Annotated in this window: 47 protein-coding genes; 25 read left to right on the top strand and 22 right to left on the bottom strand. The window is 67.4% G+C overall.

The features are described from left to right. The 9 genes from BM013_RS41240 to gstA form a co-directional block, all read right to left on the bottom strand. Nucleotides 1-897 (bottom strand): pentapeptide repeat-containing protein (locus BM013_RS41240; protein ID WP_177225490.1); only part of this gene is annotated, 897 nt, incomplete at its 3' end. 204 nt (nt 898-1101) lie between these two features. Then, on the bottom strand, nt 1102-2307 hold the full coding sequence (locus BM013_RS40515; RefSeq protein ID WP_218153661.1) for a hypothetical protein: 1206 nt from the start codon (nt 2305-2307) through the stop codon (nt 1102-1104). A gap of 87 nt (nt 2308-2394) precedes the next feature. Further along, nucleotides 2395-5538, bottom strand: a complete 3144-nt coding sequence (locus tag BM013_RS16835; protein ID WP_177225489.1) for a metallophosphoesterase — start codon at nt 5536-5538, stop codon at nt 2395-2397. Nucleotides 5539-5540: 2 nt separating this feature from the next. Continuing rightward, nucleotides 5541-6683 (bottom strand): DUF4123 domain-containing protein, encoded by a 1143-nt coding sequence (locus BM013_RS16830; RefSeq protein ID WP_093128782.1) that lies wholly within the window; start codon nt 6681-6683, stop codon nt 5541-5543. Nucleotide 6684: 1 nt separating this feature from the next. Then, nucleotides 6685-9189: a type VI secretion system Vgr family protein gene (locus BM013_RS16825; RefSeq protein WP_093128781.1), complete on the bottom strand. Its 2505-nt coding sequence runs from the start codon at nt 9187-9189 to the stop codon at nt 6685-6687. A 161-nt stretch (nt 9190-9350) separates the two neighbouring features. Continuing rightward, nucleotides 9351-10454 carry an alkene reductase gene (locus BM013_RS16820; RefSeq protein ID WP_093128780.1) on the bottom strand — a complete coding sequence of 368 codons (1104 nt, stop codon included), beginning with the start codon at nt 10452-10454 and terminating at the stop codon, nt 9351-9353. An 84-nt stretch (nt 10455-10538) separates the two neighbouring features. Beyond that, the gene (locus BM013_RS16815; protein ID WP_093128779.1) at nt 10539-12404 is read right to left on the bottom strand and encodes an acyclic terpene utilization AtuA family protein; all 1866 of its coding nucleotides are present in this window, start codon (nt 12402-12404) and stop codon (nt 10539-10541) included. Beyond that, a complete protein-coding gene (locus BM013_RS16810) occupies nt 12401-13198 on the bottom strand; it encodes an enoyl-CoA hydratase/isomerase family protein (protein WP_093128778.1) in 798 nt (265 codons plus the stop codon). Before BM013_RS16810 ends, BM013_RS16815 begins: the two co-directional genes overlap by 4 nt. A gap of 105 nt (nt 13199-13303) precedes the next feature. Further along, nucleotides 13304-13912 carry a glutathione transferase GstA gene (gene gstA, locus BM013_RS16805; RefSeq protein ID WP_093128777.1) on the bottom strand — a complete coding sequence of 203 codons (609 nt, stop codon included), beginning with the start codon at nt 13910-13912 and terminating at the stop codon, nt 13304-13306. A 190-nt stretch (nt 13913-14102) separates the two neighbouring features. On the opposite strand from gstA, the gene BM013_RS16800 reads away from it, so the two are divergent. The 9 genes from BM013_RS16800 (at nt 14103) to BM013_RS16760 (ending at nt 22330) form a co-directional block, all read left to right on the top strand. Continuing rightward, a complete protein-coding gene (locus tag BM013_RS16800; protein ID WP_013538518.1) occupies nt 14103-14288 on the top strand; it encodes a DUF1328 family protein in 186 nt (61 codons plus the stop codon). Between the two features lie 16 nt (nt 14289-14304). Beyond that, nucleotides 14305-15192 (top strand): transglutaminase-like domain-containing protein, encoded by an 888-nt coding sequence (locus BM013_RS16795; RefSeq protein WP_093128776.1) that lies wholly within the window; start codon nt 14305-14307, stop codon nt 15190-15192. A 176-nt stretch (nt 15193-15368) separates the two neighbouring features. After that, nucleotides 15369-17342, top strand: coding sequence for a tRNA uridine-5-carboxymethylaminomethyl(34) synthesis enzyme MnmG (gene mnmG, locus BM013_RS16790; protein ID WP_093128775.1), 1974 nt, complete (start codon nt 15369-15371; stop codon nt 17340-17342). Continuing rightward, nucleotides 17339-17980 carry a 16S rRNA (guanine(527)-N(7))-methyltransferase RsmG gene (rsmG, locus tag BM013_RS16785; RefSeq protein WP_093128774.1) on the top strand — a complete coding sequence of 214 codons (642 nt, stop codon included), beginning with the start codon at nt 17339-17341 and terminating at the stop codon, nt 17978-17980. Before mnmG ends, rsmG begins: the two co-directional genes overlap by 4 nt. Before the next feature lie 190 nt (nt 17981-18170). Beyond that, complete coding sequence (locus tag BM013_RS16780) at nt 18171-18785, top strand: LysE family transporter (RefSeq protein ID WP_093128773.1); 615 nt, start codon at nt 18171-18173, stop codon at nt 18783-18785. An 18-nt stretch (nt 18786-18803) separates the two neighbouring features. Then, on the top strand, nt 18804-19721 hold the full coding sequence (locus BM013_RS16775; protein WP_093128772.1) for a ParA family protein: 918 nt from the start codon (nt 18804-18806) through the stop codon (nt 19719-19721). A gap of 66 nt (nt 19722-19787) precedes the next feature. Further along, the gene (locus BM013_RS16770) at nt 19788-20339 is read left to right on the top strand and encodes an RBBP9/YdeN family alpha/beta hydrolase (RefSeq protein WP_093128771.1); all 552 of its coding nucleotides are present in this window, start codon (nt 19788-19790) and stop codon (nt 20337-20339) included. Further along, on the top strand, nt 20339-21301 hold the full coding sequence (locus tag BM013_RS16765) for a ParB/RepB/Spo0J family partition protein (RefSeq protein WP_093128770.1): 963 nt from the start codon (nt 20339-20341) through the stop codon (nt 21299-21301). Before BM013_RS16770 ends, BM013_RS16765 begins: the two co-directional genes overlap by 1 nt. A 123-nt stretch (nt 21302-21424) precedes the next feature. Then, a complete protein-coding gene (locus BM013_RS16760; protein ID WP_093128769.1) occupies nt 21425-22330 on the top strand; it encodes a CsgG/HfaB family protein in 906 nt (301 codons plus the stop codon). A 266-nt stretch (nt 22331-22596) separates the two neighbouring features. On the opposite strand, the gene BM013_RS16755 is transcribed toward BM013_RS16760, so the two are convergent. Continuing rightward, complete coding sequence (locus BM013_RS16755; protein ID WP_093128768.1) at nt 22597-23418, bottom strand: SDR family NAD(P)-dependent oxidoreductase; 822 nt, start codon at nt 23416-23418, stop codon at nt 22597-22599. Between the two features lie 105 nt (nt 23419-23523). Between BM013_RS16755 and BM013_RS16750 the strand changes: the two genes are divergently transcribed. After that, the gene (locus BM013_RS16750; protein ID WP_218153660.1) at nt 23524-24150 is read left to right on the top strand and encodes a TetR family transcriptional regulator; all 627 of its coding nucleotides are present in this window, start codon (nt 23524-23526) and stop codon (nt 24148-24150) included. A gap of 114 nt (nt 24151-24264) precedes the next feature. Here the strand turns inward: BM013_RS16750 and BM013_RS16745 are convergent, their stop codons facing one another. Together BM013_RS16745 and BM013_RS16740 are read right to left on the bottom strand one after the other, a co-directional pair. Then, nucleotides 24265-25233, bottom strand: a complete 969-nt coding sequence (locus BM013_RS16745; RefSeq protein WP_093129137.1) for an oxidoreductase — start codon at nt 25231-25233, stop codon at nt 24265-24267. A gap of 371 nt (nt 25234-25604) precedes the next feature. Beyond that, on the bottom strand, nt 25605-27029 hold the full coding sequence (locus tag BM013_RS16740; protein WP_093128766.1) for an FAD-binding oxidoreductase: 1425 nt from the start codon (nt 27027-27029) through the stop codon (nt 25605-25607). Between the two features lie 83 nt (nt 27030-27112). Here BM013_RS16740 and BM013_RS16735 point away from each other — a divergent pair, with 83 nt between their 5' ends. From BM013_RS16735 to BM013_RS16720, 4 genes are read left to right on the top strand one after another with little or no spacing between them, the layout of a single operon-like run. Next, on the top strand, nt 27113-27613 hold the full coding sequence (locus BM013_RS16735) for a DinB family protein (RefSeq protein ID WP_093128765.1): 501 nt from the start codon (nt 27113-27115) through the stop codon (nt 27611-27613). A gap of 16 nt (nt 27614-27629) precedes the next feature. After that, complete coding sequence (locus BM013_RS16730) at nt 27630-28235, top strand: cob(I)yrinic acid a,c-diamide adenosyltransferase (RefSeq protein ID WP_093128764.1); 606 nt, start codon at nt 27630-27632, stop codon at nt 28233-28235. Beyond that, nucleotides 28232-28603, top strand: a complete 372-nt coding sequence (locus BM013_RS16725) for a hypothetical protein (RefSeq protein WP_093128763.1) — start codon at nt 28232-28234, stop codon at nt 28601-28603. The genes BM013_RS16730 and BM013_RS16725 overlap by 4 nt, the downstream gene beginning before the upstream one ends. A gap of 52 nt (nt 28604-28655) precedes the next feature. Then, on the top strand, nt 28656-29171 hold the full coding sequence (locus BM013_RS16720; RefSeq protein ID WP_093128762.1) for a class IV adenylate cyclase: 516 nt from the start codon (nt 28656-28658) through the stop codon (nt 29169-29171). Between the two features lie 22 nt (nt 29172-29193). Here BM013_RS16720 and BM013_RS16715 read toward each other — a convergent pair whose 3' ends face one another. Beyond that, nucleotides 29194-29832, bottom strand: a complete 639-nt coding sequence (locus tag BM013_RS16715) for a GDSL-type esterase/lipase family protein (RefSeq protein ID WP_093128761.1) — start codon at nt 29830-29832, stop codon at nt 29194-29196. Between the two features lie 183 nt (nt 29833-30015). Here BM013_RS16715 and BM013_RS16710 point away from each other — a divergent pair, with 183 nt between their 5' ends. The 6 genes from BM013_RS16710 (at nt 30016) to BM013_RS16685 (ending at nt 36409) form a co-directional block, all read left to right on the top strand. Further along, on the top strand, nt 30016-31197 hold the full coding sequence (locus tag BM013_RS16710; RefSeq protein ID WP_093128760.1) for an ABC transporter substrate-binding protein: 1182 nt from the start codon (nt 30016-30018) through the stop codon (nt 31195-31197). Nucleotides 31198-31351: 154 nt separating this feature from the next. Further along, on the top strand, nt 31352-33181 hold the full coding sequence (locus BM013_RS16705; RefSeq protein WP_093128759.1) for an ABC transporter permease: 1830 nt from the start codon (nt 31352-31354) through the stop codon (nt 33179-33181). 12 nt (nt 33182-33193) lie between these two features. After that, nucleotides 33194-33781, top strand: coding sequence for an OsmC family protein (locus BM013_RS16700; RefSeq protein WP_093128758.1), 588 nt, complete (start codon nt 33194-33196; stop codon nt 33779-33781). Continuing rightward, nucleotides 33765-34622 (top strand): ABC transporter ATP-binding protein, encoded by an 858-nt coding sequence (locus BM013_RS16695; RefSeq protein ID WP_093128757.1) that lies wholly within the window; start codon nt 33765-33767, stop codon nt 34620-34622. The genes BM013_RS16700 and BM013_RS16695 overlap by 17 nt, the downstream gene beginning before the upstream one ends. Further along, the gene (locus tag BM013_RS16690) at nt 34619-35464 is read left to right on the top strand and encodes an ABC transporter ATP-binding protein (RefSeq protein WP_256221534.1); all 846 of its coding nucleotides are present in this window, start codon (nt 34619-34621) and stop codon (nt 35462-35464) included. The genes BM013_RS16695 and BM013_RS16690 overlap by 4 nt, the downstream gene beginning before the upstream one ends. 51 nt (nt 35465-35515) lie before the next feature. Then, nucleotides 35516-36409, top strand: coding sequence for a VOC family protein (locus BM013_RS16685; protein WP_093128756.1), 894 nt, complete (start codon nt 35516-35518; stop codon nt 36407-36409). Nucleotides 36410-36562: 153 nt separating this feature from the next. Here the strand turns inward: BM013_RS16685 and BM013_RS16680 are convergent, their stop codons facing one another. After that, nucleotides 36563-36976 (bottom strand): VOC family protein, encoded by a 414-nt coding sequence (locus tag BM013_RS16680; RefSeq protein ID WP_177225488.1) that lies wholly within the window; start codon nt 36974-36976, stop codon nt 36563-36565. A 13-nt stretch (nt 36977-36989) separates the two neighbouring features. On the opposite strand from BM013_RS16680, the gene BM013_RS16675 reads away from it, so the two are divergent. Next, complete coding sequence (locus tag BM013_RS16675) at nt 36990-37727, top strand: CPBP family intramembrane glutamic endopeptidase (protein ID WP_177225487.1); 738 nt, start codon at nt 36990-36992, stop codon at nt 37725-37727. Between the two features lie 158 nt (nt 37728-37885). Continuing rightward, nucleotides 37886-38314 carry an RcnB family protein gene (locus BM013_RS16670; protein WP_093129135.1) on the top strand — a complete coding sequence of 143 codons (429 nt, stop codon included), beginning with the start codon at nt 37886-37888 and terminating at the stop codon, nt 38312-38314. A 75-nt stretch (nt 38315-38389) separates the two neighbouring features. Here the strand turns inward: BM013_RS16670 and BM013_RS16665 are convergent, their stop codons facing one another. Then, the gene (locus BM013_RS16665) at nt 38390-38653 is read right to left on the bottom strand and encodes a hypothetical protein (RefSeq protein WP_093128753.1); all 264 of its coding nucleotides are present in this window, start codon (nt 38651-38653) and stop codon (nt 38390-38392) included. Between the two features lie 126 nt (nt 38654-38779). Then, nucleotides 38780-39724 (bottom strand): CysB family HTH-type transcriptional regulator, encoded by a 945-nt coding sequence (locus BM013_RS16660; protein ID WP_093128752.1) that lies wholly within the window; start codon nt 39722-39724, stop codon nt 38780-38782. Nucleotides 39725-39911: 187 nt separating this feature from the next. On the opposite strand from BM013_RS16660, the gene BM013_RS16655 reads away from it, so the two are divergent. Both BM013_RS16655 and BM013_RS16650 read left to right on the top strand, forming a co-directional pair. Next, nucleotides 39912-40514: a TetR/AcrR family transcriptional regulator gene (locus BM013_RS16655; RefSeq protein ID WP_093128751.1), complete on the top strand. Its 603-nt coding sequence runs from the start codon at nt 39912-39914 to the stop codon at nt 40512-40514. A 199-nt stretch (nt 40515-40713) separates the two neighbouring features. Then, nucleotides 40714-41637 (top strand): alpha/beta fold hydrolase, encoded by a 924-nt coding sequence (locus tag BM013_RS16650; RefSeq protein WP_093128750.1) that lies wholly within the window; start codon nt 40714-40716, stop codon nt 41635-41637. A gap of 33 nt (nt 41638-41670) precedes the next feature. Here the strand turns inward: BM013_RS16650 and minE are convergent, their stop codons facing one another. The 5 genes from minE to BM013_RS16625 all read right to left on the bottom strand — a co-directional run bounded on the left by minE (nt 41671) and on the right by BM013_RS16625 (nt 45656). Continuing rightward, nucleotides 41671-41955, bottom strand: coding sequence for a cell division topological specificity factor MinE (gene minE / locus BM013_RS16645; protein WP_093128749.1), 285 nt, complete (start codon nt 41953-41955; stop codon nt 41671-41673). Nucleotides 41956-41958: 3 nt separating this feature from the next. Continuing rightward, entirely contained in the window at nt 41959-42774 is an 816-nt protein-coding gene (gene minD, locus BM013_RS16640) for a septum site-determining protein MinD (protein ID WP_093129134.1), read from the bottom strand. A gap of 63 nt (nt 42775-42837) precedes the next feature. Continuing rightward, a complete protein-coding gene (gene minC / locus BM013_RS16635; protein ID WP_093128748.1) occupies nt 42838-43620 on the bottom strand; it encodes a septum site-determining protein MinC in 783 nt (260 codons plus the stop codon). Between the two features lie 149 nt (nt 43621-43769). Beyond that, complete coding sequence (locus BM013_RS16630; RefSeq protein WP_093128747.1) at nt 43770-45053, bottom strand: solute carrier family 23 protein; 1284 nt, start codon at nt 45051-45053, stop codon at nt 43770-43772. 180 nt (nt 45054-45233) lie between these two features. After that, complete coding sequence (locus BM013_RS16625; RefSeq protein ID WP_093128746.1) at nt 45234-45656, bottom strand: hotdog fold thioesterase; 423 nt, start codon at nt 45654-45656, stop codon at nt 45234-45236. A 122-nt stretch (nt 45657-45778) separates the two neighbouring features. Here BM013_RS16625 and BM013_RS16620 point away from each other — a divergent pair, with 122 nt between their 5' ends. Continuing rightward, a complete protein-coding gene (locus BM013_RS16620; RefSeq protein ID WP_093128745.1) occupies nt 45779-47143 on the top strand; it encodes an AsmA family protein in 1365 nt (454 codons plus the stop codon). Here BM013_RS16620 and BM013_RS16615 read toward each other — a convergent pair. Beyond that, nucleotides 47144-47849, bottom strand: a 706-nt coding sequence (locus tag BM013_RS16615) for a tripartite tricarboxylate transporter substrate-binding protein (protein WP_143098282.1), incomplete at its 5' end; no start/stop codon positions are given.

Raw genomic sequence — 47849 nt, 5'->3', positions numbered from 1 at the left:
GAAGACGACGGTGTCGATCTCTATCGACTGGATGCCGCCGGCATAGGCCTCGAAGATCTTCCTGCCGTTGCCCAGGATCTGGCTGTTGCGAATGCGCAGGCCGCTGGCCTGCTTGACGTAGGCGTTGATGTAGCCACCCTTGATTCTTTCCATGGTCACGTCGCCTTTGACGGTGGCGTCGCGCAGGTCGAGATACTCCAGCACCGTGTCGCGAACCGTGAGCGACACAAGCGTGGCCGGCCTCATGTCGAACTTTCCGAAAAGCTTCGATCGTTCGATCAGCACCTCGGAGCCACCTCCGTCCTTGCTGACGCTGCAATCGACATCGATGAATTCGCAGTCGACGATGGTGTGCCTGGTCTCGCTCACTACATTCGTCCATTTCATCTTGCAGCGCGTGAACTCGGTTTCTCCGTACGACCCCATGCCGCCCCAACGGTTCGGATCGGTTTCCGTACCGATGAAGATGCAATCGGAAAACCTGACACCGTTGCTACCAGTACCTCCGACCACGACGGTGTTCGCCTTGGCCAGGCAACGCTGGAAGTCGACGTTTGTCAGTTTTCCGAAGTTGAATATCCCGGCGAATCGGCAACCTTCAAACGCAACGGATTCCATGTCGGCCTTGATCTCGTAGGCACCGACGAAATCGCAGTCGATGAACTTGAGGTTGCGCCACAGGAGGCCGTCGAAAACAGTGCCGCTCAACACCACGCCGCGAATCTCGAGTGGCGCGTCGCCGGCCTCCCTGGTGCGCAGTTCAGGGTCTTGGAGGTAGTCGAACTTCTTTCCCAGCGTGCGTACGTTGTTCTTGACCATGGCGAATCCGGTGGTGAATGCAGCGCTTGCTGCGAGAGAGATGGAGGCACGCAGAACCGAGCGCCGTTGCATGTACATGCTGTTCTCTATGTTGTCTTCGGCTTCTTGCCGGTAATGGCTTCCAGTGCAGAGACGTAGCCGCTGTTCTCGCAGTACGTTGCCAGAAACTTCCAGTCGGGAACCTCCCCTCGTTCTTGCCGCCTTCGAACGGCGTGCCTGTCTGCGAAGTGAACATCAGGGGTAAGCGCGGACTGCTCCTGAGGTAATCCGGTCCGGCGCACTTCAGCGCGTGGAGCGCGGCTGCAGCCGGATGTTCGAACCGTCCATCTGGTCGACGCGCCCGAAGGTGCTGCCGACGCTCAGGTCCACTTTCTGCTGCGTGGCCTGCGTACCGTGGAAGTCCAGCTTGCCGGTGATGCGGGTGCCGGAAATTTCGAGATCGGCAACGCGGCTGTTGGACATGTTGGCACGCATGATCTGGTTGTCCTTCAGCACGAGGCGCTGCGTGTGGAGATAGCTCGCGTCAAGTGTCGGGATGGTCGAGTTCCGGATGTCGATCGACTGGCTGATGTTCGAGATCCGGTCGGCGCTCTTGAGCGAGAAGCCGCCCGCGATGGTCACGGGTTCGGAAGAGAGGTCGCCGCCGAAGACGACGGTGTCGATCTCTATCGACTGGATGCCGCCGGCATAGGCCTCGAAGATCTTCCTGCCGTTGCCCAGGATCTGGCTGTTGCGAATGCTCAGGCCGCCGGCCTGCTTGACGTAGGCGTTGATGTAGCCGCCCTTGATTCTTTCCATGACCACGTTGCCTTTGACGGTGGCGTCGCGCAGGTCGAGATTTTCCAGGATGGTGTCGTGGAGAGTGAGCGACTGCAGATCACTGGCAACCATGCCGAAACTGCCGCGCAGCTTGGAATGCTTGATGACCACGACCGCCGATTCATGGCTCATGCCGCTGTTCGCGGCGCTGTCGGTCCAGATACCCACGTCTTGCGTTTCGCATCTGTCCATCACGATCTGCTTGTAGCCGGCAAGGTCGAACCACTTTGCCTTGCAGTCGACAAAAGTGGCATCGCCTCTGCTGCCGATACCACCCCAGTTGTTCGGATTCGGATCTGTACCGACAAACACACAGGTCTCGAAGCGGATGTCGGAACTCCCACTGAAGTCGATCACGTTGCTTTGCCCACCGGCTTGACAGCGCACAAAGCGAATCGACGTCGCAATGCCCCAGTTGATGATTCCTGCGAATCGACAGTTCTCGAAGATGCAATTCCGTAGCTCACTGAGCTTGATTTCGTAGCCGCCCACGAAGTTGCAGTTCACGAATTTGATGTTGTGCCACGCGACGTCGTGAAAGTTCGCGCCACTGACTTCTGCGCCATCGACCAGCAGTTGCGAGTTTCCCGTTTCATTTTGTCGAAGTGCTGGATCGCGCAGGTAGTCATAGGTCTTCCCAAACGACCGGATGTTTTTCTTGTCGACCATGGAATATCCAAAAAGAAGAGGTGAGAACGATGCCAATGCAGCTGCAGCAGATAGAAGAGAGCGGCGGTTCATTGCGTTTCCCCTGATTCACTTTTCGCCGTCTGGATTGATGGCCTCCTTGGACTGCACATACCCCTTGCCCTTGTAGTTTTCCGCCAGAAACTTCCAGTCGGGAACCTCCCCTCGTTCTTCCGCCGGCCTGCGAAAGAACCACTTCGAAGTCCCCGTCGCACGGTAGTCCATGCCCCCGCCCTTGAGCACCGTACCGAACACGCCGATCTCCAGCGGAAACATCCACGGGTCCGTGCAATCCATGTCCTTGCTCCAGTCGTCCTTGCCGACCTGGGGCTGCTTGAGCAGCACTTCGCAGAATGCCTGCACGGTGACTGCGCCGTCGCCCAGGGCCCGTGTCAGCACGGCATGGTCCTCGGGCTTGAACGTGACGGAAGGGGCCTTGGGGTCTGCATCGAAGGCGGTCGTCAGCACATGCCATTGCTTCACGACGCGTTTCTCCTCGTCCATGCCGCCTTCGAACACCCAGAACCTGACGCCTGCGATGCATGACAGCCTGGCCACGGTCGTGCTCAGCGCCAGCGGCACCGTCCATCCAGCCTGTATGAGTTGCGTCGGCGTGAAAGCCAGGGGCGTCTCGATGCCCTTGTCCGGGTGCCGGCTCATCACGGCCATGTAGTCCAGCGCCACCGCAAGGCGGGGCTTCTCGTTGAGCGGCGCACCGGCGCTTCGGCGCGAGCGCTGTGTCGTGACCTGGGTGATGGCGCCGGTCGCCGGGTCCAGCAGCGTGCCCGAGGGTGGGCGCAAGGTCCAGCCGTCGAGTTCGTTGTCGAGGTTCTGCTTGCCGACCGGTCCGCCGCTGCTGCTGACGATGAAGCGCGTGCGCTGGCGTGCCGGGGCTTTCACGGTCTCGCTGCGGATGCCGGGGTCCACGGCATTCGTGACCTGGATCATGCGGGCGCCGCTGGAGGGTTGGCACCACGCGACGCTGTAGACGCCGCTGCGATGGCTGTGGCCGCTGAAGTGCCAGTCCACCGCGGTCTCGGGCGTTGCGCTGCCGGCATTGCCACCCTCGACATTCACGAAGCGCTCGAAATAGGCGTCCTGGTTGATCTCGCAGGTGCCGGTGTTGACCTGGTTGAAACCGGGCTGCCCGCGAAGGGGCGCGCCCAGGGGACTGCTCGAAGGAACGAAGCGCGCTTGCGCGGACGCCGTGGAGTAGGGCAGCGGTTCGTCGTAGTTGATGATGGTGAAGTGCGTCGCCACCGTGAGGCTGGCGCCCGGGCTCGCACGCTTGTGGTTCTGGGCCTGGCCCAGCAACTGCAGCTGCCTGGTGCTGAAGGACTGGGTCGCGCGCGGCAGGATGCCGGTGCCTTGCCGGTCGGTCGTGGTGACAGCCACGCCGCTCACCGTGAGGTTCTTGAAGTTCTCGCCTTGCCCCCAGCCCAGCGCCGCGATCACCTGCATCGCGGGACCGGGCCGGTCGGGCTCGACGCCCAGCGCGATCAGCACGTCCTCCAGCGGCGTGAACAGGGTGTGGAACCAGTCGTAGTTCTCGGTCCGGTAGTTGTTGCCGGTCAGCGCTTGCGCATAGGTGGGGCCGTACGCCAGCGTGGCCTCGTAGATGCTCATGTTGTGGTCGGCCGAGATGCCTTCGTTGGCCTTGTTGTTGTGCCACTGGCTGGCGCTGTCGAAGTTCTTGTACGTCTGCGCCAGGTCCTCGATATGCAGGTTCTTGTTGCTGTTGACCACGCGGCGTCCGATCTCGGCCATGGGGCCGATCCGGCTGGACGGGTGCGGGCCGCCGCGCGTGCGGACGGTGGCGGTGGGGCGGAAGGCGCGTTCCCTGCCCCAGCCATCGGGGTCCAGCGTGTCGGTGGTGTCCTCGAGCACGCCCATGGCGGCGCCCCAGTCGTTGATGCGCGGGCTGATGCCGTAGGGCACCGCGTAGGCTTCGTGGTTGCCGCTGGTCATGAAGACAGGCAGCTTGAGCTCGTTGTAGGCGTAGCGCACCAGGCTGAAGGCCAGCATGTCGTCCTGCCCGCGCGGATACAGCCCCGGCGTGTTGAAGTGGTTCAACACGTTGAACTTCTTCCATTGCTCGCCGATGCCGTCGCCGACGAGCCGGGGGTCGATGTTGCGGTTGAAGTCGATCAGGTCGCCGGTGAAGAGCAGCGCGGTGTCGGGCTTCCTGCCGGCACCGATCTTGTCGAAGAGCGCCTTGAGCGCATTGAAGCTGTTGCACACGCGCGCGCCGACCGCGGGCCCTTCGAAGCTGCCGCTGTCCTCGATGACGCGCGCGGGCGACTTGGCCAGCGCGTTGTGCCGCACGTTGATGTGCACGTCGCTCAGGTGCGCGAGCTTCAGCGGCGCGTTGCCGGACAGCCGGATGACCGGGTGCCACGCCGCCAGGCGCTGCGAGGCATCGAGGGCCAGCGTGCGGGCCTTCTGCGCCGTCTGCGCCACGTCGTATTCCACCAGGCTGGTTTCCTTGCCCCGGGGCGCGCTGCCGGTGTTCGCGGGCTGGTGCCGGTGGCGCGGGTCGTCGACCTGGGCTGCAAGGAAGGACTCGACCAGCAGGTCCTGCGAATGCACCGTGCCGGCCGCGCACAGCGTGGGCAGGTTCTGCTTTTGCTGCGGCGTGGGTTCGACCATCCAGGCGAAGCTCCTGAAGCTGTCGGTCGCGGGCTGCACGGCGAGCTTGTCGATGTCGAGTTCGACCTCGTAGACGTGGCCGCCCGTGAAGCCCGAGGCGGTGTATGCGCCGACGGCCTGCGGGCTGAGCGTGGCGAAGACCTCGCCCTTCTGGTTGTAGATGAGCGCACCGGCTTCGAACCTGGCGACCCGCCAGACCTTGATGGCGCTGCGGGCCTTGGCGCAGTCCGCGCCGTCGCCGGTCAGCGCGCCCACGCGGATGTCGGTCTCGGGCTTGGTGCCGGTCATGCCGACCAGGCGCAGGTGGCGCGCCACGGTGGCCGCGGCGGTCTGCTCTTCGTCGCCGTCCATCGAGACGAGCTCGGCGCGCTTGTCCTGCGTGAACCGCCGGCCGCGGCTGTTGGCCACGCCGAGCGCCGACGTGGCGATGAAGAGGCTGCACCTCTTCTGGCCGGAGGCGATCAGCAGCGGCGTGCCGAGGCTGGGGTAGAGGATCACGGCCACTTGCTGCGCGGGGTCGCTGCAGTCGCACACCGATGCGCCGTTGCTGGGTTCGTTGGCCATGGTCAGCAGGCGCCGGGGCCGGCGCCGGGCAGGGACGCCGCGGCCGACGAGCTGATGGCGGCGAGAAGGACGCTGGACTGCGCGTCGTAGAGCCGGGCCAGCATGGCGTCGCGGTCCTGTGTCCACTCTTGCTGCACGGGCAGGGGCACGCGTGCCAGGACCTCGCGCAGATCGAGAGGGGCGGGCGCTCCCGACAGCGTGTCCAGAAAGCCGGGATGGGCGTGGAAGCGGGCGTGCGTGAGCAACGCCTGGCGGCAGGCCTGTGCCTTGTTGTGCCAGCCCGTGAGCCCCGCGCGATGGGCGAATGCCAACGCGGCCTGCGCGATCTGCCTGCGAAGCGATGGATGCATCTGTGCGAGGCGGTTCGCTGCGTTCGGGTTCGAGGTTTCCAGCTCTTCGGCGAGCAGGGCGACGACGAGATTCGCTTCGCCGGCCTTGTCCATGGCCTGGACCCATTCGGCGGGGAGTTCGAGCGCGGCGTTCGAAGGGGCTGAAGGGGGCGAAGGGGGCGGAGGGGCCGGAGGGGCGATGTCGGCTGGTGCGGCGCCCTTGACGTACCGAAGCCGCGCGTCGCCGTCCCAGCCGGCCCACCACGCGAGCGGCTGGGTGAATTGCCGCTGCGCGGCGGCTGGCCAGTGCGCGAGCATGTCGAAGCCGATGCGCGGATCGAAGTAGCGCAACAGCACGGGCGATCCGTCGGGCAAGGTGCCGGACAGGAAGCCGCGCAGGTGTTCGCAGAGCTTGGGCAGGCGCAGCGGGCTGCCCAGCAGGGTCACCGCCTGGGCCGCGGCCTGGTGCGCGAGCGAGCGGCGCAGCGACGCGGAAGGGGCCGTTGGCATCTCGATGAGCCATGGCCCGATGTCGGCCATCTCGGCTTCGGGCGTCTGCATGAACAGGCGCTCGGCGACGAGCTCGTGCATCGCGACCATGTGGCTGACGGCACCTTCCTCGCATTGCCCCGCACTGACCAGCGCATAGTGGCGCATGGGCATGGGCAGGGCTTGCGCCGGTCTCGTCGTTCGTTCGGCACAGAGCAGCCGGTCGATCTGCGCCAGCATGGACCGAAGCAGCACGGCTTGGAACCTGGCGCTTGCGATGTCCACGATGCCGGGGGATGACAGCGCGTTGCTGTTGTTGTTCGTCATGTCACTCCCGCGGCGCGGCGGCCGTTGCGCGGCGCATCGCACGCTTCATGCACTCCCGGCACACCTTCTGCGCGGAGGGCCCGGGTCGGCTGTCGGGCCCCGGCGTCGCATGCATCGCGGCATGCTCGAACCACGTGCCCAGCGTGCCGTGCCGGATGCCGCCTTCGCTCCATTCGCTGAAGCTGGTGCCGCCGTTGATCGTGACCTTCTTCTTGCCGGTGATGTAGACCGTGTCTTCGGTGCTGACGATGTCGAAGTCCTTCATGGCTGTCGCTTCAATCGCGTCGTCTTGCGCTTCGATGCGGATGTCGCCTTCCGATGCAAAGGCCTTGATGCCGCTCTTGAGCGTGAAGATGCGCATGCCTTCGGCGACGCTTGCGAGGATGCGTCTGGCCGAGCTGATGGAGGTGTGGCCGCCGCTCGTGAGCTGCGTGTGGGCACCGGTGTGGCTGTGCGCGCTTTCCGTCGCGGTGATCGCGATGCCCGCGGGACTGGCGAGCACGAGATGAGGTTCGGCCAGTTCGGGGAAGCTGCCTTCGGCCTTGCCGCTCCCCTGGCCCTTGAGCGCTTCGTTCTGCTGCTTGACGGCCTTGGCGACGGTGGCCTGGTCGTCTTCCCTGTCCTGGGCCTTGGCGGTCTGAGCCGCTGCTGCAAGGCCTTCGATCTGCTCGCGTGCCTGCGTGAGGCGCTGTACGGTCTCGCCCATGTCCTTGGCATGGCGTGCCGCCTCCGGCCGCGCCTCGGTGGTGATGAGCAAGCCGTCCTGCGCGCGCAGCACGCCGTGCCCGTCGGTGCGCAGCTCGAACCCCTCGCCCCTGGGGTCCTTGCGACCCGCGTTGTCTTCCACCCGCGCGATGAAGCCCAGGCTCAGGCTCGAGCTCTGGTGGTCGCTCTTGAGCTGCGCCTGGATCCGGCCGTCGGTGTCGTCCATCAGCAGGTGGTTGGCGCGGCCCGCCGCGCCGTTGCCTCCGCCTTGCGTCAGCTCCCGGCTTCGGAAGCCACTCAACGCACTCTGGCCGGGCAACTCCCACGGCGGCATGTTCACCTGGTTGTGCACGCGGCCCGTGCAGATCGGCAGGTCCGGGTCGCCGGAGAGGAAGTCGACGATGACCTCCTGGCCGATGCGGGGGAGGTGGATGCCGCCCAGCTGGTTGCCCGCCCACGGTGAACTCACGCGCAGCCAGCAGCTGCTGTGCGGGTCCGTGTTGCCGATGCGATCCCAGGGGAACTGAACCTTGATGCGCCCGAGCGCGTCGGTCCAGATGTTCTCTCCGGCAGGTCCGACCACGAGCGCGATCTGCGAGCCACCCGCGCGCGGCTTGGGCTGGGTGAGTGCGGGGCGAAGGGCTTCGGTGACGGGGTGGGCCGTGAAGTCCACGCGGACCTGCCACTGCTGCTTGCGCTCGATCGCTTCCTTGGCCTGGCTGTCCTGGGCCACGTCTTCGATCAGCAAGCGGGTGGAGAGGAGCAGGTACTCGGCGTTGGCGGATTCTCTTGGGTGCTTGTGCAGCTTGAAGGTACGCCCGGGCACCATGCCTCTCAGGTTGCCGCTGGCTTCGGCCCTGGCGCCGTGCGTGCGAAGGGCCTGCATGCGCAGGACCGCCAGCAGGTTGCCTTCACTCCGAGGATCGTTGCCGGCAGCGCTGCCCGCGTTGGGTTGAACGCAGTGGCTGCCGGAATTGGAAGCGTGCCATTCGTAGACCTCGCCATCGGCATGCCCTGTGGGCCGGGGATCCTTGCGACCCACACCCAGGTCGGCTCTCGGCCGGGTGTAGTCGTAGTCCCGTGTCGCATACCTCCCGCTGGTCAGGCGGCTCGCGGGCACGAAGCTGTGGATGTACTCCGCATCGATCTTCCAGCCCGGGGCGTGGTACTCGACCTCTCGATAGGCCGCGCTGTCGGCCTGCCCATACGCCCCCATCGCATCGCAGAGCACCAGCCGGTGCTTCCCCCGCGAATGTTCGAAGTGGTAGCTGATGCCCCACTCCTGGCACAGCCGGCTGAAGAAGGCGAAGTCACTCTCGTTGAACTGGGTCTGGTAGTCGCGCACCGGGTAGGTCTCGGCCAGCCGCTTGTCGACGGGAAACGCGTAGTCCGCCAGCAGCGCATCGAGGGTCTGCACCACCGTCTGGTTCTGGAAGATCCGGCAGTCGGTGCTCAGCGTGGCCAGGTGCAGCCAGGGGCGCAACGTGAGCTTGTATTGGACGTGCCGGCCTTCTTCACCCCAGAGCGCCGCATCGGTGATCAGCGCGTTGATCTGGCGCGGACCCGAGGCGCCGTCGTCGAGTGCGATCTCGCAGCCGATCTCGCGGCCGACGAATGCATCGAGATCGAAGTCCGCGGCACCCGATGCATCGAGGTTCAATGCATCCGGCGTCTTGAGCAGCAGCTCGTACTCGAAGAGGTGGTTCAGCCCCTCATGGCCCGAGAGGCGAACGGGTGCCAGGGCGGGAGCGCCCTGGCGCATGGGTATCGCGGGAGAGCTGACCGAGAGTGTGCGCGGCATCGACGACTTCCATGACAAGGAACGAGGTCGAGGCAGTTTGCGGAGAGATCAACGCACGCACTGCAAACAATGGTCAAACCACCCGGAGGTGGCTGAAGAAATGCCACCGGGCGTGGAAAAAGTGGAGCACCCGCGGTGCCCACCTTTCCACGCCGCCGGCATCAGGCGAGTGCCGGATAGTCCGTGTAGCCCTTGGCGCCGCCACCGTACATGGTGGCCTTGTCGATCTCGTTGAGCGGTGCGTTCTCGCGCAGGCGGCGCACCAGGTCGGGGTTCGAGATGAAGGGCTTGCCGAAGGCCACGAGGTCGTCGCCTTCCTTCACGGCTTCCTCGGCCAGCGGGCGGTCGTAGCCGTTGTTCACCATCCATGCGGCCTTGCCGCCGGCTTCGCGGTAGGCGGCCTTCAGCGCTTCGTAGTCGAAGGGGCGGTCGGCGATTTCGCGCGGGCCGCCGGTGGCGCCTTCGATGATGTGGATGTACGCCAGGTTCAGCTGCGCGAGCTGCTTCACCACATAGGTGAACAGCGGCTGCGGGTTGCTGTCGTGCGCGTCGTTGGCCGGCGTCACGGGCGACAGGCGGATGCCGGTCTTGCCGCCACCCACCGCGTCGACCACGGCGCGCGTGGCTTCCAGCAGCAGGCGCGCGCGGTTCTCGATGGTGCCGCCGTAGTCGTCGGTGCGCTTGTTGCTGCCGTCCTTCAGGAACTGGTCGAGCAGGTAGCCGTTGGCGCCGTGCAGTTCCACGCCGTCGAAGCCAGCGGTCTCGACCGCGCTGCGTGCCGCCACCGCGAAGGCGTGGACGATGCCGGGGATCTCGCCGGCGTCGAGCGCGCGCGGCTCGGAGGTGTCGACGAAGCCCGGCACGCCGTCCTTGATGAGCACGGTCTTGGTCTTGGCGGTGATGGCCGATGGCGCCACGGGCTTGCCGCCATCGGGTTGCAGTTCGGTGTGCGAGACGCGGCCCACGTGCCACAGCTGCACGACGATCTTGCCGTCCTTGGCATGCACGGCGTCGGTCACGCGCTTCCAGGCGTCGAGCTGCTCGGTGCCGTAGAGGCCGGGCACGTCCGAGTAGCCCTGGCCCTGGTGGCTGATGGCGGTGGCCTCGGTGATCAGCAGGCCGGCGCTGGCGCGCTGGGCGTAGTAGGTGGTGGCGATGTCCGGAGGAATCGCGTTGGGCGACCGGTTGCGCGTGAGCGGCGCCATCACGATGCGGTTGGCGAGGTTCAGGTCGCCGGCCTGGACGGAGTCGAAGAGGGAGGACATCGTGAAAGGGAAGCAGAGTTGAAAACAGGCGAAGGCTAAGCGCCCGGCCTCAACCCTGCTGTCGCACGGTTGTCCCGATTGGTGCTAGAGGGGCAACGAAAGCCGGGCCAGTTCGGCCGGGTTCACGCGCATGGGAATGGCCAGCAGGATCTGCCCCATGCCCTTGCCCAGCGGGTCGTTGCGCAGCGAGGCCATGCCGCCGCCGCCCAGCGCCTGCTCGCAGACGAAGTTGAAGGCGCCGATGCCCGGCACGTCGTGGCGCGTGACGCGGCCCTTCACGAGGTGGGCGAGCCATTCGGCCACGCGCGCCTCGGTGAGCTGTTCGCGCAGCAGCGGCAGCAGCTCGGGGTGGCGGGCGATCACGCCGATGTTCGACGTGTCGCCCTTGTCGCCGCTGCGGGCCCAGGCGAGGCGAATGAGGGGCACTTCGACGGTGTCCGGGGCCAGGGGGGCGGCATCGGTCGCCGGGGCCTTGGCGGGCGCGGAGGGCGCCGTGGACACTGCGGGAAGGTCGCCCGCAACCGGTGCTTCGGCGCGCGGCAGCTCGATGCGCTCGCCGCCGATGTGCACGCGGGCCTCCGCCAGCGACTTGTCGAGCAGGAACGCGTACTGCCGGATCGACGGCGACACCGAGGCCCGCCCGCCGCCCGCGCCCGTGGTGCCCGGAGACCACGAGGTGCCGGCCGGCGCCACCTCGCGCGCGAACAGCTCCAGCGCGTCCTTGCGCGGGTGCGTCACCGCGAGCCGCAGCACGGCCTCGCGGATCTGCTGCGCCTGCGTCTGCGCATGCGGCCCGTAGCACGACTCCGCGCCGAGCACCTCGAGCTGCGTGCCGCTGTACGGGCCGAAGCCGTACCGGGTGAAGAGCGCACCGGTGCGCGCCAGGATCGCCTCGCCCGTGCGCCGCGCCTTGGCCACCGCGTCGAAGCCCACGATGGTCAGCTGCGCCGCCGTCTTGAAGCCGTCGACATGCGTGGCGCTGACCTTGTAGCTCGCGCTCGGCGCACGGCCGCGCGCGCCGTGCACGCGCACGCGGTGCTCGCCGGCCTGCGCGATGCGCACCTGCGTGAAGTCCGCCGTGACGTCGGGCAGCAGGTAGGCGGCGGGGTCGCCGATTTCGTAGAGCATCTGCTCGCCCACCACCGCGGGCACGAGCTTGCCGCCGGTGCCCGCGGGCTTGGTGACGACGAAGCTGCCGTCGGCCCTGCACTCGACGATGGGGTAGCCGATGTTGGGCCAGTCGGGCACGGTGTCCCAGTCGGTGTGCAGGCCGCCGGTGGCCTGGCAGCCGCATTCGATGATGTGGCCCGCGAGGCTGCCGGCCGCGAGCAGGTCGAAGTCGCCGGGCTGCCACCGGAACTCGTGCATGAGCACGCCGAGCGTCACGGCCGAGTCGACGCAGCGCCCCGTGATGACCACCTGCGCGCCCGCGTCGAGCGCGGCCTGGATCGGGCGCGCGCCGAGGTAGGCGTTGGCGGTGAGCACGCGCTCGGGCAAGGCCGCGCCGCTTTGCAGTTCGCGCACGGGCGGCTGCGACTGGCGCAGTTGCGGCAGCAGCGCGGACACGTCGTCGCCGCTCACCACCGCGATCTTCAGTGCGATGCCTTGCTCCGCGGCGAGTGCTGCGAGCGCATCCGCGCAGCCTTGCGGATTGACGCCGCCCGCGTTGCTCACCACGCGGATGCCCTGTTCCGCGACGTCCTTCAGCACGGCCTTCATCGCGACGGAAACGAAGTCGGTCGCATAGCCGAGCTCGGGCTTCTTCAGCCGCGCGCCCGCCAGGATCGACATGGTGAGTTCGGCGAGGTAGTCGAACACGAGGTAGTCGATCTGCCCGCTGCCCACGAGCTGCGGCGCGCCCACGCTGCTGTCGCCCCAGAAGCCCGAGGCGCCGCCGATGCGGACGATGCGTTCGCTGTTGCCGTCGTCGTTGCTGTTCCTGCTGCTCATCGTCCACTCCATTGCGGCTTGCGCTTCTCGCGGAAGGCGAGTTGTCCTTCCGCGGCATCTTCGGTCAGTGCGAACAGGCCGATCTGGCTTTCGGTGAAGGCCATCGATTCCTCGAAGGCCATCGTCTCGATCTTCTTCAGCGTATACAGGCCGCGGCGGATGGCGGCGGGCGACTTGTCGAGCATGCGGGCGAGCAGCCAGTCGACGCTTTCGTCGACGTCGTCGCTCACGCGGTTCACGAGGTTGAGCGCGAGTGCCTGAGCGGCGTCGATGGGCTCGCCCGTGATGCACATCTCGGCCAGCACGCGGCGCGGCAGCAGGCCGCCGAGCACGCTGAGCACCTGCGCGGGAAACACGCCGACCTTCACCTCGGGCAGGCCGAACACGGCCTGGCGGCTGGCCACGGCCATGTCGCACATCGCCATGAGCCCCATGCCGCCGGCCATGCAGGCGCCGTTGACGCGCGCGATCAGCGGCACGGTCGATTGCCGGGCCTGGCGAAACAGGTTGGCCATGGCCTGGTAGGGCGCGGCGTAGTCGAACTTGAAGGAGGTGCCGCTTTGCAGGTCGGCGCCCGCGCAGAAGGCGCGCGTGCCGGCGCCGGTGATGACCACCGCTCGCACGGCGGTGTGCGCATTGGCGCGCGCGATGGCGTCGCCCAGGCCGGCGATGACCGCGGCGTCGAGGGCGTTGCGGCGTTCTTCGCGCGCGATGGTGAGCCACATGACGGGGCCACGCATTTCTTCGCGCAGCTCCGCGCAAGCAGAAGGAGAGGAGGGAGGTAGTTCGGGCATGCGCCTAGCGTCGCCCGAAAAAAAAGCCGCTTCATGCGGCTTGTGGCTGAAGCGGGCCGGGTTTTCCCTGAGGGAGTCGCCGGCCGCCTGGCTGAGCCGGCTTGCTTACTTCAGCAGGCCTTCGGCCTTCATGGCTTCCTGCACCGCGGGGCGGGCGCCCACGCGCGCGTGCCAGGCCTGCAGGTTGGGGTAGCCGGAGATGTCCACGCCCGTGGGCTTGGTCCAGTTGGTCACGGTGAACAGGTAGCCGTCGGCCACGCTGAAGTGCTCGCCCATCAGGTACTGCTTGTTGGCCAGTTCACTGTCGAGCCACTTGAAGCGCGAGGCCAGCTTGTCCTTGAAGATGGTCTTGGCTTCTTCGGGCATGTTCGGGTTGAACAGCGGGCTGAAGCCCTTGTGCACTTCGGTGCCGATGAAGGTCAGCCACTCCTGCAGGCGGTAGCGCTGCAGCGTGCCGTTGGCCGGCGCGAGGTTCTTGGTGGGCGCGAGGTCGGCAATGTATTGCAGGATGGCCGGGCCTTCGCGCAGGCGCGTGCCGTCGTCGAGTTCGAGCATCGGCACGTAGCCCAGCGGGTTGATGCCGTAGTAGTCGGTGCCGTCTTGCAGCTTGTGGCTCTTGGTGCTGGCCAGCACGGGTTCGATGGCAATGCCTGCCTCATGCAGCGCGATGTGGGGCGAGAGCGAGCAGGCGCCGGGCGAGTAGTACAGCTTCATTCAAAAACTCCAATGGATGACGAGGTGATTGTTGTGGGAGACCGCGGCAGATGCTAGCGGATGCGGGCGAATCCGGTGGCGTCGCGTTTTTGTCCTACGGCGCCACGCGCGGGCCGACTATCAAGGCCGCGTGCGCCGTTTCCTAAGCTGCGTGGCACGGCGGGCAGGGTCCTGCCGAAGGAGCATGTGAATGTTGAAGTACGCGATCATCTTTGCGGTCATCTCGCTGGTGGCCGGCCTGCTGGGCTTCGGTGGCGTGGCCGCCGGTGCCGCCGGCATTGCCAAGCTGCTGTTCGGCCTGTTCCTGGTGCTGGCCGTGCTGTTCGTCGTGCTCGCCGCCCTCGGCGTGGGCGCGGTGAAAAAAGCACTCGACTGACGCACTGAAGTTGCCCATGCACATCTCGCACGTCGACGCCCAACTCGACTATGAAGTGGCCGCGCCGGCCCACCTGCTGCTCAACATCGAGGCGGCGCGCTCGGGCGCGCAGGCGGTGATCAGCGAAGAACTGGCCATCGACCCGCCGACCGAAATGCAGGTGTTCTGCGACGAGTCGAGCGGCAACCGCTTCATTCGCTTCGACGCGCGGCCGGGCCCGCTGAAGATCAGCTACAAGGCCACGGTGCAGCGCGCCCACGTGCTGGTGCCGCCCGACCTGCGCGAGGTGCCCGTGAACGAAGTGCCCGACGAGGTGCTGCACTACATGATGCCGACGCGCTACTGCGAGTCGGACCTGATGTCGCGCTGCGCGCAGCAGCTGTTCGGCGACCTGCCGCCCGGCATCGGCCGCGTGCAGGCCATCGTCGACTGGATCCACGACAGCATCGCCTACGAGCCCGGCACCAGCGACTCGACCACCACCGCGCGCGAGGTGTTCGTGGAACGCGCCGGCGTGTGCCGCGACTTCGCGCACCTGGGCATCACCTTCTGCCGTGCGCTGAACATCCCGGCGCGGCTGGTGGTGGGCTACGTGTGGTTCGACGAGCCGCCGCAAGACTTTCACGCAGTGTTCGAAGCGTGGCTCGGCGGGCAATGGGTGCTGTTCGATCCGACGCGCATGGCGCCGGTCGACCGGCTGGTGCGCGTGGGCACCGGGCGCGACGCCAAGGACGTGGCCTTCTGCACGATCTTCGGCAACGTGCGCATGACCGACAAGCGTCTGAACATCCGCGAGCTGCAGGACGAGAGCCTGCAACCCTCGAAGGCGCCGCCGCCCACTGGCGCGTTGGTCGGCATCGAGAAGCCGGTGCCCGTGGTGCAAGTCGAGGAAGTGACCGGCTGACGCGGGTTGTTTGCTATCAAATATATAGCAAACTATTCAATATGGGTGCGCGGTAGAGGCCTATTTGGCATGGCCCTCTAGCTTGTCCACACAACGGGCGCACATCGGCTCGGCCGATTAAAATTGGCGCCCCCTTTTGCGCCGCGCACGCGTCAGTTGTGCGCCCCCCATTTCAAATGCTGTACCCCGAAGAATTCGACGTGATCGTCGTCGGCGGTGGCCATGCCGGCACCGAAGCCGCGCTCGCCGCCGCGCGCATGGGCGCCAAGACGCTGCTGCTCTCCCACAACATCGAGACGCTGGGGCAGATGAGCTGCAACCCGTCGATCGGCGGCATCGGCAAGGGCCACCTGGTGAAGGAGGTCGATGCGCTCGGCGGCGCCATGGCCATTGCCACCGACGAGGCCGGCATCCAGTTCCGCATTCTCAATTCGAGCAAGGGCCCGGCCGTGCGCGCCACCCGTGCGCAGGCCGACCGCGTGCTGTACAAGGCCGCGATCCGCCATCGCCTGGAGAACCAGCCGAACCTGAGCCTGTTCCAGCAAGCCGTCGACGACCTGATGGTGGAGGGCGACCGCGTGGTCGGCGCCGTCACGCAGGTGGGCATTGCCTTCCGGGCGCGCACCGTGGTGCTGACCGCGGGCACCTTCCTCGACGGCCGCATCCACGTCGGCCTCGACAACTACCAGGCCGGCCGCGCGGGTGACCCGCCGGCCATCAGCCTGTCGGCGCGCCTGAAGGAACTGAAGCTGCCGCAAGGCCGCCTGAAGACCGGCACGCCACCGCGCCTGGACGGCCGCAGCATCGACTTCTCCAAGTGCACCGAGCAGCCGGGCGACGGCATGCCGGGAGGGGCAGGGCCGATGCCGGTGTTCAGCTTCATGGGCCGCACCGACATGCATCCGCGGCAGATGGCTTGCTGGATCACCCACACCAACGCGCAGACGCACGACATCATTCGCTCGGGCTTCGACCGCAGCCCGATGTTCACCGGCAAGATCGACGGCGTGGGCCCGCGCTACTGCCCGAGCGTGGAAGACAAGATCAACCGCTTTGCCGACAAGGAAAGCCACCAGATCTTCCTGGAACCCGAAGGCCTGACGACCAACGAGTACTACCCGAACGGGATCTCGACCAGCCTGCCGTTCGACATCCAGTACCAGCTGGTGCGTTCGATGCCCGGCCTGGAGAACGCGCACATCCTGCGTCCCGGCTACGCCATCGAGTACGACTACTTCGATCCGCGCGAACTCAAGAGCAGCTTCGAGACCCGCTCGGTCAAGGGCCTGTTCTTCGCCGGGCAGATCAACGGCACCACCGGCTACGAAGAAGCCGCGGCGCAGGGCCTGTTCGCCGGCATCAACGCCGCGCTGCAGTGCCGTGGCGAAGACGCCTGGCTGCCGCGCCGCGACGAGGCCTACCTGGGCGTGCTGGTCGACGACCTGATCACCAAGGGCGTGACCGAGCCGTACCGCATGTTCACCAGCCGCGCCGAGTTCCGCCTGCAGCTGCGCGAGGACAACGCCGACATGCGCCTGACCGAAGCAGGACGCAAGCTGGGCTTGGTGGACGACGCGCGCTGGGACGCTTTCAGCCGCAAGCGCGATGCTGTTTCACGTGAAACACAGCGGCTCAAGTCGATCTGGGTGAACCCGCGCAACCTGCCGGCGTCCGAGTCGGAGCGGGTGCTGGGCAAGGCCATCGACCACGAATACAACCTGGCCGACCTGCTGCGCCGACCCGATGTGAACTACCAGATGCTGATGTCGCTGGACGGCGGAAAGTACGGCACATCGGTGCCCCTGACCGAAACCGAGATCGAGCAGATCGAGATCTCGGCCAAGTATTCGGGCTACATCGAGCGTCAGCACGACGAAGTGGAGCGTGCCGCGCACTTCGAAAACCTGAAGCTGCCCGCCGATTTCGACTACGGGCAGGTCAAGGCGCTGAGCTTCGAGGTGCGCCAGAAGCTGGACAAGCACCGCCCCGAGACGCTGGGCTTGGCCTCGCGCATCTCCGGCGTGACGCCAGCAGCCATCTCGCTGCTGATGATTCACCTGCGAAAGGGCGGCCACAAGGCTTTCGCCCGCGATGCCGCTGCAGGCAATGCCACCACGGAAGCAGCCGTCGAGCCGCAGTCCGCCGAATGACGGCGCCGATCGATACGCTGCGCGCGGGCGCCACCGCGCTGGGAGTCACGCTGTCGGACAAGCAGGCCGAGCAGCTGCTGGCCTACGGCACGCTGATGCTCAAGTGGAACAAGGTCTACAACCTGACGGCGCTGCGCGACCCGGCCAGCGTGCTCACGCACCACCTGCTCGACAGCCTCGCGGCAGTCGCGCCGCTGCAGCGCGAGTGGGCAGGGAAGGGCAAGCTGCTCGACGTAGGCTCGGGCGGCGGCCTGCCCGGCGTGGTCATCGCCATCATGCGGTCCGATCTGGACGTGAGTTGCCTCGATGCCGTGGCCAAGAAGGCGGCCTTTGTGCAGCAGGTGTCGGCCGAGCTGGAGTTGCCCAATCTGCGCGGCCTTCACGCGCGAGTCGAACTGCTCGAGGGCAGCTACGAGGTGATCAGCTCGCGCGCCTTCGCCTCGCTGCCGGACTTCTTCAACGGCTCGATGAAGCTGCTGGCGCCTGGCGGCGTCTGGCTGGCCATGAAGGGCAAGATGCCCAGCGACGAACTCGCTGCCTTGCCCAAGGGCGTGTCAGTGTTTCACGTGGAACAACTGACGGTGCCTGGCCTTGATGCCGAGCGCTGCATCGTCTGGGCGCGCAAAGAAGAAGCCTGAGGGCAGCCCGAAAGGGCCTGGCTCGCCGCCCCATCCGCCTCGGGATTCCGTTCGATTCGGTAAAAGAAGCGGCGGCACCGGCAAAAGCCGGTGCCAGAACAGTCCTCCCGGCGTCGTGCTCGCTTAGACTCGATGCCTCCCTCTCGCCCCTGTTCCCACCCGCTCCGGCTCTCTTTTCTGAGGCATTCCCATGTTCGGCATCGCTGACTACGGCGCATTCGTCGCCGCCATCGTCCTGTTCCTCCTGATTCCCGGTCCGGGCAATCTGGCGCTGATCACGTCGACCAGCAAAGGCGGGATCCGTGGCGGGCTGGCTGCAACGTCCGGTGTGATCCTGGGCGACCAGTGCCTGATGTGGGCGGCGGTGGCGGGCGTGTCGGCCGTGCTGGCAGCCTACCCGGCGGCGTTCAAGGCCGTGCAATGGCTGGGCGCGGGCTACCTGGCGTGGCTCGGCCTCAAGATGCTGCTCGCCAAGCCGGGCTCGGCGCCGATCCTCAACATCAAGCCCAGCCACTTCCTGCGCCAGGCCTTCGCCATCACCTTGCTGAACCCCAAGGCGATCGTGTTCTACATGGCCTTCTTCCCGCTGTTCGTGGACCCGACCCGCCACCAGGGCCTGGTCACCTTCGGCGCCATGGCCGTCACCATTGCCGCGCTGACCTTCCTGTACGGCCTGACCTCGACGCTGCTCACGCACTTCCTGGCCGAGCGCATTCGCGCCAACCCCCGCATCTCGGCCACGCTCGAGAAGCTGGCCGGCACTTTCCTGATCGCCTTCGGCGTCAAGCTCGCAATTTCCCGCTGACCGACCTCCCGTACTGACATGGCAAAGATTTTCTGCATCGCCAACCAAAAGGGCGGCGTCGGCAAGACCACCACCACCGTCAATCTCGCGGCCGGCCTGGCCAAGGTCGGCCAGCGCGTGCTGATGATCGACCTCGACCCCCAGGGCAACGCCACCATGGGTTCGGGCATCGACAAGCGCCAGCTCGAACTCACGGTGTACGACGTGCTGCTCGAATCGGCCTCGGTGGCCGAGGCGCGGGTCAAGACAGACAAGCTGGTGGAGGGCGGTTGCGGCTACGACGTGCTGGGCGCCAACCGCGAACTGGCCGGTGCCGAAGTGGAAATGGTGGCGCTCGACCGCCGCGAGAAGCGCCTGCGCACCGCGCTGGCCGCGGTCGGCGCCGAGTACGACTTCGTGCTCATCGACTGCCCGCCGTCGCTGAGCCTGCTGACGCTGAACGGCCTGTGCGCCGCGCACGGCGTGATCGTGCCGATGCAGTGCGAGTACTTCGCGCTCGAAGGGCTGACCGACCTGGTCAACACCATCAAGCAGGTGCACGCCAACCTCAACAAGAACCTGCAGATCATCGGCCTGCTGCGCGTGATGTTCGATCCGCGCATCACGCTGCAGCAGCAGGTGAGCGAGCAGCTCAAGTCCCACTTCGGCGACAAGGTGTTCGACACCGTGATCCCGCGCAATGTGCGTCTCGCGGAGGCACCGAGCTACGGCCTGCCGGGCGTGGTGTTCGACCCGGCCGCGCGCGGCAGCCAGGCCTTCATTGCCTTTGCGCAGGAGCTGGTCGAGAAGATGCCGCCCGCCAGCGCCTTCGCCTCGGGCGCGGTGGCACCGCCCATTTCGCCGGTCGAGCGCATGGCGCCCGACCTGTCGATACCGCAGGATGTGATGGCACCGGCCGCTTCGCCCGATGCCACCACCAGCGAAAACAACGCTTGACCCTCATCCACACTCGATAGTGGGCTATCAAAACAATAGCAAAATTACTGGCAGGTTGACTGGCAAATGACCGCACCTCGCATCCTGTTGCTGCCCGGCTGGCAGAACAGCGGCCCCGGGCACTGGCAGACGCGTTGGGAAACGGTCCACGGCGACCTTCGCGTCGACCAGCATGAATGGATGCGGCCGCTGCGAGGCGACTGGTCGATCCAGCTCGAGGAGGCCGTGCTGGCCGCGCCCGGCCAGGTGGTCTTCGCGGCGCACAGCCTGGGCTGCATCCTGGTGGCCGCCTGGGCCGCCCACTCGCGCAATACGCACAAGGTGCGCGGTGCGCTGCTGGTGGCGCCCGGCGACGTGGAGCGCGACGACCTGCGCCAGCTGATTCCCGGCTGGGCGCCGATCGTGCGCCAGCCGCTGCCGTTCCCGGCGGTGCTGATCGCCGCCAACGACGACCCGTACTGCGACGCCGCGCGCTCGCGCCAGTTGGCGCAGGACTGGGGCGCCCGTTTCGTCGACGCCGGCCCCGGCCCCGGCGGCCACCTGAATGCCGAATCCGGCCTGGGCGACTGGCCCGAAGGCCGGCACCTACTGAACGAAATCTCGAAAGACACGCATTGATGGCGACCAAGAAACCCAAGGGCCTCGGCCGCGGCCTCGAAGCGCTGCTCGGCCCCACCGCCGCGCCTTCGGCCGACCACGGCAGCAACGGCAACGCGGGCTCGCAAGAGGGCGGTGCGCCGAGGAACCCGAACACGCTGATGCTCGACCAGATGGTGGCCGGCGTCTACCAGCCGCGCACGCGCATGGACGAGGGCGCGCTGTACGAGCTGGCCGAGAGCATCAAGGTGCAGGGCATCATGCAGCCGATCCTGGTGCGCCGGCTCGACGCCGAATCGGCCGCAGCCAAGAACGCGGAGTACGAAATCATCGCGGGCGAACGGCGCTTTCGCGCCGCGAAGCTCGCGGGCCTCGACAGCGTGCCGGTGCTGGTGCGCGACGTGCCCAACGAAGCCGCCGCGGCGATGTCGCTCATCGAGAACATCCAGCGCGAAGACCTGAACCCGCTCGAAGAAGCGCAGGGCCTGCAGCGCCTGGTGAACGAGTTCGGCCTCACGCACGAACAGGCCGCGCAGGCCGTGGGCCGTTCGCGCAGCGCGGCCAGCAACCTCTTGCGTCTGTTGAACCTGGCCGAGCCCGCGCAGCAGATGCTGATGGCCGGCGACATCGACATGGGCCACGCGCGCGCGCTGCTGTCGCTGGACCGCGGCACGCAGATCACCGCGGCCAACCAGATCGCCGCCAAGAAGATGTCGGTGCGCGAAGCCGAGGCGCTGGTGAAGCGGCTCGCGGCCGAGTTCACGCTCACGCCCTCGCGCCGCGGCAACGACGGCGAGAAGTCGCGCGACCTGCAACGCGTCGAGGAAGAACTCGCCGACCTGCTCACGGCCGAGGTCGAGGTGCGCATCAAGAAGCGCACCAAGCGCGGCGGCAAGGTGGAGGAGAGCGGCGAGCTGGCCATTCACTTCGGCTCCATCGATGCACTCAACGGACTCATCGAGCGCATCCGCCGAACGGCCTAGAACGAGACGTTGTTTTGAACGCCATGTCGGGCATTCGTTTGATTGATTCCTGCAATCCTTTGCGCGTATCCTCCACCGCTGGTTTTCTCAATTCAAATCTCTGATAACAGAGGGAGTCCACCCATGCAGCTCACCAGGTTCCCGCTTGCGGCCATTGCCGCGGGCGCTTTCTTCCTCACCGGTTGCGCCGCGACCGACATGCAGATGGGCAGCCAGTCGGCCAAGACCATGGCCACCGGCAGCGCCGCGGGCGGCGCCACCTCCGGCGAGAGCAGCCAGCTCGAGCGCTGCGAATCGCCGCTCGGCACGGTGTCGCTGATCGAGAACCAGAGCGCGGGTTGGTACACCATCCTCACCGGCGAATACCGCCTGCCGCCCACGGCCAACCTGCTGCGCCTGCTGGTGCAACAGTCGAACTGCTTCATCGTCGTGGAACGCGGCGCGGCCGGCATGAACGCCATGACGCGCGAACGCGCGCTGCAGCAGTCGGGTGAAATGCGCGGCGGCAGCAACTTCGGCCGCGGCCAGATGGTGGCCTCCGACTACGGCCTGTCGCCCGAGATCGTCTTCAGCAACAGCGATGCCGGTGGCATCGGCGGCGCGCTCGGCGGCCTGGTGGGTGGCGGCCGCGGCCGTGCGCTGGCCGCCGTCGGCGGCAGCATGCAGACCAAGGAAGCCAGCGCGCTGCTGACCCTCATCGACAACCGCTCGGGCGTGCAGGTGGCGGCGGCCGAAGGCAGCGCCTCCAAGACCGACTTCGGCGCCTTCGGTGCGCTGGCCGGCCGCAGCGGCGGCGGCGGTCTCGGCGGCTACACCAACACGGCACAGGGCAAGGTGATTGCCGCCGCGTTCATGGACGCCTTCAACCAGATGGTCCGCTCGCTGCGCAACTACAAGGCGCAGACGGTGCGCGGCCAGGGCCTCGGCGGCGGTGGCCGCCTGGGCGTGGACGGCGGTGCTGCACCGTCGCAAACCTACGTGCCTGCAGAGAAGGCACCGCCGGCACGCCGGCGCAGCAACAACAACTGAGAACCAGCAAAGCACGGCAACTGCAAAGCAGAAAGCCCGGCGACTCTCGCGAGCCGCCGGGCTTTTTTTTATTTCGCCATGACGTCAGCACCGAATTTGGCTGACGTTCGCTGAGGATCGCCACAGCGAGTTTCCCTAGGGAACAAGCGGATTCACTATATGCCGGTGCTTTCCGTAACCCGCTCCGCTTTTCCTTCGCTTGGCTCCCAGTCGACACCTGGAAATCGGGGTTTCTCTAGGAGTTGTCATGGCCACGATTGCAACACTCAGGTCGGGCTGGCCACCGCTCCGACGCCCACCGCGGCCCACGTCTCCCAGGTCTTGAGCCGTTCGGCGTAAACGTGCGGGACAACCTGCGCAGCAAGCGGGCCGAAGAAGATCCTCAGGGGTGGGGTTTGCGCATCGACGATTTTCAGAAGCGCTGGACCCACGATGGAGGGATCTGCCATCTGCATCGATGCAAAACTTTCGTTGGTGGCCGCTCGCACCTGCTCGTAGCCCGCGACTGGGGTGGAATAGATGGAAGAGCCTGCAAACTCGGTGCCGAACGGACCCGGTTCAACAACGGTGACCTTGATGCCGAACGCGGCAACTTCCTGGGCCAAGGAGTCTGCAAGCCCTTCAACGGCCGCCTTGGACGCGCTGTAGACGCCCGTGGACGGGAAAGAAGCCAGGCCGAGCAGGCTGGACAGAAAGATGATGTGACCACTGCCCTGGGCGCGCAGGTAAGGCAACACAGCCTGCGTCACCCACAGCGTGCCGTACACGTTCGTGTCGAATTGGGCGCGCACCTGCTCTTCAGTGAGTTCCTCGACAAATCCGAAAACCCCGTAGCCGGCATTGTTCACGACGACGTCGAGACGTCCGAAATGCGTGTGCGCCTGCTTGACAGCGGCAACCACGGCTGATTTGTCCGTGACGTCGAGTGCCAACGGCAGGATGGCATCGCCATGCGCAACCACGAGGTCGGATAACGATGCGACGTCACGCGCAGTTGCCGCGACCTTATCGCCGCGCGACAACGCGGCTTCGACGAAACGACGGCCAAAGCCGCGGGACGAACCCGTTACAAACCAAATCTTACTCATCGACAACTCCTTCTGGTGTGGAATAAATGAAGAAAATGGGACTGTAGCACCAAGTGGAACTAAGTACCAGTTGAGGAGTAAATTCCATTTAAGTACACTACCAGGATGGAGAAAATTGCCGAAAATATGGTCGAGGTCGTCCCGAAGACAACATTGCGCGAGCGGACCAGGCTCGCCATGCGCGGTGAGGTCAGCGCGATAGCGTTCCGACTTTTCTCAGAACAGGGTTTTGAGAAGACGACCGTCGAACAGATCGCCGCTGAGGCGGGGTTGTCGCGGACCACGTTTTTTCGATACTTCGGCAACAAGCAAGAGATCGTTCTCGAAAAGTTCACGGAGTTCGGCCTTCACGTCGCAGCAGCGCTCGCTGCTCGGCCGGCCGAGGAACGGCCATGGCTTGCGCTGCGTCGCGCCTTCGACGTGGTTGTCGATGCCAGCACTGGGGACACAAGCCAGTCCCTGTCGCTGATGCGGCTGCTCAGCGAGGCCTGCGCTCTGATGACTCGCCAGTGGGAAAAAACCCAAGGTTGGCAGACCTTGTTGGTCCCCGAGATTTCTCAGCGGCTTGGAAAGCGCGGAGAGCGAAACGCACCTATTCGCGCCACCGCGTTGGCCGCATCGGCGATCACCTGCCTGGATGCCGCCACCGACGCCTGGAGCGCATGTAACGGAGAGATACCCCTTGCAGTGCTGCTGGATCAGGCGATGGGCGCGCTCAGCGAGCTGGAATAGCTGGCGCGCCCCTGGGTGTGTTGAGTTCCGGGTGTACTGCAAGCATCAATGTCACCCACATGGACGCCACGAGCGATCCGAACCGCACGTTCTTCACACATGCATCGAGCCGAGTCAGGCCAGCTGCGCACCCGTCCACTCCTGCGACAGCATCCAAAGCCGTTCTGCCTGTTCAGGATCCACCGCATGGGCCGCTACGCCTCGCTGTCGGCCTTCACCTTGTTTCAGGATCGCGACGTCGCAGTCCTCGCAATAAAGGCCGCCAAGCCCATCAAGCAGTGGGCTGGTGGCTGCCCAGACACTGGTGGCCGCCCCCTGCTGCGGTGTTTTGAAGCCGCTTTCTGGATCGATCACCGGGGCGCCATTTTCATCCAGTGCGCCCCCAGCGGCCAGTTCCTGTCGTGTCATGTAGCGTGCAAGATTGGTCATGACTTGACCGGGATGCATCGAGAAGGCTTGAACATGGTGGGCTCGACCGCGCCGATTCAGGCCCACGGCAAAGAGCGCATTCGCGGTCTTGGACTGACCATAGGCGCTGAACTTCTCATACGGCCGGTGATTGAAATCAGGGTCGTCGAAGTCGAATGCGGCGCGTTGATGACCGCGTGACGAAACACTGATCACGCGCGCGCCTGCAGCCTTCACAAGCGCGGGCCAAAGTGCCAGCGTCAGCCGGAAATGCCCAAGATGATTGGTCGAAAGTTGACCTTCGTGACCGTCCCCATCCCGATGTAGCGGAGCGGCCATGATGCCGGCGCTGTTGATCAGAATGGAAACCGGGCGGCCCGAGGCCACATGCCGATCTGCAAATGCCGAGATCGACACCGGGTCGTTCAGGTCCATGTCTGCGATTTCAACGCGCGCTATCCCGAAAAGCGATGATTGCGCCTTGGCCCTGTCGCGTGCCGGAACGATCACGGTCGCGCCCGCTTGCGACAGGGCGCGCACCGTTTCGACACCGATGCCGGAATAGCCACCGGTGACGATGGCAAATTTCCCATGAAGATCCATTCCGGCTACGACGTCGAGCGCTGTGCTCGACGCACCGAAGGGTGAACCGATGGGTTGTTGAAGAAGGGTCATCTGGATACGCTTCAAAAGCGGACAGAGGTTGCGTTGAGCGCCGACTGATCGCGCGGGTGACCCATGCTCGCGCACCATGGTGTCGTAGTGCGCGTTGGGTCTTTCGATGGATTGATAATTTTTCCCGGCCCGATCTTGAACCAGAGCAAAACCCATCCAAGGCTCAACCAAAATGCCCGCCGCAGCACGCCAAGACTTGCAACAGCGATGCTCCTATGTGGCTCCCAGCCCACGGACGCGCGGTTGGTAGAAAGGGCTGAAAAACACCTTAACGTATTGTCCTAATCAGCTTTTAGCGCTCATTCCGTCTTCATAAATAACTTGACGGAGGACATTTTTTATGGGCCTCGCCTGAGCGCGTGCTGGCCGTGTCAGAGGCTGAAGATCTTGCCCGGGTTCATGATGTTCTTCGGGTCGAGCGCGCGCTTGATCGTGCGCATCATGTCGATGGCACCCACACCCGCCTCGTCCACCAGGAAGCCCATCTTGTGCAGGCCCACGCCGTGCTCGCCGGTGCAGGTGCCTTCCAGCGCGAGCGCGCGGCTCACCAGCGCGTGGTTCAGCTCCTCGGCCTTCACGCGCTCCTCGGGCACGTTGGGGTCGAGCAGGTAGCCGAAGTGGAAGTTGCCGTCGCCCACGTGGCCCACGAGGAAGTAGGGGATGCCGCTGGCATCGGCCTCCGCCACCGAGTCGAGCAGGCAGTCGGCCAGGCGCGAGATCGGCACGCAGGTGTCGGTGGAGATCACGCGGCAGCCGGGGCGCGACTGCACCGCCGCAAAGTAGCTGTTGTGCCGCGCGGTCCACAGGCGCGTGCGTTCTTCCGGCGTGCTGGCCCATTCGAAGGCATTGCCGCCGTGGCCGCTCGCGAGTTCCTGCACGGTCTCGGCCTGCTCCTTCACGCCGGCGGGCGAGCCGTGGAATTCCATCAGCAGCATCGGCTCTTCGCGCAGGTTCAGCTTGGCGTAGGCGTTCACCATGCGCACCGTGTTCACGTCGATGAGTTCCACGCGCGCGATCGGCACGCCCAGCTGGATGGTCTCGATGGTGGTGCGCACCGCGGCCTCGATGCTCGGGAACGAGCAGATGGCCGCCGACACCGCCTCGGGCAGCGGGTAGATGCGCAGCGTGACTTCGGTGACCACGCCCAGCGTGCCTTCGCTGCCCACCATGAGGCGCGTGAGGTCGTAGCCCGCCGAAGACTTCTTCGCGCGCGTGCCGGTGCGGATGACTTCGCCCGCGGCAGTGACCACTTCGAGCGCCAGCACGTTCTCGCGCATGGTGCCGTAGCGCACCGCGTTCGTGCCGCTGGCGCGCGTGGCCGTCATGCCGCCGATGGAGGCGTCCGCGCCCGGGTCGATGGGGAAGAACAGGCCCGTGCTCTTGATGTCTTCGTTGAGCTGCTTGCGCGTGACGCCGGGCTGCACCGTCACCGTGAGGTCGTCGGCGTTGACCGACAGCACGCGGTTCATGCGCGACACGTCGATGCTGATGCCGCCTTGCACCGCCAGCAGGTGGCCTTCGAGCGAGGAGCCCACGCCGAAGGGAATGACCGGCACGCTGTGGTCGCCGGCCAGCTTCACGGCGTCGGCCACGTCCTGCGTGCTCTCGGCGAACACCACGGCGGAGGGGGGCGGCGCGTCGAACGACGACTCGTCGCGGCCGTGCTGCGTGCGCACCGCCAGGGCCGTGGAACAGTTGTCGCCGAAGCGTGCCTTCAGCGCGTCGATCAGCGCGGCAGGAACGTCGCGCAGATGAAGCTCCGGCATCAGGTGCGAGGTGGGGGTCGGGGCGTTCATCGGGCGTCTCCTGGCAGGGTGAGAGGGATCGGGGGATCGGTCATTTTACGGAGCGCGCACCATAATGCGCTTCGGAAAAAGACATGAACCCTACGACCCTCAGCGCCCTGGCGGCCTTCCCGTTGCAACTGGAGGCCCACTACGCGGCCATTCCCGCGGCCTTCAAGCACTGGGCGCCACCCTCGTGGGAGGGCGTGCCCAGCGAGGCCTTCACGGCCATCGAGCAGCTGTGCCATGTGCGCGACATCGAGACCGAGGGCTACCACGTGCGCTTTCGCCGCACGCTGGCCGAGACCCATCCGACGCTGGCGTCGATCGACAGCGAGCCGCTCGCCATCGAGCGCAACTACGGCGCGGCCGATGCGGCGAAAGTGCTGGCCGATTTCCGCATGGCGCGCATCCAGACGATGGAAATCGTCTCCAGCCTGAGCGACGTCCAACTCGCGCGCACGGCGGTGTTCGAGGGCTACGGCCCGCTCACCCTGCGCAGCCTCATTCACTACCTCTGCAGCCACGACCAGCAGCATCTTGCGGGCCTGCAATGGCTGGCCGGCAAGATCGACGCATCGACGGTCGCGCTGTAGAAAAACAGGAGCCTTCATGGGCAACCGACTCTCACAGATCGCCACGCGCACCGGCGACGACGGCACCACCGGCCTCGGCGACAACACGCGCGTGCCCAAGGACCACCTGCGCGTGCACGCGATGGGCGACGTGGACGAACTCAACTCGCAGATCGGCGTGCTGCTGTGCGAGCCGCTGCCAGAGCCCGTGCGCGAGCTGCTGGTCGACGTGCAGCACCAGCTCTTCAACCTCGGCGGCGAACTCTCGATGCCGGGTTTCACGCTGCTGAAGGCCGACGCGCTGCTGCAGCTCGACAATGCACTGGCCGAGCACAACGCGGCCTTGCCGCGGCTGGCGGAGTTCATCCTGCCGGCGGGCACGCGCGCCGCCTCGCTCGCGCACGTGTGCCGCACCGTGGCGCGCCGGGCCGAGCGCGCGGTGGTGGCGCTGGGCGCCACCGAGCAACTCAACGACGCGCTGCGGCAGTACCTCAACCGCCTGAGCGACCTGCTCTTCGTGCTCGCACGCGTGCTCAACCGCATGGACGATGGCGACGACGTGTACTGGAAGAGCGAGCGCATGGCGCGCGCGGCAGCCGCAGAGGCCGCGGCGGAAGCAGACAACTCCAAGGAGGCACCATGAAATTCCCGAGCACCCTTCGCACGTCACTCGCTGCGGCAATGGCCGTGGCGATCGCCGCCGCACTGTGGCTGCCGGCCGGCGCGCAGGCCCAGAGCGCCGACAACCCGCCGAAGGCGCAGCGCGCGCACACGCTCAATTCGCCTTCGCGCCGCGGCACGGTGGTGGGCAGCGTGGAGCGCGGCACCGACGCGGCGGGCCGCGGCGTGAACCGCGCGGATGCCGCCACGCGGCGCGGTGTCAACCACGTGTCGGAGAAGGCGAGCCGGCCCGTGCGCAACGTGGGCGAGGCGATCGGCCGCAGGCTCTCGCCGGGGTCCAGTGGACGCACCGCGCCGCCGGCAACGGGGCCGCAGGGCAACGCGCCCTGATCTGGCGCCACCCGAACGCACGCATCCACCCGGCGAAGACAAGCCCGCCGACATGGCAAGAAACATCGAGATCAAGGCCCGCATCGACAGCGTCGACCGCGTGGCGCGCATCGCCGTGACGCTGGCCGACAAGGGCCCCATCGAGATCGCGCAGGACGACACCTTCTTCCGCTGCAACGACAGCGCCGACCGTCTCAAGCTGCGCACCTTCGCGCCCGACCGCGCGGAGCTGATCTTCTACCGCCGCGCCAACAGCAGCGGCCCGAAGGAATCGTTCTACCTGATCACGCCGTGCAGCACGCCCGACGCGCTGCGCGAATCGCTCACGCTCGCATGGGGCCAGGCGGGCCGCGTGCGCAAGCAGCGCAGGCTGTTCCTGGTCGGCCGCACGCGCGTGCACCTCGACCGCGTGGAAGGCCTCGGTGAATTCCTCGAACTCGAGGTGGTGCTGGAAGAGGGCGCTTCGGCCGAAGACGGCATTGCCGAAGCGCATGCGCTCATGGTGCAACTGGGCGTGGGCGCCGAGCAGCTCGTGCAGGGCGCGTACGTCGACCTGCTGAATGCCTGATCGGCCTTTGATCAGCTTCTGATCAACGCCAACCCGCGGCCTTGAACTGGTCCGCCAAAAGCTGCGCGACCTTTTCATAGCCTCGTGCATTGGCATGGATGCGGTCGGAGCGCAGCGACGCATCAGACAGCACGCTCGAGTACACGTTGGCAACCAGCAGCGCCTGCCCCGCCTTCGCCACCTCTTCATAGAACGGTGCATCGCTGAGCGAGCCGATGGCCGCGCGCATTGCGTCGGGTGCCGGCGTGGCGAGCACGGCGACATGCGGCGTGTGCGCACGCGCCTGCGCGATGAGCGCGGCAAGGTTGTCGCGCGTGGCCGCGGGCGACACGCCGCGCAGCATGTCGTTGCCGCCGATGCCGATCAGGACCGCGTCGTAGCTGGCCGCGCCCAGCAACCCCGGCAGGCGCTGCAGCGCGCCTTCGGAGGTGTCGCCGTTGACGCCCGCGTTCTCCACGTGCCAGCCCGTGAGCTCGCCCAGTTTCACGGGCCATGACGCGTCGGGCGATGCACCGTAGCCGAAGGTGAGGCTGTCACCCAGTGCCAGCACGCGGGCATCGGATTTCAGCGCGGAGGCCGACGCCTTGCGCTTGCCGCAAGCCGAGAGAACGGCCATGGCAGGCACGCCGGCCAGCAGGTGGAGGAGGTGTCGTCGTTTCATGTGGCGCGCAGCTTAAACGCAGCCGCAAGGCCAGCAAGGCCAGCAAGGCCCGCGCGGTCCGCGCGCTGGCCCCCTTTGCTCGGAAAGCGCATATGCCTCCCCGTTTTTGTTCGTTCCCCGGCGCGGCGCGCAGGCGAAGAATCGCGGCCCTGCACGTTCATTCATCACCGGACTCGACACACCATGCCGCTGCTTTCCCGCCACCGCCTCATGCGCCACGTGGCTGTTCTTTGCGCCGCCTTGCTGGCCGCGCCGCTTGCCGCCTGGGCCGCGCCCGCCGCCGGCGAGCCCGTGTGGTTCGGCGTGAGCGGCCCGCTCACCGGACAGAATGCGCAGTACGGCGCGCAGTGGAAGGCGGGCTTCGACCTGGCGATCGACCACGTCAACGCGCAGGGCGGCATCCATGGCCGTCCGCTGGCCTACAACTTCGAGGACAGCCAGAGCGATCCGCGCCAGTCGGTGGCCATCGCGCAGAAGCTGGTGAGCGACAGGCGCGTGCTCATCGAGCTCGGCGACTTCTCCAGCCCGGCCTCGATGGCCGCCTCGCCCATCTACCAGCGCGCGGGCCTGGTGCAACTGGGCTTCACCAACTCGCATCCTGATTTCACCAAGGGCGGCGACTACATCTGGAGCCCCTCCATCAGCCAGGCCGACGCGCAGCCGCTGCTGGCCGAGCTCGCGGTGAAGACGCTGGGCTTCAAGCGCATCGCCGTGCTGTATCTCAACACCGACTGGGGTCGCACCAGCAAGGACGTGCTCGTGAAGGCCGCGCAGGAGCGCGGCGCGCAGCTCGCCATTGCCGAGGGCTACCAGCCCGACGAGAAGGACTTCCGCTCGACGCTGGTGCGCGTGCGCGACGCCAACCCCGACGGGCTGGTGCTCATCTCCTACTACCCCGACGGCGCGCTCATCGCGGGCCAGGTGCGCAGCGTGGGCCTGAAGCAGCCCATCGCCGCGGTGGGCTCGGTGTATTCGCCGAAGTTCATCGAGCTCGGCGGCGCCGCGGTCAACGGCATCCACACCAACACCGCGTTCTATCCCGAGGAGCCGCGCACCGAGGTGCAGAAGTTCGTGAAGAGCTTCCGCGTCAAGTACGGCAAGGAGCCCGATGCGTTCAACGCCTACGCGTACGACGCCGTGGTGTACGCGGCCGCCGCGCTGCGCGAGGCCGGCCCGAAGGCCGACCGCAAGGCGGTGCGCGATGCGTTCTACAAGATCAAGGACGTGCCGAGCGTGATCTTCGGCAAGGCCAGCTTCGATGCGCAGACGCGCCGCGTCGTCGGCGTGAAGAGCGTGAACCTGGTGGTGAAGGACGGCAAGTGGACGCAGCTCGACGAGAAGGCGGCCGTGGCCTTGTCCAAATGACGCGGCTTCGCATTTGTTCCCTCTCCCTCCGGGAGGGCGTCAGGGTGAGGGCAGCGGCCTTCGATGAACCGCGGTCCCGTGCCAAGGCCGCCGTGCCCTCACGCCAACCCTCTCCCAGAGGGAGATCGAGCCACACGGGGGCAGAGGCAACGCCATGAGCTTCACCTCCTTCTTCGACTACACCGTCAACGGCCTGATCATCGGCAACATCTACGCGTTGCTGGCCGTAGGCCTCGCGTTGATCTTCGGTGTGTCGCACCTCATCAACTTCGCGCACGGCTCGGTGTACACGGTGGGCGCGTACATCGGCTGGGCCAGCATCACCTACCTGCACACGCCGCTGCCCGTGACCATCGCGCTGGTGGTGCTGGGCGCGGGCGCGCTCGGCATGCTGATCGAGCGCGTGGGCTTGCGGCCGCTGCAGGGCGCGGCGCGCATCGCGCCGCTGCTGGCGACCATCGGCATCAGCTTCGTGCTCGACATCCTCGTGCAGCTGGTGTTCAGCCCCGACCCGCGCTCGCTGCCCACGCAGCTGCCCGACTGGCGCCTGCAGATCGGCACCGGCACCATCGGCGCGCTGGACCTGCTCATCGCGGGCATCGGCCTGGCGAGCGCGGCCGTGCTGTTCGGCTTCCTGCGTTTCACCAAGCTCGGCTGGGCCGTGCGCGCCACCGCGCAGGACCGCGACGCGGCGCAGCAGATGGGCGTGGACGTCGACCGCGTGAACCAGACGGTGTTCGCCATCGCTGCTGCACTCGGCGGGCTTTCGGGCCTGCTGGTGGGCATGTACTACAACAACATCAGCCCGGCGATGAGCTTCCAGGCCACGCTCAAGGGTGTGGTGGCCACGGTGGTCGGCGGCGTGGGCAGCGTGCCCGGCGCCATCGTCGGCAGCCTGCTGCTGGGGCTGATCGAGAGCTACGGCGTGGCCATCCTCGGCACGCCCTACCGCAACCTGTTCGCCTTCGCGCTGCTGCTGGTCATCCTGGTGTGGAAGCCCAACGGCCTGTTCGGCCGCAAGCGCGCGCTGCCGCCCGAGCCGCTCACCGGCACCTTCATCGCGCCGAGCAAGCCGTGGCGCATTCCGCCGCGCCTGCTGTTCGCGCTGTTCGGCGCGGCCCTCGTGCTGCCGCTGTTCGACCCGTCGCCTTACCTGCTGCAGACGCTCACCAACGCATGGCTCTACGGCGCGCTCGCGCTGAGCCTCACGCTGGTGGCCGGCACCATCGGGCAGATCTCGCTGGGCCACGCGGGGCTGCTGGCCATCGGTGCATACGCCTCCTCGCTGCTGGTGCTCGACCTGCACCTGCCGGTGGGCACGGGCATCGTGCTGGCGGGCATCCTCACGTCGCTGATCGGCACCGCGCTGATCTTTCCGGCCTTCAGGTTGCGCGGCCACTACGTGTCGATCGCCACGCTGGGCATCGGCGAGATCGTGGCGCTCACCATCCTGAATTGGGAGAGCCTCACGCACGGGCCCATCGGCGTGTCGGGCATTCCGCCGCTGTCGCTGTTCGGGCGCGATGCGTCGTCGAACGGGGCCATCTACTGGGCGTCCTTCGGTGCGATGGTGCTGCTGGCCCTGCTGCAGTGGCGCCTGCTGCGCTCGCACCTGGGCCGCACCTTCCGCGCGGTGCGCGAAGACGAGGTGGTCGCGCGCGCCTACGGCGTGAGCCCCGACCGCTACAAGGCGCTGGCCTTCGGCTTCGGCGGCTTCGCGGCCGGCGTGAGCGGTGCCTTCACCGCGCACATGTACTCCTACATCAACCACGAGACCTTCGGCTCGCAGATCTCGATCCTCGCGCTCACGATGGTGATCCTCGGCGGGCTGGGGAACATCAGCGGCGCGCTGCTGGGCGCGGTGGCGCTCGTGAGCCTGCCGGAGCTGTTCCGCGTGACCGCCGAGTACCGCATGCTGATCTACGGCGTGGCGCTGCTGCTTCTCATCCGTTTCCGCCCGCAGGGTCTGCTGGGCACTGTCTGAAAGAACATCACCATGAGCCACCTGAACGACTACCTCGCAGAGAAACGCGCCGCCGTGCTGGCGCGCAACGCCGCCGTCGAGGCGGGCACCGCGCAACCGGTGCAGCTCAAGGCGCACGTGCGCGCCGAAGGCCGCAGCGGCGTGCGCCGCCTGCGCATCCGCGAGCACCAGGTCATCAGCGACAGCCCGCCGGATTTCGCGGGCTACAACCTCGGGCCCAGTTCGCCCGAGCTGCAGCTGGGTGTGCTCGGCACCTGCGTCACGCACATCTTCCTGATCCAGGCGGCCGAACGGCAGGTGCCGCTCGAAAGCCTCGAGGTGGAGGTGACGGGCCTCATCGATCCGCGCGGCGGCAAGCCGGGCCACGAGCAGACGCCCATCTGGCCGCACGAGATCGGCTACACGGTGCACATCGATTCGCCCGCGAGCCGCGCGGACATCGACGCGCTGTTCGAGGCGGTGGAGCGCAACTGCCCCATCCTCAACCTGCTGCGCAACCCGCAGGCGATTCGCGCCGAGGTGAAGCTGGTCGATTCGAAGGCACAGGCAAACCGTGCGACCGATGCCACGCTGAAGGCAGGCTATGCCCTCGCTGCTTGAGATCCGCGGCCTGGTGCGCCGCTTCGGCGGGCTCACGGCCGTCAACGCCGTCGACCTGCACGTGGGCGAGGGCGAACTGCTCAGCGTGATCGGGCCGAACGGCGCGGGCAAGACCACGCTGTTCAACCTGGTCACCGGCCTGGACCGGCCCGACGCAGGGCAGGTGCTGTTCGACGGGCAGGACGTCACCGGCCTGCCGGCGCAGCAGCTCGCGCAGCGCGGCCTGGCGCGCACCTTCCAGCACGGGCGCGTGTTCGCCAACCTCTCGGTGCTCGACAACGTGCTGGTCGGTGCGCACACGCGGCTGCGCGCCGTGAAACCGCGCGTGGGCGGCGTGCCGGGGCTGGGCGCGTTGGCCGAGCTGGCACTGGCGCTGGTGCAGCCCGGCGCGGTGCGCCGCGAGGAGCAGGCGCTGCGCGAAGAGGCGCACGCCATCGTCGCGCTCTTCGGCGAACGCCTGGCGCCGCGCATCGACCACCCGGCCTACAGCCTGTCGTACGCCAACCGCCGCCGCGTGGAGATCGCGCGCGCACTGGCGCTCAGGCCGCGCCTGCTGCTGCTGGACGAGCCCACCGCCGGCATGAACGAGAGCGAGACGGCGCAGATGCTGGAGATCATTCGCGGCCTGAAGGCGCGCGGCCAGACCATCCTGCTGATCGAGCACAAGCTCGACCTCGTGATGCAGCTGTCCGACCGCGTGGCCGTGCTCGACGACGGCCGCAAGATTGCCGAAGGCCTGCCCGATGAGGTGCGCAACGACCCGGCCGTGATCGAGGCGTACCTGGGGCATCGGCATGTGGGCGCTGCCGAGGCGCGAACGCCAGAGGCGGTGGCCGCATGATCGCCACCGTTGCGCGCACGGGCCTTTCGCCTTCGTCCCTCTGGGCAGAGGGGCGCAGCGAGGACCTGCCCGGACGCACCGCGGCACCTGCGTCGAACCAGGCTGCAAAGCCGCTGCTCGAACTCAAGAAGATCAACAGCTTCTACGGCCCCGTGCAGGCCCACTTCGACCTCGACATCGAGGTGCGCAAGGGCCAGATCGTCAGCCTGCTCGGCGGCAACGCGAGCGGCAAGTCGACCACCATGAAGATCGTGCTGGGGCTGCTGAAGCCGCGCTCGGGCGAAGTGAACTTCAACGGTACGTCGACGCTCGGCCTGAGCACGCCGCAGATCATCCGCAAGGGCATCGGCTCGGTGCCCGAGGCACGCCGCCTGTTCCCCGCGATGAGCGTGCGCGAGAACCTGCTGATGGGCGCCTATGCGCGCAGCGACCGCAAGGCCGTGGCCGAAGACCTCGAGCGCATGCTGGAACTGTTCCCGCGCGTGGCCGAGCGCATCGAGTTCCAGGCCGGCACGCTGTCGGGCGGCGAGCAGCAGATGGTGGCCATGGCGCGCGCGCTCATGGGCCGCCCGCAGCTCATCTGCATGGACGAGCCGACCATGGGCCTGTCGCCGCTGTACGTCGACAAGGTGCTGGAGCTCATCGCGCGCATCAACGCGCAGGGCGTGTCGGTCTTCATGGTCGAGCAGAACGCGAGCCTGGCGCTGCAGATCGCGCACCACGGCTACGTGCTGCAGACAGGGCGCATCGTGCTTTCGGGACCGGCGCGCGAGTTGCTGGCCGACGCGCGCATCCGCGACGCGTACCTGGGCGGCGACGGCGCGGCGCGCACCGCCTCCTGATCCAACAGCATCGACAACATCGACAACAGCCATCCACAGGGAGAAAGCCACATGGCATTGAAACTCGACCACATCGTGATCGCGGTGCACGACCTCGAACGCAGCGTTGCCGACTACGGCGCGCTCGGCTTCCACGTGGTGCGCGGCGGCGACCATCCGGGCCGCGCCACGCACAACGCGCTGGTGGTGTTCGGCGACGGCAGCTACTTCGAGCTGATCGCATGGCGCGAGCCGTCGCCGGCCGAACGCTGGTGGCAGCTGCTGCACAAGCATGGCGAAGGCATCGTCGACTTCGCGCTGCTGCCGCGCGACACCGCCGCCACGGTGGCCGACGCGAAGGCGCGCGGCCTCGCGCTCGAAGGCCCGCTCGACGGCGGGCGTGTGCGGCCCGACGGCGAACACCTGCGCTGGCAGACCGCGCGCGCACCGTCGGCCGACCTGCCTTTTCTTTGCGGCGACCTCACGCCGCGCGCCCTGCGCGTGCCCGAAGGCGATGTGCGCGTGCATGCGAACGGCGCGCTCGGCGTGGCGAGCCTGGCCATCGCCGTGCGCGACCTCGATGCGACGCTGGCGCGCTACCGGGCGTTGCTCGGCACGGTGTCCGACGTCGATGCCGACACCCACATCGGCGAGCCCGTGGCGGTGCCCGGCAGTAACGTGCGCGTGGCGGTCATCGTGCTGGGCGGCAGCGTGCTGGTGCTGTCGTCACCGCGCGAGAACATTGCGCAAGGGGAGGGCGCCGACACCCTCGCGCAACGCATCGCCGCGCGCGGCGAAGGGCCGTACGCGCTCGTGCTGCACACCGACACGCCGCACGCCACCGGCACCTTCGACCTGGCGCGCGCGCACGGCGCGCTGATCGAACTCGACCTGCCGCCGCCGGTGCGCGACGGGGCGCATGCCCACCCGCGCGGCTACCAGGCGGACACCACGGTGGGCGGTTGAGCCGAGGGGCGGCCTGACGGCTGGTTCAGGCTGCGCGATATTCAGGTCGCGCAATATTCAGGCTGCGCGATATTCAGGTCGCGCAATATTCAGGCTGCGCGATATTCAGGCTGCGCGATATTCAGGCTGCGCAATATTCAGGCTGCGCAATACTCAGGCTGCGCGTGCGCGCAGCTGGAACACATTGCCCTCGGGGTCGTGCCCGTCGCAGTGCACGTACCCGTTGAACGCCCACTCGCGTTCGGCCGGCTTCAGCGCACCGCCGGCTTCCACGGCGCGCAGGCGCGCGGCCGACAGGCTGGCCACCGGGAAGATGAACTTCAGCGCGGTGTTCTCGCGCGGCACCGGCGGCTGCGCGATGTGCACCGCGGCCGCGACGGCGGGATTCATCGCGACAATGAAGAGCTGCAGCGCCGGCGACTCGAGACTGGCGTGGTCGGCCTCCTCGTGCGTGAGTGCAAGGTCCGCGACACGCGCATAGAACGCGCTCACGCGCGACACGTCCTTCGCATGGATGACGGCCGCTGCTGCTGCCGGCGCTGCTGCCCCTGTTCCCGTTTCGGTCATGTGCGTTCTCTCGATGGCTTCTTCTTCACTGCTGCTCGGCTACCTCGTTTCCATTCTGCCTGCCGGCCTGCTCGCGCTGGTGGCGCTGCTGGCCATTCCGCGGGCGCTGGCGGGTGCGCGCGTGGCGGTGCACATCCTGTTCTTCATCTTCGCGCGCGATGCGATGAGCCCGGCGGGCTTCTGGCAACTGGGCGCCGGGTCGATGCGGCTCACGGCGCCGGTGCCGGTGCTGCTCGCGCTGGCCGGCATGTCGGCCGCGCTGTTCGTGGGCGTTGCGTGGCTCGAGCGCGTGACGTGGTGGGAGGGGTGGAACGGGTGGAAGGGCGTGCGGCCCGTGCCTTCGCTGCTCTGGGGCGTGGCAGGCGCGGTGGCCATCAGCGTGGTGGCTGCGGCACTGAAGGCGGCTGCGGGGCTGCCGTCGCTGCCCGCGCCGGGCACGGCGTTGGTCGTGCCGCTGCTCGTCTTCGCGTTGCTGGGCAACGCGTATGAAGAGCTGCTGTTTCGCGGCATGCTGCAGCAGCGCCTGATGGCGCACATGCCGGCGGCGCGCGCGGTGGTCGTGTCGGGCGCGCTGTTCAGCCTGTGCCATGCATGGCTTGCGCTGATCGTCACGCGCGCGGGGCTGCCGGTGCTGGTCTTCACGCTCGTCGAAGGCCTGGTGGCGGGCCTCGTGTACCGGCGCGCCGGCCTGCTGGCCGCCACGCTGGCGCATGGCCTGGCCATCTTCGTGCTGGCCAGCGGCGCCTATTGAGCGCCGGCAAGTGCATCGGCCCGAACGCGCTTGAAGGACAAGACCTCGCGCGGATACCAGCGCTTACCTGATTTCACCCGGCCGCGACCTGTTGTGCCCGAAGCGGACACAAGGCCGGCCCACAATGGACTCGTCATCAACGCATGAAGGAGTTCCAGATGAACACCAACTCGAAGAGCATGGCCGTGGCCGCCGCGGCACTCGCGATGTGCATGGCCGCAGGGAGCGCCTTTGCACAAGACCGCCGCTTCGACGGCCGCCCAGGCCCCGGCGATGGACGAGATGGCCGCTACGAGCAACGCGACCGCAATTTCGATCACCGTGGCCCGCCGGGCTACCGTGGCAACCAGGACTTCCGCGACGGCCGCCAGTTCGATCGCCGCGGCTTCCCGCAACCGCACGCCGAATGGCGCCGTGGCGGGCGTGTGCCGCCGGAGTACCGTGGCCGCAACTACGTGGTGGAAGACTGGCGTGCGCAGCGCCTGCAGCAGCCGCCGCGCGGCTACCAGTGGGTGGGCGTGGGCGGGGACTTCGTGCTCGCGGCCATTGCCACCGGCCTGATCGCGAACATCATCGCCGGCCAGTAAGCAACGCAGGGCCTGCGGGCCCTGTTCGCATGATCGACCGCCGCGGGCCGCAAGGCTGGCGGCGGTTTCGTTTTTTCAGGCCAGCGCGGTGGGAATCGACTGGGCGCAGACGTTGCGGCCGGTGATGGTCAGGCGCAGACCGCCGCCGTGCCACTCGAGCCAGTTGAGGCTCACATACGCGTCGATGTCGGCGTCGTCGATGCGGTCGGCCTGGCGGCTCTGCAGCAGTTCCACCGTGGCGGGGAGGGCCCGTCTCAGGCGTTCCCGACGCTCCGCTGCATCGGCCGCCTTGAGGGCGGCCCTTGTTTGCTGTTGCTGCTGCTGCGGGGTCGATGCCATTGCTGATCCGTTCCAGGAAGCCAGGGAATTAACCCGAATGTACGCCGCCTGTGTGAAGCTGCATTCTTCTTTTTTAACCTTTCTGTCGTCCGCAGTACACACCCCGCATCCGCCGCTGGACAGGCTCTAGATTTCGTAGTGCGAGGCCTTGGCCTCGTCGCCCAGGGCTTTTTCGACCACCGCCCGGGTCAGCGTGGGGGCGAACGATTCGATGAAGGCATAGACGTACTTGCGCAGGTAGATGCCGCGGCGCACCGCGAGCTTGGTGAGGTTGATGCCGAACAGGCGCCCCGCATCGAGCGCACGCAGTTGCGTGTCGCGCTCGGCCTCGTAGGCCACGCCGGCGACGATGCCCACGCCCAGGCCCAGCTGCACGTAGGTCTTGATCACGTCGGCGTCCATCGCGGCCAGCACGATGTTGGGCTGCAGGCCGCGCTGCGCGAAGGCCTCGTCGATGCGGGAGCGCCCGGTGAAGCCCGTGTCGTAGGTGATGAGCGGATAGCGCGTGAGCGCATCGAGCGTGAGCGGCGCGTCCAGCAGCGGATGCCCCGGCGGCACGATCACCGAATGCGTCCAGCGGTAGCAGGGCAGGGCCACCAGCTGCGGGTAGTCGCCCAGGGCCTCGGTGGCGATGCCCACGTCGGCCTCGCCGTCGAGCAGCATCTGTGCGATCTGCTTGGGCGAGCCCTGGTGCAGGTGCAGCTTCACGTTGGGAAACTGCGTGCGGAATTCCTGCACCGCCATCGGCATCGCGTAGCGCGCCTGCGAGTGCGTGGCCGCCACCGACAGCAAGCCGCTTTGCTGCGCGACGAACTCCTGGCCCGCGTGCTTGAGGTTGCTGCTCTCCATCAGCATGCGCTCGATGATCGGCAGCACATGGCCGCCCGGCTCGGTGAGCCCGGTGAGCCGCTTGCCGGCACGCACGAAGAGCTCGATGCCGAGTTCTTCCTCGAGTTCGCGGATCTGCCGGCTCACGCCGGGCTGCGAGGTGTGAAGGGTGTGGGCGACTTCGGTCAGGTTGAAGCCGCAACGAACGGCCTCGCGTACCGAGCGCAGTTGTTGGAAGTTCATCTGCCGCGGAGGTGAGTCAGGAGAGTCGGGGCCCCGGTCGGGACCGAGGGGCGATTCTCTGCACAAGCGCTTATTCGGGGAACGATGCGTTTGTTGGTTTCACATGAGCAAAACATCTTTGAGGCTATTCCAGCCACCGTGGGAGCTCCGATTTGATATTTCGCACGCATGTGCTAAAGTTTGCCGCATGGACGCCAAGACCCAGAAAAGCGAACTCACCCGTGCCGCCATCGTCGGCGCGGCAATGAGCCTTGCGCTGGCCGAAGGCCTGGAAGCGATCACGCTGCAGGCCGTGGCCAGCCGGCTGGGCCTGTCCAAGAGCGGCGTGTTCTCGCGCGCGGGCTCGCGCGAGGCGCTGCAGAAGGCGGTCATCGAGGAGTACGGCCGCGGCTTCCTGGCCGACGTGTTCGTGCCCGCCATGCAGAAGCCCAAGGGCCTGCCGCGGCTCAACGAGATCGTGTCGCGCTGGATCGCCCGCACGCGCGACGTCGAGATGCACACCGGCTGCCTCTACATGGCCGGCGCCTTCGAGTTCGACGACCGCGAGGGCGAGCTGCGCGACGTGCTGTTCGAGGAGGTCACGCGCTGGCGCGCCGCGCTGCGCCGCACCGTGCTGCTGGCCGTCGAGAGCGGCGAGCTCAAGGCCGACACCGACCCCGCGCAGCTGGTGAGCGAACTCAACGGCGCGATGATGGCCCAGCTGCACGACGCGCGCTTCCTGCGCGACCCGCAGGCGGCCGACCGGGCCGCGCAGACCTGGCAGCGGCTGCTTTCCAGCTACCTCGCCTGATGCAAGAAGCAGGCGGAACCCCCGCGCCTTCATTTGCCAATATTTCGCACACTCGTGCGATAAAAAGGAGAAGCACCATGCTGATCATTGCCCTCTTTCTTGCCGTCTACGCGGCCGTCCTCGGTGTGCGGGGCGTGCGCGACACGCTGCGCAGCCTGCCCCGCAGCAACCGGGACTGGGTCTGGTACTGAGGCACGCCATGACAAGCAGTTCCCCATCGGCCGCGGGCCACGCCGCGCAATCGAACTACTACCGCCCGAGCCGGCTGCTGCGCGCGCTGCGCTTCGGCCTGACCACCTCGCAGCGCCTGTGGCCCGCGCTGGGCGTGCGCGCCGCCTACCGCCTGTTCGGCACGCCGCTGCCGCCCAAGTGGCTCTACCGCGGCCAGGGGCCCGGCGCCGAATGGCGGCGCGAGGGCTGGGCCTTCGAGGATGCGAGCGTGGGCATCTACCACCTGGCCGCGCAGGACTCGGGTGCGGAGTCGGCGCCGGTGGTGCTGCTGGTGCACGGCTGGGGCGGGCATGCGGGGCAGATGCTGCCGCTGGCGCAGGCCGTGGCCGACGCGGGCCTGCGGCCGGTGTTGCTCGAGCTGCCGGCCCACGGGCGCAGCGCGGGCACCATGAGCAACTCGGCGCAGTTTGCGCGCGCCATCGCGTACGTGGCGGCGCGGCTCGCGGCCGACGGCCATGCGCTGCATGCGGCCGTCGCGCATTCGCTGGGCGCCAACGGCCTGGCCCTGGCGGCCGCGCGGGGCCTGCCGGCCGAACGCCTGGTGCTGCTGGCGCCGCCGGCCTCGCCGCGGGAGTACACGCGCTACTTCGCGCACACCTTCGGCCTGAGCGAGGCCACGCGGCTGGCGATGCAGCGCCGGTTCGAGGGGCGTGAAGGCGTGCTGATGCCGCAGCTGGAGCCGGCCGCGGTGGGCCCGCGCATTGCGCAGCCCACGCTGGTCGTGCACGACCGGGACGACCGCGTGAACCGCTTCGCGGATGCCGAGGCCTACCGCGACGCGATCCGCGGTGCGCGGCTGGTCGCCACGCAGGGGCTGGGGCACCGCCGCATCCTCAAGGCGCAGGAGGTGCTGGACGCGGTGCTGCGCTTCCTGGCGGGGCCCGTGCGCTGAGACCCGCGCAGCTTGTTGAACCCGCGGAACGGGTCAGCGCGCCGCGGCGGGCGTGGGCGTCGGGTCGGGCAGCTCGATCTTGATGTCGAGCACTTCGAGGTTGTCCTGGGTCTCCAGGTGCACCTTGATGTCGTCCGCGTTGATCGACACGTACTTGGAAATCACCGCCACCAGCTCGCGCTGGAGTTCGGGCAGGTAGTCGGGCCGGCGCTTGCCGCTGAGGCTGGAGCGCTCGTGCGCGAGGATGATCTGCAGCCGCTCCTTCGCGACGCTGGCAGTCTTCTTCTTTTCGCCCAGCAGGAACGAGAGAAAGGACATGGCCTACTTGCCTCCGAAAATCCGCTTGAAGAAGCCCGGCTTCTCGGCGTCGACGAAGCGCATGGGCTTGTCCTCGCCAAGGAAGCGCGCCACCACGTCGCTGTAGGCCTGCGCCACGTCGGTTTCCTTGTCGTGGATCGCCGGCACGCCCTGGTTGGAGGCGTGCAGCACGCTTTCCGACTCGGGGATCACGCCGATCAGCTTGATGCGCAGGATGTCCTGGATGTCCTCCAGCGACAGCATCTGCCCGCCCGCCACCCGGTTCGGGTTGTAGCGGGTGATCAGCAGGTGCTCCTTGATGGGCTCGTTGCCTTCCTTGGCGCGCTTGGTCTTGCTGCTGAGCATGCCCAGGATGCGGTCCGAGTCGCGCACCGAAGACACTTCGGGGTTGGTGACGATCAGCGCCTCGTCGGCGAAATACATCGCCATCATGGCGCCGGTCTCGATGCCCGCGGGCGAGTCGCAGATGATGTATTCGAAGTCCATCGCGGCGAGGTCGGACAGGATCTTCTCGACGCCCTCCTGCGTGAGCGCTTCCTTGTCGCGCGTCTGCGAGGCGGCCAGCACGAACAGGTTGTCGCACTGCTTGTCCTTGATGAGGGCCTGGCTCAGGTTGGCTTCACCCTGGATGACGTTGATCAGGTCGTACACCACGCGGCGTTCGCAGCCCATGATCAGGTCCAGGTTGCGCAGGCCCACGTCGAAGTCGATCACGGCCGTCTTCTTGCCGGCGAGCGCAAGGCCCGAGGCGAAGCTGGCGCTCGTGGTCGTCTTGCCGACGCCGCCCTTGCCCGAAGTCACCACCACAATTTTGGCCATGGCCATTCCTTCTTGTTTCGATTCAGTTGTTGGTTGTCAGGGTCGCCGCGATCCGAGCGGGGCTCAGGGGATCGGGTCGATCGCTAGTTTCTTGCCGTCCAGGCGCACTTGCGCCGATTTTCCCAGCACCGTGTCGGGCAGCGGCACCTCGTTCGTGCGATAGATGCCGGCAATGGCCACCAGCTGCGCTTCCATGCAGGTCGAGAAGATCCGCGCCTCGGTGTTGCCTCGCGCGCCGGCAATGGCCTTGCCGCGCAGCGGTGCGTACACGTGCACGTTGCCGTCGGCGATGACCTCGGCGCCGAAGCTCACCACGGCCGTCACCACCACGTCGCCGCCGCGGGCGTAGACCTGCTGGCCCGAGCGCAGCGGCTTGTCGATCAGCAGCGTGCCGTTGGCCGGCACCGGCACTTCGCGCACGATCTGCGGGGCTTCCGACACCGGGGCTTCGGCCGGCGGTGCCGGCGCGCGCGGGGCGGGAGAGGCCGGCATGGCGGACACCGAGAGGCCGGCGGCACGTGCCGCGGCGTTCTGGGCGGCGTTGCCGCCGCGCACCGCGATGGGTTGGGTCTGGTGGCGCGCCAGCAGGCTGCGCAGGGCGGCAAAGTCGATGTCGCCGGTGTGGGCGTGGGCGGCTTCGCCTTCGCCCGGTGCGTCCTGCAGCAGGGAGAGGTCGATCACCACCGGTTCCTGCTCGAAGAAATCGGGTGAATCCGCCAGCTGGGCGTCGAGCGCCTCGGCCAGCACGTCCAGGTCGGACGTCTTGAGGATCACTGCGATCAGCGGCAGCGTGGCGCTCTTGAATTCGAAAACCGCCTTGGTGCGCGCGGCGGAGACATCGGCCATTGGAAAGCGTCGGAAAACGTCGGTGCGAAAAGCGTTGGAGTCTAACGGGCGCGGGCCAAAGCCCGGTGACCGGGCCCCGCCTGGAGCACCCCGGACAACACTTCTTTCATGAGGTTGCACTTTTTCCGGGGTGCCGCGCGGCGCCTTCGTCAGTTCTTCGAGCGACCGAGCAGCGCGTACAGAATGATCGCGCCGAAGGTGGCGGTACCGATGCCGCCGAGCGCGAAGTCGCCGAACTTCAGCGTGAAGTCGCCCGTGCCGATGATCAGCGTGATGGCCGCCACGATCAGGTTCTTGTTCTGCGAGAAGTCGACCTTGTTGTCGACCCAGATCTTGGCGCCGGCAATGGCGATCAGGCCGAACACCACGATGCTCACGCCGCCCATCACCGGCAGCGGAATCGCCTGGATCAGCGCGCCGAACTTGGGGCTGAAGCCCAGCACCAGCGCAATCACCGCCGCCACCACGAACACCGCGGTGGAGTAGATGCGCGTGGCGGCCATCACGCCGATGTTCTCGGCGTAGGTGGTCACGCCGGTGCCGCCCGCGGCGCCGCTCACCACCGTGGCAATGCCGTCGCCGATGAAGGCGCGGCCCATGTAGGCGTCGAGGTTGCGGCCCGTCATGGCCGTCACCGCCTTCAGGTGGCCCAGGTTTTCCGCCACCAGGATGATGGCCACCGGGGCGATCAGCAGCATCGCGTTGGCCGTGAACACCGGCGCGGTGAAGGTCGGCAGGCCGACCCAGTCCGCGTTGGCGATGCCGCTCAGGTCGACCGGCTTGCCCATGCCCAGGCCGTTGGTCAGCACCGCGTAGACGACGGTGGCCAGGATCAGCCCGACCAGGATCAGCAGGCGTTGCAGCATGCCGCGCGCGAACACCGCCACCAGGCCCACGCACAGGAAGGTCACGGCCTGCATCCACGAGTCGAAGTTGCTCGCCGCCATGTTCTTGATGGGCACGCTCGCCAGGTTGAGCCCGATGACGGCCACCACCGCGCCCGTGACCACGGGCGGCATGAAGCGCTCGATCCAGCCGGTGCCGATGGCCTGCACCAGCGCGCCGATCAGGATGTACACCACCCCACAGGCCACGATGCCGCCCAGCGCCACCGCGATGTTGGCGTTGGGGCCCTTGCCCGCGTAGCCGCTGGCCGCGATCACCACGCCGATGAAGGCGAAGCTCGAGCCCAGGTAGCTGGGCACCTTGCCGCCGGTGATGAAATAGAAGATGAGCGTGCCGATGCCGCTCATCAGGATCGCGATGTTGGGGCTGAAGCCCATCAGGATCGGCGCCAGCACCGTGGCGCCGAACATGGCGATCACGTGCTGCACGCCCATGGCGCCGGTCTGCAGCCAGGGCAGCCGCTCGTCGGGCGCAATGACCGCGCCGTTGGCCAGCGCGGACGCGGGCCGTTCAGTCCAGTTGAACATTCTTCTTTCTCCTCTTGTTGGTGGTGTGTGCTCGGTGGCCAGGACGCCCTGGCTTTCCCGGGGCGTGATTGTGGGTGATGAACACCCGGCTGAACACCGGCACGCACCCTGTGCGGCGGAGAAAGAAGAGGCGCGCAGGAGGTGCGGAGGACGCGCGAAAGCGGCGTCCCCGGCGGGCGTTCAGCGCGGCTGCAGCACCGCCATCGTGATGCGCGACACGCAGGTCAGCTCGCCGGCCTCGTTGGTCAGGTCGATCTGCCAGACCTGCGTGGTGCGCCCGCGGTGCACCGGCCGCGCCGTGCCGATCACCCAGCCGCGGGTGACCGAGCGGATGTGGTTGGCGTTGATGTCCAGGCCCACGGCGCGGTCGCCCTCGGGCGCCGAGTAGTGGGCGCCGCAAGAGCCCAGCGTCTCGGCCAGCACCACCGACACGCCGCCATGCAGGATGCCGTAGGGCTGGCGGGTGCGCTCGTCGACCGGGCAGCGGGCGCGGATGAAGTCGTCGCCCACCTCCAGGAACTCCATGCCCAGCGTGGAGACGGCGGTGCCGACGTGGTTGCGGGTGAGCTCCTCGACGGAGATTTCTTTTTTCCAGATACGCATTCGGTTTCTTTCGGGTTCGGCCGGCAGGCCCTCGCTCGGGCTGCAGCAGGCGCATGAAGGTGGCAAAACTATAGCGACGGCGGCTGACAGGCGCAGTCGCCTTTGCGTGTTAACTTGAATCGATGAAGCACCCCGTCCGCCGCTGGCTCATCGGCATCGCCGCCGTCCTGGTGCTGGGCGTGGGCGCATTGGTGCTGGTGGTGCGCTCCAAGCTGCCCACCGACGACGAGGTGGCCGCGAAGATCGCCGAGGGTTTCGAGCAGCGCTTCGGCGTGGCGCTGAAGGTGGGCAGCGCCCACTGGGCGCTGTTGCCCACCCCGATGCTGGTGCTGTCCGACATCGCCACCGACCAGCCCCGGCCCATCACCCTGAAGCGCGTCAGCCTGCAGCTGCAGCTGGCACCCCTGCTGCAGCGCGTCATTGCGCTGGACGAAATCGAGGTCGAAAGCCTGGTGCTGCCGCGCGCCTCCGTACGGGCGTTCCGCGGCAAGGGCCCGAAGCCGAAGGAGGGCGCCCAGGCGGTCGCGCTGCCCGCGCCGTGGACATTGGCGGCGGTGCCGCTGGAGCGCGTGCGCTGGCGCGACGTGGTCTGGATCGACCGGCGCGACATTCCGCTGGCCTACGACGGCGACCTCGCCTTCGACCCGCAGTGGCGCCCGCGCCAGCTGCGCATCGAACGCGCGGGCATGGCGCCGTCCGCGCCGCCCGCGCGCCTGCGGCTGGACCGCCAGCCCGGCCAGGACCGCTGGCGCACCCGCATCGACGCGGGCGGCGGCACGTGGAACGGCGTCACCCGGCTGGAGACGCTGCCCAACGGCAGGCTGCGCGTGTCGGCCGAACTGGAGCCGCGCCTGATCGACATCGAAAGCCTGGTGCAGGCCTTCGACCGCCGCACCTCGCTGGCCGGCAAGGTGTCCGGCCAGACCACGCTCACGGCCGAGGCCGACACCGCCGAAGACCTGGGCGCGCTGCTGCGCAGCCTGCACACCCGCACCGCCTTCACCGTGCAGCCCGCCACGCTCACCAAGCTCGACGTGGCCAAGGCCGTGACCACCGCCGGCATCAGCCGGGGCGGCCGCACGCAGCTCGAGCAGCTCACCGGCACGCTGGACACCCAGGGCACCGAAGACGGCGTGGTGATGCAGTACACCAACCTCAAGGCGCGTTCCGGCGTGCTCACCGCCAGCGGCAACCTGAAGCTGTTCAACCGCAAGCTCGACGGCGAGATCGCGGTCGACCTGGTCGACGGCGTGGTCGGCGTGCCGCTGAAGATCGGCGGCACCGTGAGCGACCCCGAGCTGTCGCTCACCGGCGGCGCCCTCACCGGCGCGGCCATCGGCAGCGCGGTGCTGCCGGGCGTGGGCACGGCCATCGGGGCGCGGGTGGGGCAGCAGGTGGAGAAGATGTTCGGCGGGAGCGAGGCAACGAAGAAGGCTGAAAAGAAGGCCGCGCCCCGACATCCGGCGCCGGCCGCGCCGCGGCACTGATCAGTCCAGCGTCGCGCCCGAGAGCTTCACGAGCTTCTGGTGCTTTGCCAGCTCGGCCTGGAAGAAGGCGGGCGCGGTGTCCGGTCCCTTGTCGAGCACGGTGAGCCCTTGCCCGGCGATGGCGGTCTTCGCCTCGGGCGAAGCCATCGCGGCCTTGATGGCGGCGTGGTAGCTCTCCACCATCGGGCTGGGCAGGCCCGCCGGCCCGACCAGTGCAATCCACGCATCGAAGCTGTAGCCCGGCACGCCGGCCTCGGCCAGCGTCGGCACGTCGGGCAGCGCGGCCGAACGCGTGCCGGTGCTCACCGCCAGCGCGCGCAACGTGCCGGCCTTGACCTGCGGCGCCACCTGCGAGATCGACACGAACCCCAGCTGTACCTGCCCGCCGATCATGTCGGTGATCAGCGGCCCGGTGCCGCGGTAGGGCACGTGCTTCATGCGGATGCCGGTCTCGCTCACCAGCAGCTCGCCCGCCAGGTGCAGCGTGCTGCCGTTGCCGGCCGAGCCGTAGTTCAGCGCGTCGGGGTGGGCCTTGGCATGCGCGACCAGCTCGGCCACGTTCTTCACCGGCAAGGCCGGGTTCACCACCAGCACCAGCGGCACGGTGGCCAGCACCGCGATGGGCGTGATGTCCTTCAGGCTGTCGTAGGGAATCGTCTTGTAGATGCCGGGGTTGATCACGTGGTTCGAAGAGATCATGCCCAGC

The organism is Variovorax sp. OK605 (genome assembly GCF_900115445.1).
GTDB lineage: Bacteria > Pseudomonadota > Gammaproteobacteria > Burkholderiales > Burkholderiaceae_C > Variovorax.
This window is presented reverse-complemented; position numbering and strand designations above follow the sequence as displayed.

Bases quoted from the DNA above. Each gene is read 5' to 3' on its own strand.
- BM013_RS40515 (WP_218153661.1), bottom strand. From the start codon at position 2,307: ATGGTCGACAAGAAAAACATCCGGTCGTTTGGGAAGACCTATGACTAC.
- BM013_RS16835 (WP_177225489.1), bottom strand. From the start codon at position 5,538: ATGGCCAACGAACCCAGCAACGGCGCATCGGTGTGCGACTGCAGCGAC.
- BM013_RS16830 (WP_093128782.1), bottom strand. From the start codon at position 6,683: ATGACGAACAACAACAGCAACGCGCTGTCATCCCCCGGCATCGTGGAC.
- BM013_RS16825 (WP_093128781.1), bottom strand. From the start codon at position 9,189: ATGCCGCGCACACTCTCGGTCAGCTCTCCCGCGATACCCATGCGCCAG.
- BM013_RS16820 (WP_093128780.1), bottom strand. From the start codon at position 10,454: ATGTCCTCCCTCTTCGACTCCGTCCAGGCCGGCGACCTGAACCTCGCC.
- BM013_RS16815 (WP_093128779.1), bottom strand. From the start codon at position 12,404: ATGAGCAGCAGGAACAGCAACGACGACGGCAACAGCGAACGCATCGTC.
- BM013_RS16810 (WP_093128778.1), bottom strand. From the start codon at position 13,198: ATGCCCGAACTACCTCCCTCCTCTCCTTCTGCTTGCGCGGAGCTGCGC.
- gstA (WP_093128777.1), bottom strand. From the start codon at position 13,912: ATGAAGCTGTACTACTCGCCCGGCGCCTGCTCGCTCTCGCCCCACATC.
- BM013_RS16800 (WP_013538518.1), top strand. From the start codon at position 14,103: ATGTTGAAGTACGCGATCATCTTTGCGGTCATCTCGCTGGTGGCCGGC.
- BM013_RS16795 (WP_093128776.1), top strand. From the start codon at position 14,305: ATGCACATCTCGCACGTCGACGCCCAACTCGACTATGAAGTGGCCGCG.
- mnmG (WP_093128775.1), top strand. From the start codon at position 15,369: ATGCTGTACCCCGAAGAATTCGACGTGATCGTCGTCGGCGGTGGCCAT.
- rsmG (WP_093128774.1), top strand. From the start codon at position 17,339: ATGACGGCGCCGATCGATACGCTGCGCGCGGGCGCCACCGCGCTGGGA.
- BM013_RS16780 (WP_093128773.1), top strand. From the start codon at position 18,171: ATGTTCGGCATCGCTGACTACGGCGCATTCGTCGCCGCCATCGTCCTG.
- BM013_RS16775 (WP_093128772.1), top strand. From the start codon at position 18,804: ATGGCAAAGATTTTCTGCATCGCCAACCAAAAGGGCGGCGTCGGCAAG.
- BM013_RS16770 (WP_093128771.1), top strand. From the start codon at position 19,788: ATGACCGCACCTCGCATCCTGTTGCTGCCCGGCTGGCAGAACAGCGGC.
- BM013_RS16765 (WP_093128770.1), top strand. From the start codon at position 20,339: ATGGCGACCAAGAAACCCAAGGGCCTCGGCCGCGGCCTCGAAGCGCTG.
- BM013_RS16760 (WP_093128769.1), top strand. From the start codon at position 21,425: ATGCAGCTCACCAGGTTCCCGCTTGCGGCCATTGCCGCGGGCGCTTTC.
- BM013_RS16755 (WP_093128768.1), bottom strand. From the start codon at position 23,418: ATGAGTAAGATTTGGTTTGTAACGGGTTCGTCCCGCGGCTTTGGCCGT.
- BM013_RS16750 (WP_218153660.1), top strand. From the start codon at position 23,524: ATGGAGAAAATTGCCGAAAATATGGTCGAGGTCGTCCCGAAGACAACA.
- BM013_RS16745 (WP_093129137.1), bottom strand. From the start codon at position 25,233: ATGACCCTTCTTCAACAACCCATCGGTTCACCCTTCGGTGCGTCGAGC.
- BM013_RS16740 (WP_093128766.1), bottom strand. From the start codon at position 27,029: ATGAACGCCCCGACCCCCACCTCGCACCTGATGCCGGAGCTTCATCTG.
- BM013_RS16735 (WP_093128765.1), top strand. From the start codon at position 27,113: ATGAACCCTACGACCCTCAGCGCCCTGGCGGCCTTCCCGTTGCAACTG.
- BM013_RS16730 (WP_093128764.1), top strand. From the start codon at position 27,630: ATGGGCAACCGACTCTCACAGATCGCCACGCGCACCGGCGACGACGGC.
- BM013_RS16725 (WP_093128763.1), top strand. From the start codon at position 28,232: ATGAAATTCCCGAGCACCCTTCGCACGTCACTCGCTGCGGCAATGGCC.
- BM013_RS16720 (WP_093128762.1), top strand. From the start codon at position 28,656: ATGGCAAGAAACATCGAGATCAAGGCCCGCATCGACAGCGTCGACCGC.
- BM013_RS16715 (WP_093128761.1), bottom strand. From the start codon at position 29,832: ATGAAACGACGACACCTCCTCCACCTGCTGGCCGGCGTGCCTGCCATG.
- BM013_RS16710 (WP_093128760.1), top strand. From the start codon at position 30,016: ATGCCGCTGCTTTCCCGCCACCGCCTCATGCGCCACGTGGCTGTTCTT.
- BM013_RS16705 (WP_093128759.1), top strand. From the start codon at position 31,352: ATGAGCTTCACCTCCTTCTTCGACTACACCGTCAACGGCCTGATCATC.
- BM013_RS16700 (WP_093128758.1), top strand. From the start codon at position 33,194: ATGAGCCACCTGAACGACTACCTCGCAGAGAAACGCGCCGCCGTGCTG.
- BM013_RS16695 (WP_093128757.1), top strand. From the start codon at position 33,765: ATGCCCTCGCTGCTTGAGATCCGCGGCCTGGTGCGCCGCTTCGGCGGG.
- BM013_RS16690 (WP_256221534.1), top strand. From the start codon at position 34,619: ATGATCGCCACCGTTGCGCGCACGGGCCTTTCGCCTTCGTCCCTCTGG.
- BM013_RS16685 (WP_093128756.1), top strand. From the start codon at position 35,516: ATGGCATTGAAACTCGACCACATCGTGATCGCGGTGCACGACCTCGAA.
- BM013_RS16680 (WP_177225488.1), bottom strand. From the start codon at position 36,976: ATGACCGAAACGGGAACAGGGGCAGCAGCGCCGGCAGCAGCAGCGGCC.
- BM013_RS16675 (WP_177225487.1), top strand. From the start codon at position 36,990: ATGGCTTCTTCTTCACTGCTGCTCGGCTACCTCGTTTCCATTCTGCCT.
- BM013_RS16670 (WP_093129135.1), top strand. From the start codon at position 37,886: ATGAACACCAACTCGAAGAGCATGGCCGTGGCCGCCGCGGCACTCGCG.
- BM013_RS16665 (WP_093128753.1), bottom strand. From the start codon at position 38,653: ATGGCATCGACCCCGCAGCAGCAGCAACAGCAAACAAGGGCCGCCCTC.
- BM013_RS16660 (WP_093128752.1), bottom strand. From the start codon at position 39,724: ATGAACTTCCAACAACTGCGCTCGGTACGCGAGGCCGTTCGTTGCGGC.
- BM013_RS16655 (WP_093128751.1), top strand. From the start codon at position 39,912: ATGGACGCCAAGACCCAGAAAAGCGAACTCACCCGTGCCGCCATCGTC.
- BM013_RS16650 (WP_093128750.1), top strand. From the start codon at position 40,714: ATGACAAGCAGTTCCCCATCGGCCGCGGGCCACGCCGCGCAATCGAAC.
- minE (WP_093128749.1), bottom strand. From the start codon at position 41,955: ATGTCCTTTCTCTCGTTCCTGCTGGGCGAAAAGAAGAAGACTGCCAGC.
- minD (WP_093129134.1), bottom strand. From the start codon at position 42,774: ATGGCCAAAATTGTGGTGGTGACTTCGGGCAAGGGCGGCGTCGGCAAG.
- minC (WP_093128748.1), bottom strand. From the start codon at position 43,620: ATGGCCGATGTCTCCGCCGCGCGCACCAAGGCGGTTTTCGAATTCAAG.
- BM013_RS16630 (WP_093128747.1), bottom strand. From the start codon at position 45,053: ATGTTCAACTGGACTGAACGGCCCGCGTCCGCGCTGGCCAACGGCGCG.
- BM013_RS16625 (WP_093128746.1), bottom strand. From the start codon at position 45,656: ATGCGTATCTGGAAAAAAGAAATCTCCGTCGAGGAGCTCACCCGCAAC.
- BM013_RS16620 (WP_093128745.1), top strand. From the start codon at position 45,779: ATGAAGCACCCCGTCCGCCGCTGGCTCATCGGCATCGCCGCCGTCCTG.